The following is a 51902-nucleotide window of genomic DNA, read 5'->3' on the forward strand; positions in this document are numbered from 1 at the left end:
AGCCTGCTTAGCGCGTCTATTTGGTTGATCTTTCCTTCTATTAAAGAATAAACAAATTCGCTACATTACCAAATTTGAAGGCTTCGTTTAGCAAACAAAAACGGTCACTCTAAAAAGTGACCGTTTTACTATTACAACTACAATTTATTGAAAGCGTACTTAGCCTTTCATATCTTCTAACTCAATACCTTTGGTTTCGTGCACAAACTTCATTACGAACACGATCGATATCACTGCACCCACAAAGTAGAAGCTGTATGCACCCGCCAGCCCTATACCCGTTAGCATGATCGGGAACATCATGGTGACCAGGAAATTGCTCGTCCACTGCGCAAAACCCGCTATGGCAAGGCCAGATCCCCGTATCTGGTTGGGATACATTTCACCAAGCATAACCCACATCACAGGGCCCCACGATAGATTGAAGAAAAACACAAAAGCATTGGCTGAAACAAGCGCTACAATACCCGCTTCACCCAAGTCTAAATTTCCACTTGCCGCCGTAGCAGCTGTTGCAAATACATACACCATTACACCAAGGGAGACCGACATGCCAATTGAACCAATCAACAATAGTGGTTTTCGGCCAATTTTCTCAATCAGCGATATGGTAATGATACAGGCAAGGATACTCACGCCACCTGTAATAACGTTAGTGAGTAGTGCATCACTTTCTGAAAAGCCAACCGCTTGCCATAAAACAGCTCCATAATAAAACACCACATTAATACCCACTAACTGCTGAAAGGTGGCAAGGCCTATACCTACCCATACCAGGGGGCGAATTTTATTGGTCGTTTTATCTACAAGATCAGAAAATTTCGGCGCTCGTGCGGTCGCCACGGTTGCTTCAATTTCAGCAAGCTTTGCATTACCTGATTCATCACCGTATAAACGCGTAAGGACTTTTTTTGCTTGTTCAAGCTTACCGCCAAGCACCAAATACCGAGGACTTTCGGGAATAAAAAACAACAGTACAAAAAATAGTGCAGCCGGAAGCATTTCGACCCAGAACATCCAGCGCCACGCTTCATAGTCCATCCAAAATTTAGTGGTTGAAGTGCCAGCAATATCCGCTAAAAAGAAGTTGCTTAAAAAAGCACTAAACAAGCCAAATATAATCGCAACTTGCTGAATGGTGGTCAACATACCTCGATAGCGTGCAGGGGCAATTTCACTAATATAGGCAGGCGCCATCACAGATGCTGCGCCCACGGCTAATCCACCTAAAACGCGATAAAAAACAAACTCGCCCGAACTTGTTGCAATGCCGGAACCCCAAGCACTGATGAGGAAGAACAATGCCGCGCAAATGAGCAAGGTTCGCCTTCCGTAAAGGTCTGCTAAACGCCCAGCGACAAATGCGCCAACAGCGCAACCTAACAGCATACTTGCGACGTTGAAGCCGGTTCCGATGCTGTCAGCGTTAAAGGCTTGCTGTAATCCATCGACCGTGCCATTGATTACGCCGCTATCAAAGCCAAACAGAAATCCGCCAATGGTTGCGACAATTGTCACCAGCACAATAAAACCGGTATTTTCGTTGTGTGTGCTCATACTTCTTCCTTCTTCTTGTTTTATTTGCAAGCCGCTTTCGCTGCGGTTAACCTACTTTAAATTTTTTACAATGACTAATAAGGCTCTTGAATGAAACCAGCCGCTGTATTCTATGTTTTAGGCACCTTGCTGTTTTTTGTTTTTGCTTTCTTACAGTTTAACGATGCAACGCAATACGGAAATCATGACGCATGGATATGGATTGTTTTATACCTCATAGGCGCACTATTTAATCTAGCTGCATTGTTTAACAAACTCTCCATCGTCCCCGTTTATATCTGGTTTGGCTTTACCGCCGGGAGCCTATTGTTTCGTATGCAAGACGACCAAGGTAACTTGCATCTGGACTGGATTAACCCAAGCAAATACTGGGATGATTCAGGTAATCAAATGATTCAGCAAACCAACGAATCTGGCGGTTTAGTGATCCTGCTCATTTGGGCTCTTATACAGATCATCTTACTGAAACGTCAACAGTCCAAACAAACGCCCGCTTCTTAAATACAATTTTTAAATGATTAATACAATAAAAGTAAAAGCCAGTGGATGTTCCACTGGCTTTCGGTCACTTAATGCACGCCTAGTGATTTCAGATATTCAATGCTCTTTGGCACCTGTCGCTCCACTCGAGATGATTCATCTTCAATAAAGAAATATTGAATACCTTGCTTTTTCGCCTCTTCAACCACAGCTGCAATGCCGACATCACCTTCACCTAGCACAACATTTGTTTCAACGTCCTGCTTACCATCCAAATTATTCTCTGTACCTGGAAGACGGTCTTTTAAGTGTAAGGTTTTAAATCGACCTGGATATTTCTGTAAATATTCTACTGGATCAGCACCGCCATTTTTTATCCAGAAGACATCCATCTGAAATTCAGCTTCGGTGACGTTTTTTAGCATGTAATCCAGCAGAGGCTCGCCATTGTGCTCGTGAAATTCATAACCATGAGGATGATATTGTAAGGTCACGCCATTTTGCGCCAGTATTTTTCCTGAGCGATTCATCACATCGACAGCCGCCTTGGCATGGTCGTATCCAAAATCTCCTTCATGAGGTATCCAGTAAAAGGTCGCGTACTTAGCACCAAAAAATGCCGCTTTGTAGGCTACCGCCATAGGATTATCTCGCACTTCTTCATAATTTGTGTCGACGCTGACAACGCGAAGATTGTGTTTATTTAGCTCATTTTTATAGTCATAGATTGACAGACCATATAAATCACCGGCTGCTTCAAGCGCCTCCAACTCCCATGACTGGATCGTTTTAAAGGTGTCAGCAACGCCATTTTCCTTAAACTGGTTTCGCAAGCTATAAACTTGCAAGCCCATTTCATGAGCATAGGCAGTTGCCGCCGCTCCTGCAGTTACAGCAGTGACTAAACAAGCTGCTATTGTGTGTTTGAATCGCTTTGTAAATTTCATCTGGGCTCCTGGCTCTCATTACGCGATGCTTATATTACCTAAACTATCGCTTAAACATTTTTTTAACAAATTCATTGTAGCGATACGCAGCACAAGATAGTTAAGAGTATTTCGGTTTTCGCTAGTAGGTTTTCGGCGCGTCGTTTGTAGCCCATTATTGCACGCCAAATTATATCGATAAATTTCAGACAGTTAGTATCTTGTAATTTATTGCATATTAGCGCTTATTTATCATTAACAAAGCATAAATCACAACAAACGCCGAATATTTAGCATCTTAAACCGAATACATATTAACCATCGGCATCAATTATTAGGTCTAATTGTAACAATTATTTAACGTGTGAAGTTGGAGACACCATGAGTTGTTTTGCAAAAGGTTTTAATGCCACGCTTTTGCTTGTCTCGCAAATATTGCTTAGCCTGCTTTTCGCAAGTGTTGTGATAGCTGTCGCTATGGCTGATGAGACAGCTGACCTAGGTGCGAAATTAAACAACATACATCCCGTTGTTGATAATCAGAATATCAATGTTGTTGGTCGATATTCTGTCACAAAAGATGGCGAGCAAAGCATTCTTCAAATGAGCTACCCGGGGGTAACGCTCAGCTTTTTTGCCACAGGTAAAGCCGCCTCCTTAGTCGCTCACAGTAATTCAGGTAAAGGCAGAATAGACGTGCTGATTGACAGTGAATTCAGCCATACAATCGAGCTTACGACTCAAGTAAAACCGCACCCTATCTTTTTTAAGCCAAATGCTACAAACCAACGCGTGCTGGTGCAGTTAATTAATCGCACCGAAAGCTGGCAAAGCATCAATCACGTTCATAATATAGATATTACCGAGGGTGATTTACTCAGCGCCCCTAAATTGCCTGCACGAAATATACTCGTGATAGGGGATTCTGTAAGCTGCGGCGCGGCTGTGTCGCGAGGAAAACAGTGTAATACTGACACAGTTGGACATGATGCTCGCAATAGTTACGGTTTTAAGCTAGGCCAAAAGCTAGATGCTAATGTACATTTGGTTTGTTTTGGTGGACGTGGGATCGTGCGAAGCTGGAACGAAAACCCGGATGACATTCAGGCACCGGCATTTTTTGAAAAAGCGCTACCTTTTAAAGAAATGAATGCGCCGTGGGACCATGACCAATATGCGCCCGATGTCGTGATAGTCAGTCTGGGAACAAATGATTTTAATCCCGGCATTCCCGAGAAAACCTGGTTTGTCGACACCTATGTGTCTTTTTTAGCGCGTATACACGCGGTTCATCCAAATGCACACATTCTGATTACTGAAGGCGCCATGCTTAACGACGGCAATCCTGAAAGACCAAATAAAACCGTGGTGCAAGAATACATGCGCGCTATTTCTGAGCGCTCTCAGGTAAAGAATCTTAGTTACATACCAGCGAATCACTACCCGGGCGATGAATGCGACCCTCATCCAAACGCTATTGAACATGAAAAGATGGCGCAAGATTTAACAGAATCTATTCGCATGTTGCTGAACTGGTAAATGCGCCCTTTAAATTAAGGGCGCTTAAATTAAGTTAGTTATTAAAAACGGGCAAATATAAACAGGTAAACCAAGGACCCAAGCATGAATAAAACGTTAATCTTTACAAAGTGCTTTCAATGCACCCCTGGCTTCGCGTTAATCGTTTTGATTAGTCTTGTGACAGGTCAATCAGTTGCGCTGGCAAATGTTACCCAAGCGCAGTATGAAGAATCAAAAAAAACCGAAGTGTGGGAGCCTGTTCCGGTAAAAGTTGAGGCAAAACCCGGCGAAGCGCCTTCCGACGCTATCATTTTATTTGATGGGAATGGTTTAGATGCCTGGGAAGATAAAGATGGCAATGATGTCAAATGGGAAAGCACGCCTTATGCAATGACGGTTGTGCCAGGCACAGATTATATTTATTCCAAACAGTCGTTTTGTGATGTACAGATGCATATTGAGTGGCGCGCCACCCGCGAAGAAGAAAAAACGGGACAAAACAAAGCTAACAGCGGTGTATTTTTACAAAGTCGCTATGAGATTCAAGTTTTGGATAGCTATGATAATAAGACCTATCCCAACGGACAGGCAGCATCTGTGTATAAGCAGTACATTCCCCTTGTGAATGCCACTCGCCCCGCTGAAGAATGGCAAAGCTACGACATTATCTATACCGCTCCGCGCTTTGAAGGAGAAAAATTGATCAAACCGGCTTACCTGACCTTGCTTCATAACGGTGTGTTGGTGCATAACAACGTTGAGTTGAAAGGACAGACTGAGTGGATTGGGGAGCCAAAGTATTATCCTCACGGCTGCTTGCCAATTAAATTGCAAGATCATGGAAGTGCTAATAGCTTCAGAAATATTTGGGTGCGGGAAATTTGAGGAAACCTTATGAAAATTGCATTTGCTCCTTCTATCGGGAAAAAGTCCTTGTTTGCGTCTTTTGCTCTTGTATCATTTTTGCCTTTTTTCGGGCACAGCTCGTCTTTTGATTCTTCTCTAGAATCTTCGTTAAATGAAAGTGACCAACTAAACGCTGAACAGTCAAATTCAGAAACACAAACCGTTTTTACAGGCGAGTTTTTTCAAGACGCACCACACTGGGTTATTACTTCCAACGTAAAAACAGATGGTAAGCAATTATTGGCGCAAACGGACGAAATGCGAGCGTCGGGCACCTATATCTTTACGCCAGCGCCAGTATCAACAGACTTTGAAGACACCAGCTCGCATATCATGTCTAAAGACTATTATGGCGATAAGATTGTTAATCTCGAATTTATGTTATTACCTGATAGCCGAGCTGACGTTCTGTTAATGGGTCGCTACCCGGTGCGCCTTGCGCCAAGTCAGGAAACGAATGAAATAAGTCTTCAATCGGCCGGTGCAATAGGCCAATTTTGGGATGAGTGGAATAAAGATAATCCCAATCGCTCCTTTGGTGGCGCAATTCCGCTTAATCGGCTAAATCTTGAACCGAATAAATGGCACAGTTTTGAAGCCTCAGTACGCACGCCACGCTATGATGAAGCGCACAATAAGGTTGAAAACGCGCTAATTATGTCTGTATACATAAACGGTGAATTAGTGCAGAAAAACGTTATCGCAGAGTCGCCATCCCAAAATGCAACGTTTCATTGGGAAGAACAAAGCGGTCCCTTAGTGTTTGATGCGATTGAAGGTCAAACCGCAATTAGAAATGTAAGCGTTGCGCGTGCAGATTTTTCCAATATCACCCTGCCCGATAACTCTGGCGGTGAAACAAATGAAAGCGACTTAATTAATTTTGTTGAAGTAGGTAAAAATGCGTTCAAAAACTATGGTTGCGCGGAATGCCACAGTGTAAAAGCAAATGATGTATCGGTAAAAACGGGTCCAAACCTCTACGGCCTATTTCAGCGAGAAGTCAGAAAGCGAGAAGTACTGAATCAAGAGAAACATCGCTACGAAGTAAGAGCAGATAAAAGCTATTTGCTGCGCAGTATTCGCAACGCAGAGGCGGAACTTGCCATTGTCGAAGGTGGAAATAAGGCAGGTGAACCCTACTTGCCGATTATGCCACGCTACACCGAACAAGTCATCCCGGATAAAGACATCAGTGCAATGTATTCTTACTTACTCAGCCGAAATGATTTATGGCAGCGCGGTCCATTAGTGCAGTTGGAAACTGCTGAAGGGCCTGAAGAATACGATCCCATGCAAGACCCAATGCAGTTTTTAGTACAGGATAGAATTCGCATTCAACGCGGTCCTTTACCCGATGTTAGCGGACGTGCAATCCATGTTGGCCACCCAAATGGCTTGCACTATAGTTTTGACCCTCGCAATTTATCTGTCGCAAAAATATGGCAAGGTGGATTTTTAGAAACATCTGGAGAGCTTAGCGGCAGAGGTGGTAAAGGTTTTGCGATTGGATATCAAGCAATTGAAAATAATCTTGGCGAATTTGGCGGACTTATTCGCCCTTATAATGCGGCCGGCAACTTAGTCGATTTTTCATTTAAGTCACCAAAGTTTGAAGACTACGAGCGAATAAAAGAAAGTGCATATTCAACCCGCTCTTTTGAAGAGCGGTATCAAGAGCAAGATGCGCGATTCAAAGGCTACTTCAGAGATTCCACCGATGCACTATCTCCCGTGACTTTCTTTTACGAAGTCAGTGGAAATAATGTGTCACTTACACCTACTATTTTGCCAAATGGTGACGTTGACTTGCGAATTGAGGGAGAGTTTAAAACACCTCAACGATTTGCATTAAATACGGATATTTTGAAAAACATCAAAGTAAGTCAGGGACAGCTTGAAAACGGCGAATGGGTCTTGAAAGAGGGCAAAAACATCAATGCCAAGCTAAGCGCACAAATTACCACCATTGATACCCCCTGGTTAGCGCCCGATAAAGCATTCACTTACGAATCGCAAGCCTTCGTTAAGCAAAACGGCAAAGCCAATCTCCCGCCCGGATACGCCATAGAAGACTGGATGCCGCCAAAAGACAATGCAGGCAGAGAGCATCTATTTGAAGCGATTGGTTTAGATGCGCTTGAAAATGGCGACATATTGGTCTCAACGCGCACTGCCGGGGTATGGAAAGTCAGCAACAATCAATGGAAATTGGTGGCAGAAGGTATTTTTGACAGTTTAGGTGTATTGTCAGAAAGTGCCGACGGTTCACAGGCCGTTGTAGGCAATAAAGCAGAGTTAACGCGCATACGTGATGTCAACGGTGATGGAATTGCCGACTATTACGATACGCTTTTTGATAGTTTCACCAATGCCGGTGATTATCATGCTTACATTCATGGACCAACCCGCGATAAGGCGGGCAATTATGTTATGACCATTAACCTTGCGAATAATAACAAGGCAATTGCCTACCATGCAGGCGGCAATGTGATGGGCAGTTTTGGCGGTTATCAAGGCTGGGCCGTTCGCGTTTCGCCTGATGGAGCGCATACTTATTTTGCCAACGGTTTACGCAGTCCTGCAGGCTTAGGCACCGATTTAGACGGGCAAGTGTGGTATGCCGATAACCAGGGGGATTTTGTGGGTAGCTCAAAAATCTTTATCTTGGATGACGGCAAATTTTATGGGCATCCTGCTGGCCTGATTGATGAAGCTGGTATGACGCCTGATTCTCCAGAAGTCACATGGGAAGCAGTAATCGACAGAAAGGAAAAAGCGCCCATTGTGGTTGCGCATGGTAAGGTGGCCAATTCACTCGGCAATCCTGTTTGGGACAGCACAGAGGGTGGATTTGGACCTTATTCCAAGCAGATGTTTATTGGCGATCAAACCCAGTCAAATTTAAGCCGCACGGTCGTTGAAAAGGTCAACGGCCAATGGCAGGGCGCAATGATCCCCTTTGCGTCAGGTATGGCGTCTGGCGTAATGCGACCGATATTTTTATCTGATAGCAGTATGCTCTTAGGGCAAACCGGAAGAGGCTGGCAAGCGAAGGGAGGCAATGCTGCAGCATTACAGCGTATTACATACGATGGAACCAGCATCGCCCTCGATATTAAAAACGTCACAATTACGGAAGATGGATTTACACTGGAGCTAACAAAAGCCCTACCCGACACAATTTCCCTTGAGGACATTCAATCTGGTTTATCTGTCAATTCCTGGACCTATCGAGATGCTCCAGCATACGGCTCTGAAGAGCTCGGTGCGACAGACAACGGTATTCAGAATATTGCGCTAAATGAGAAGAGAAATATGCTTACGGTTCAGCTACAAGATGCAAGCATTCCGGATGTGCATCCACAGCAAACCGCAAGAGTGTTTCATATCAAATTGGAACACCCAGAGCTAAATAAACTGTCTGGTAAGGATACCTTAAACGCGTTTTATTCAGCGCATAGTTTTCGATGACAATCCATAGAGTGTTCAAGTAAAGCGCCTTTCTGGGTTTGTTAACTCTGAAGAAAAGGCGCTTTTTATTGTTGAAATTGGTTCTTTAATTCACAAACTTCGATAGCAAACGCAAATAATTGGTTTGATACTTATTGCTGTTCTCTGTGACTTCCCACGAATTAATGGGCCAACTGGTATTAAAGTCCATGTAGGCTTTTTGTGGAAAAGCATTGGCGGGAGGACTTAAAAGCTTTGTTCCGCACATTTTATTATTTTGCTCGCTTCTGCAGTTATTAGGGCAGCAACTATCCCAGCGGTAGCTAGGATTTGGCCCGCCCACTACAAATCCCGGTGCCGGGCCAGCCGCAGATAATAAGGCATGCTCCCATTTGTCCGAGCCATCTTTAAACCACGCATGATAAAACTCATTAACGCTGTTTTCTGCGCCAAACTCATACATGTTTGAAAGGTAGACCTTACCTAATGGGTTCACACCATGCATGTAGTGCAAATAGTTCAAAGCCATTTGCTCAGCAGGCATTTGCGTTTCAATAGGCAGATTGCGCAAGACAATTTCGTAAAACAAACTGCCTTGATTGGCTTTGAATGCCGATGAGCCCCATGTGTAACTTCGAAGAGGTGCCATGTACGGGTCGGTAAATTGTTCAACGGCAGGTAAATTGTGTGAGTCGTGTTTCATCCCTGCGGTAAATGCATCAAGTATGGTCTGTTTTACTTCACTCGGCGTCTTTTCAAGCTGAGCAAAATATAATAAATCTCGCACTTCGTCTGCTCCAAAGGTGTTCACCCCCTTGTGTTTAATTAGCTCCGTTTTATCTAATAAGTCTATAGCTATGCGTGCATATTTGGCATCGTCGGTAAGTGCAAAGAGATAAATGGCTGCGGCTAATTTTTTGCGTGCGCGGCGTTCCTCGTTGACTTCTTGTTGTCCTGCGCCAACCCCTTTACTGCCGGTGGCTTCATCATTGTTCTTGAATATCACATTGGGATGCGCAAGTGCCCATTTCCAAGCATTGATTGCGCTTTGTTCCAACTTGGTCGCCCTAACCGACCAATATTTGCCCGTTTCAGTATTTGCGGCATGTTTTCCATTATCTTTACTTGTTATTTCAGAGGCAAATTGCCGGTATACTAAACTTGCAAAAGCAAAGGCATTTGCCGTTGTTAAACTTGCTGATGTACTGGCAGGTCCGTATACGCTTGGGCCGTTTGCCTTTGATGGCGGACTGGCTTCATCCAAACTAACAATGGACAAAACAGATCCATCGTCATTTTGCATGCGCTCCAGCCATTTCACGCCGTAGTCAACTTCATCCAATATGTCGGGCACACCGTTGCCAGATTCAGGCAAATTGAAATCATCCGTCCAGGCTTTAGGATTTTCTATATAAGCGCTCAACAAGCCAATGATGTAATCCGCTGTCCAGTTTGTGTATTTGTTGTAATCACCCGCATCGTACCAACCGCCCGACAGGTCTTTTTCTGTGCTTTCGTCTTCTGCCGCACTGTACAAACGAGCCTCTTTATCCTGTAAGTGACTTGCTTCATCCTGCCATCTTTTGTCTGCAAATGGAGGCTTTTTAGCAAAACCTGCCCGTTGATAGTAAAAAACGCGAAAGGCCGATTTTAAAATTGTTTTGTAAACTGCTTCATCGACTTCAAACACATAAGACCGATGCCCGTGTTCCTCATCTGTCAAGTAGTAAATGCCCGGCTCGCTAAGCGCCGAAAAGTCGATATGCCATGTCAAATCACCTGACGAGTTATCCGCCTTTCCATCATTCCATTTTTGAACTGGCAAACGCATCAGGGTGTTATGCGAATTAGCATCTTTTAAAAGTACTTGAGAAGAAAACTGATAGTCGACTTTTGCGTCAAATCCTTCCACCGGCTCTCGTAAAACCGCAATTTTTCGCGCCGTAGGTAAATACCCAAACTGATCGACAACGATGGCCGGTCCGGTTTGCGCAAAATTCGGAATACTCGAGTGCTGCGAATAAACAGGCTCACCGATATTGATGATATCGGGAGAATTGAGCTGTGTGTTTGCTTGCTGATTTGCTTGCTGGTTTGCTTGAGACTTGGCTTTTGCATTGGCTAAATCAGCATTAAAGCTCAGCAAACAAAGCATTACAATAATGACTCTGGGGTGTCGGCGATGTTTCATCTTGCTTTTCTCATTAAAAAAGCGGGGATTTTTCAACCACCCGCTTTTGTTTAATTTATTGTATAAGGTCACTCATCCTTGTGATGATTAAATTCTGCGATTTTTCATTTCTTTTGCGCAATAATCCACTGCCCTAACTGTCAATGCCATAAAGGTTAGTGAAGGATTCACCGTTGCTGATGAACAATAGCTTGCTCCATCAGTCACAAACAAATTCGGTATATCGTGAGACTGATTGTAGCCATTTAAAACCGACTCTTTCGGATCTTTGCCCATGCGAGCGGTGCCAAGCTCGTGGATGGCGGAGCCCAAGGGCTTCTCGTTATAACTCACCCCAGATGAAACATTCTCACACCCAATGGCTTTCAGCATTTTTTCACACTCCATCGCACAATCGTCCATCATTGCCTTTTCATTATCTGACCATGAGGTATTAAAGTGCAGTTGCGGAATGCCCCATTTATCAGTTTTACTCGGATGTAGTGAGACCTGATTATCAAAGCGCGGAAGCGTTTCTCCTTGCGCATAAAATCCAAAATACCAACTGCTAGGCTTGGTTAAAGAGGTTTTATAATCTGCCCCAATACCATCTGCATGCGCGCCACCCTGGAAGTTTCCGCGAGATGCATCCCCGCCTAATGCATAACCACGTACGTAGTGTTTTTTGTATTTTTCAGGGGTGTACTGAAAGTTGGGCACATAAATACCGGTAGGACGTCTACCTGAGTAGTACTCATCTTCCCAACCCGGTAAACGACCGCTTGCTCTTGCGTTATAACAATGATCCATTAAATAGTGGCCGGTTACGCCCGAGCTGTTCGCGATTCCATTGGGTTTGGATTTTGTCTTACTATTTAAAAGCACCTGCGTCGAACCAAGCGTTGATGCACACAAAAACACAACTTTTCCAAAATACTCGCGCGTGCTTAGGTTTTCAGCGTCAATCACTTTCACGCCGCGAACGCGATTTTTCGCTTCATCGTATATCAGGCTATGCACAACACTGTTTGGTGCAATATGCAAATTACCCGTTTTGACTGCAGCCGGTAAGGTAGAACTTTGCGTAGAAAAATATGCGCCCAGAGAACATCCTTTTTGGCATTCATCTCTTGCCTGACACATCATCCTGCCTTGCTCAATGTGAAGTTTAGAAGGCTTAGATAAATGCGCAGCGCGCCCAATAATCATTGGTCTGTCTGGAAAAGCCTCTGCCATTCGGCGTTTTGCGGCAATTTCAGGTGAAGTCATTTCAAATGCAGGTAAATACTCACTATCGGGTAACTGTGGTAAATTGTCTTTGTTGCCTGAGATCCCTACCCATTTTTCAACATAGGCATACCACTTTTCCAGGTCTTTATAACGAATTGGCCAGTCGTTTCCATGACCATCTTTTGCATTCGCCTCAAAATCATAAGGACTCATTCGATATGACTGACGATGCCAGGTAAGCGATTTACCCCCTAACTGATTACCACGGATCCAATGAAAATCGGTACCTTCTTCGGTGCTATAGGGCAAGTCTCTATCGTTGCCAAAAAAGTGCTTGGTTGTGTCATTCCACGCATAGCTGGTAGATTGCACCTTATATTGCTGTTCAGTGAGCAGGTTATTCACTTTGGTGCGATTCGGGAAAGTCCAAACCGGCTTACCTTCCGTTGGATAGTCTTTGCGATGCTCAACGACTCGTCCACGCTCTATCATCAACACTTTATATCCACGCTCAGTGAATTCTTTTGCTGCCCAGCCTCCGGTTACCCCGGAACCCACAACCAAAACATCAAACTCTTCGCGCGTTTCGTTGATATATAACTTCTCATTCATAATTTGACTGCTCATTAATAGTAATTGAGTGAACCCCAAGCTTTAGTATCAGCATTTACTGGGATTGAGCCTTTAAAACCACCGGGATACGGTTGGAAGCTCAAGGCTTTTGTCACGCCCTCTTCTGAGGTGAAATAGCCAAACACAATCAGTGATTTTAAGAATTTAAACTGGCCTTTTTCATCGCCTGTTGCACTTTGCAGTGCTTCAATGTCGCGCAATATTTTTGTCTGTTGCTCAGATCTGAGTTCCGTGAAGGCTTTTGAATGCGCACTTTGTGCATTTCGCTCCACAAGTTCAACTGCACTCACACACATCTGCTGCTGTGCTTCGCTATGACACTGCACTAATTGATGGTCTACAAAACCATGACAATCTACCTCAGCGCCACTTTTAGTATCTGTTGCAGGTAAAATGGTGTCACATATATCGCGAAGGGTTTGCATTTGCGCTTGTGTAAATAACAAGCCAGGACGCGATGCACTATCACTTTTTGGCGTGTATGCAAAGGCGACCGATAAACCAGAGCCTGCCAATACAGTAGCTGCAGCTGTATACCCAACCGCTTGAGAAAACTTTTGTAAAAACTCGCGTCGATTTAAATCCGTTTCTTTCACATCGTTTTTCATATTCAATCCTGTAAACAACTAAAAACTGCCTTATTCGGTCAATCGAATAAGGCAGCAAGGGTTTATGCAGCGCTTGCTTCTGATGATGCTGTTTTGCGATTTCTCATATAAAAGAAGAAACCTGCGAACGCAACAATCAGTATAAGCGGGAATATCACTAAACTTTCGAGTACTACTGGACCAGCAATTCCAGCGATTTGTTCGGCAGTTGCACCGGCGGCTGTTGCTTCCGCTTCTGCAACATCCACCCAACCGCCAACAATGGGCTGCCAAACAGCAACTGACGCCATCCCTGCACCGCCAACAATTGACATACCAAGCGCGCCCGTTTTAGGCAAGTACTCAGCAACACAACCAATCATTGTTGGCCAGAAATAGGTTACTCCCAGTGCGAAAATAATGGTCGCGACTAAGGCCATCGGACCGCTAAACTGAGATAACATATATAGACCAATGGTCGACACAACTGCAGAATATAACAGCACACCTGTTGGATTAAACTTGTGAACTAAAGGACCCGCGAAGTAACGACCAATCGCCATGATGCCGAATATGGTGGCAAGTGTAACCATCGGATGAATGCCGCTTCCCGCAAGGATTTTATCTGCCCATTGGGTCGTTCCAAGCTCGGTTTGGGCGGTTAAAGTCATGCACACTAGTAAAAAGATAAAGACCGGTGTGAACATGGATTTAAAATTCACTGAGGTAGAAATAATGTCTTCTGCATGTTTTGGAAAAACCGCACCAAGCATCATCAGACCATATACCAGAGTGGGAATAAGCATGACCGCAATTTGCCATTGCCAACCAATACCAGCATTCGACATTGCATAAGAGATTAGTGCTCCAATCACAATGCCGCCGGGGAACCACACATGGAACTTGTTCAGCATCGTGGTCTTATTGTTTTTGTATATCTCCGAAATTACCGGATTACATCCAGCTTCTACTGAGCCGTTGGCAAAGCCAACTAGTAGAGATGAAATCATCAATCCCCAAAAGCTATCTGCCATTATCGTCAGACCAAGACCTGCCAGGTGACAGACAAAGGCTAGCCAAATTAGCATTCGAGCGCCTATTGCATTGTAGAGGAATCCACCAAAAATAGTCGCGATGGGGAAGCCCCAAAATGCCATTGCATTAATGTATCCCAATTGCTCATTCGTCAAACCAAAATCAACACCGAGTTGGCCTAAAATACCTGCGCGGATACCAAAGGTCATCGCAGTTACAGTCAAAGCAATACAACTCAATATAAACAGGCGGGATTTTTGCGCCTCGGTTAAATGATCACTTATTGTCATTATTATTTCCTTACTTTAGACCTAAAATAGAGCGATTTAGCTCGTCGTCGGCGCCAGCGCCTGCAAAATCATCAAATGCTTTGTCGGTAGGACGAATCAAATGATCGTTTATGAAAATCGCGCCTTCACGTGCACCATCTTCAGGATGCTTCATACAGCATTCCCACTCCATTACCGCCCATCCATCAAAATCGTATGCGGTGAGCTTTGAAAAAATGTCTTTAAAGTCGATTTGTCCATCGCCGAGCGAGCGGAAGCGGCCAGGTCGGTTGATCCAGGGCTGATACCCGCCATAAACGCCCATTTTTCCAGACGGCCTAAATTCAGCGTCTTTTACGTGGAAGGCTTTAATACGCTCATGATAAATATCAATAAAAGCCAAATAATCGAGCTGTTGAAGAATAAAGTGACTTGGATCGTAAAGAATGTTCGCGCGCGGGTGGTTATTCACCTGCTCAAGAAACATTTCAAAGGTAATACCGTCGTGTAAATCTTCACCAGGGTGGAGCTCATAACAAACGTCACAGCCGTTTTCGTCAAAGCTGTTAAGAATTGGCGTCCAGCGTTTTGCCAGTTCTTTAAAGCCTGCTTCAACTAAACCTGCAGGACGTTGTGGCCACGGATAAAACGTTTGCCATAAAAGAGCGCCTGAGAAGCTTGCGTGCGATTTCAATCCAAAACGACCACTGGCTTTTGCCGCCAGGTGCATTTGATTAATTGCCCACTCGGTGCGCGCTTGTGGATTATTTCGTACCGACTCATCAGCGAATCCGTCAAACATGGTATCGTAGGCAGGATGTGAAGCGACCAATTGCCCTTGCAAGTGGGTTGACAGCTCTGTAAGGGTTAATCCGTACTCTGCAAGTGTACCTGTGACTTCCTGACAGTAATCATCACTTTCGGCCGCGAGCTCCAAATTAAATAAGCGCTTATCCCATGAAGGCATTTGAATGCCTTTAAAACCAATGCTGGAAGCCCACTTACAAATGCTGTTCAAGTCATTAAACGGCGCTTCGTCTCCAGCGAATTGTGCTAGAAAGATGCCTGGCCCTTTGATTTGTTTCATATTGTGTCCTTCGAATCGCTAATTAATGAGTTAATTAAATTAGTATGATTATCCGTAGCGCGCCGTCAAACTCGTTTAAAAAATCTACACGCGCACATGTAAAATAATTGTTATAAACTTTAACTGTGTTTTTTAACAACGGCTAATAGAAATTCGGTTGTGCATGCGACATATTCGGCGTTATGATAGAGTACATAAAATCGCAAGAGTTCTACTGCATAACAATGAATACAACGCAAGTCGAGATAGATACGAAATTTCTTAACGAAATTGGAATACAACAAATCGTACATATGTTCGATTTGCTGCCCGATACGCTTTTTTGGATTAAGAATGAGAAAAGTCAAATTATCTATGCAAATCAAGCCTTACTTGATACCTATGGATTCAAATCTTTAAACAAAATTATTGGAAAAGCGGACGACAGTTTTTCGCCCCCCCATATTGCCAAGCAGTTCATGATGGACGATAAAAAAGTAATGGAAGGGGAATTAGTGACCAATCGTATCGAATTAAATCTCCGTCCAAATGGAGAATTTGCTTGGTTCTCAACCACAAAAAGACCGCTGCTTAACAGCAAGGGTGAAATTGTTGGTTCCTATGGATTTACACATCACCTGGAACGCTCCTCTCACGAGTTATCCACTATTAGCGCAATAAAGGCGCCTGTTGAATACATTCGTAAGAACTTTCATCAGGACATTAACATTGAAGAATTGGCTAAACTTGCATTTTTATCAGTTAGCGCATTAGAGCGCCGATTTAAAAAGTATTTGTCCAAAACACCAAAACAATTTTTGAACGAAATCAGATTGGAAAATGCCAGAAGACTACTGATAGAAACCCAGCAACCTATAATGGAAATTGCGTATCAATGCGGCTTTTCAGAACATAGTTATTTTAGCAAACAATTCAAAGCCTTATTTGGTATTTTACCGTCTCAGTTACGCAAGCAAATTCTCGATTCAAACTCATCTTCAGAGCAATCAAGAAACAACGTATAAATTTTAGCCACGCCGAAAATCTATTATTTTTAACCGATTTCCACATAACCTTTATGTGTTTATCTCGTTATTCTAATGTGAAAGTAATGTTAACAATTTTGGCGTGTAGATGTTTAAATTTGGAATTGGCAATAGCAAAGTTCAGGCTTCCTTATCCAATAAAGGCACGAAAACGGGTGGGTTTGCCTTTGCTTTTGTACCAGTTAAATATGCCGTCGCGCTCACATTATTAATTGCCCTAAGTGCGTGTGGAGGCGGTAGTTCCTCTAGCACTCCAACGCCTGCTCCAGCTCCACCGACTGCTTCTCCTCCCCCAGCGCCACCTGTGTCAGACAATCCGAATATTCCCGCTGGTGGTGAGAGCATTATCACTGCGAGTCCTGAATCAGATTTTAACTTGGATGCTGGCAACAATAACGGGCCCGTAGGAAATGCGTTTTCAGTAAACGTGGAGCACCCAGATTTTGACAAGGCAATTCAAATAGACATTGAAAAACCAAATGGGCAGTTCTGGAACGGACAAATAAATTTTCCAATTACCCAAGCGCTTAGCGAAGGTGATGTCGTTTTGTTGTACTTGCAATTTAAAATGCTTGAATCAACAGACGAGACAGGAACGGGTTTTGTGACTGCCTTTGTCGAATCACCCGCCCCTGACTATACGAAATATCTTTTTTATCAGTTAGTCAGCAGCGGCGAATGGCAAGAATACTATTTGCCTATGACCATTGGCGATGATTTTGCAGCCAATGAGATATCGCTTAAATTTGGATTTGGAAACGGCAGTAAATCGCAAAGCGTGCAATTAGGGAATATCACTTTACTTAATTATAAGCAGTCTCTTTCCATTGACGACCTGCCCAAAACCGAACCCACATATATAGGTAGAGACCCTGATGCAGCCTGGAGACAAGAGGCCGCCGCAAGAATCGAAGAGCACCGCAAACGTGACTTTTCTATCCAAGTGCTCTCTAATAAAGGAACACCCTTAGCCAACGCTGATGTAGAAATAAACTTCAAGCGTCATCATTATCACTTTGGATCAGTCGCTGCGGCAAGGCACCTTATTGGAACATCGGATAACGATAGAATGTACCGTGAAAAACTTCTCGAAAATTTTAATCAATCCGGGATTGAGAATAATTTGAAATGGAGTGCGTGGATAGGTGATTGGGGTGAAACTTTTAGTCAACAAAATGCGATTGACGCCCTGCAGTGGCTTGAAGACAATGATATGTATGCCAGAGGCCACGTATTAATTTGGCCTTCCAAACGCAATATGCCAGAATTTGTACAACAGTACATGCCAGAAGGCGATCCAGCCTCAGCTGACCCTCAAGTATTAGAGGAAGTGAGTGCCCACATTCGCGATATTAGCGGTAAAACAAAAGGACTTGTAGACGAGTGGGATGTATTGAACGAACCTTTTGATAATCACTACCTGATGGATGCCTTCGGTGATGATGTGATGGTTGACTGGTTTGAACTCGCTGAATCAGAAAATTCGAATATTCCTTTATACATCAATGACTATTCAATCATATCAGGCGGCGGAACAAATGCTGCTCACCAAGATCACTTCTTTAACACCATTGATTTTCTGCTAGCGAACAATGCACCGCTACATGGAATAGGCGTTCAAAGTCACTTTAGCACAACACCAACGCCTATCACTCGTATTTACAGCATTTTAGACCGTTTCCATAGTGCATTTCCTGATTTAGCCATACGTTCGACCGAGTTTGATGTGGATACGCTTGATGAGCAAATGCAGGCAGATTTTACACGTGATTTCCTTACCATATTCTTTAGCCATCCAGCCACAGTAGGCGTGCAAAAATGGGGGTTTTGGGCAGGCGCACATTGGCGTCCTAATGCCGCCATGTATACAGAAGACTGGCAAGCAAAGCCCAACCAGCAAGCTTGGCACCAAACGGTTTACGAAACATTTTGGAATGATTTTTCAGGCACGACCGATGAGCAGGGAAAGTTTACTGAGCGTGGTTTTTATGGTGATTATGAAATTCTCGTCAACATTGAAGGGCAAACGCAACGCTTTCCTATGCGATTAATCCCCCAGGGCGAAAACGAGTTCATAATCCGAATCGACTAAAAGCAAACGCTTAGAGTCGATGTTCTTTAACAATTTGAGATACAACTATACATCCTTTTTGTAAACGATAGGTGTAAATATTGCTTGTAATCAAGGGCGTAAGCGATCCTCTATGTTTAATACAAACCTTGAGTAAGGCTGCTTATTTAGCTTTGTACTTTCTGTTGCATTAATTCAGGCATTTGCTTTAGCATTCGCTCTGGTACTTAATTGGAGCCGCTTAAGTTTTACAAGTTTATCGATGTTGTTTATCGATGTCGCCGCTGCGAACGCAATGGATAAAAGACCAGATTTATTGAGAAACTCCAGGTCTTTACCTTCTAGCTGGCTTAAGCGCTCTACATTGATTGTGTGGTATCCCTCAAACTTGACCATGTTTTCATCATTAATTTTGATATCGAACACGCAAGGCTCAAGTAAATCCAGGTCGTTAAACGCTGCAAACATCGGCGCAGACAGTTTGGCGCCTTTATCAAGCTCAGCAAGGATATTTTGGATACTCTCCAGGTAAGGTGTATTGCCGCCAAACTCCATAAAAACAGACTGGCCGCGCGTGTTATTAACCCGTGGATCATCGACATCAATCAAGATAACGGCTTTTTGTTCTTCATTTCCATCGGAGTTTTGATTCTGAAACCCTATAGAAAATGGACCTTTTTTAACAATATTAGGCACGTAACTGGCACGCCAGCCTTGCTTTTCGTCCAAAAACAAATTCTCTTCATGATGCAAACCAAGAATTGCTAGACATTGAAAATTTCCGTCTTTTTCATTTTTTAAAAACAAAATGGGGTATTCACATTGTGCCCGCGTAATTTCATTCGCGAATATATGAATGGCGCCTACATTATGACCAAATTGCGCAGAACAATGGGTCATAACTTTAAGGTCTTTGTGCTCAATATTATTAAGAATTTTATGATTCGCCATTCTTTGAACTCCTGTAAATCAATGATGTGCGAGTGCTTTAAAATGTGTCGTTTTTGCTAAATCCGAAGCGAGAATAAACGCTCCATAAATGCTTAGCAAGCAGTGGCCTGCAACTGAATATTTTCCCGTGCTGGCGAAAAACGTGATGATAAGTAGAACGACACATCGCTAATTTATTAACAAATTTATGAAAATTAACGTTATGGAATTTGTTTAGAACTTAAAACTTGACGCGTCACCATCTAAATTGCTTGATAAGCAAATGTGCCGTCAGGCCGCAAGTGTACTGAATATTTTCCAAATTTAGCTTAAGTTTAGATAAAAACGTATTTTTACGAAAAATAGTAAAACACAACTACTTTTTCGTAACAATAATGCAACATTTTAAACGATAAGATTTAATATGATGCATACTATGGTAAGGGTTGTTTGTTGAGTAGCTAAACATTCAATAAGATTGGACTACTTTTTGTCAGGTTCAATGCTTAAAAGAATTAGTCGCTTTACAAACAAAATACCTATAACAACAAAGGGCATATCAATGAAAGCACACAATAAGTTCAAAAAATCTGTGTTATCAACAAGTATCTCTCTTCTCCTTTGTGGAGCAGCAGCGACACCTGTTATGGCGCAGCAAGATAATAACGAAGCTTCTGATACAGAAGTTATTCAGGTTTCCGGTATCCGTTCAAGCTTGCAGGAAGCAGCCTCTATCAAGCGCACATCTGTGGGTGTTGTAGACGCAATATCGGCAGAAGATATTGGTAAATTCCCAGATACTAACCTTGCGGAATCATTACAGCGTATTACCGGTGTATCAATTAGCCGAGAAAATGGTGAAGGTGCTGAAATCACTGTGCGTGGTTTTGGCGGCGGCGCGAACATGATTACTTTGAATGGTCGTATGATGCCTGCTGGCGGGGTTGATGCTAATAGCTCAGATCCGACGCGCGCATTCGATTTTGCTAATTTAGCATCCGAAAGCGTAAGTGCGGTAGAGGTTTATAAAACGAGTAAAGCTGATATCGTTGGCGGTGGTATAGGTGCAACCGTTAATATATTAACAGCGCGCCCGCTTGAAAATCCAACAATGCGAAGCACCATTGGTGTAAAAGCAGTCCACGATACAACAAACCGCACCGGCGATGATATTACCCCGGAAATATCGGGTATTTACAACTACGTCAATGATGATGAAACCTTCGGTGTGACATTATCTGGCAGCTTCCAGAAGCGCGACTCTGGCTCGACCGGCGTTTTCGTAAACGGTTGGAACGTTGGTGTTTGGGGAGAGGACGACCTTTATAATCGACAAGGTCGGAACGAAATTTTTGAAAATATGCCAGACGAAGGGCAATTGTACGCTCGTCCAGACGACTTTAGATACGCGTTTTCGGACTTTGAGCGCGAACGAACAAACGGGCAGGCAACTTTCCAATATCGTCCAATGGACGAATTGACGGCAACGCTAGATTATACCTACGCTCAAAACGATATTGTCGAACAGCGCGGCGAATTAGGTAACTGGATTCAAAATGGTAATAATCTTGAGCGCGTTGTCTTTGACAATTCTGCAGTAGCAACGCCTATCTCAATTTCAGAACGTTATGCTGGCGTAGTTGACCAAGGATATGCGCAACAATACAGAGCACAAGTTAACGAACTTAAGTCACTAGGTTTTAATTTGGATTATCAATATAACGATGACTTAAATCTGCGTTTTGATATTCATGATTCTAGCCTTGAGAGTTTACCAAACGGTCCAAGTGATAGCGATTTAGCCAGTAGCTCGATTGGTACTGCGATTGGTGCACCGGTAGTAGCTGCTAAAACGCTAATATTTGATGGCGAAATCCCCTTATTTACTACTGAACTAAACGATAACTTTGACCGCGGCGGCCTTGGATTAAGCGGTAATGGTAACGGTGTACTCGATGTGGGTGATGTGGGTTCGTCAATCGGACAGGTGGATCATTATCAGCAAGTCACTGATATCACACAAATTCGCTTTGATGGTACTTACGAATTTGATGACGGTCAGTTTGACTTTGGTCTTGAAAGCCGCGCCATGGAAATGAAAGCCCAACGCACTGCTTGGTTACCCATGAACTTAGGTGGCTGGAGTATTGCCAATCCCGGTGAATTCCCTGAAGGAATGATTCAGCCTTTTGATTACAATTCTGAGTTTGAAGATTACGACATCAATCAGCCCAACATCGGTTTTAGAGGTAATTCTGCTGAAATGATGCGTTATATTCTTGGCATATACCCTGGTCCTAATAATAATTTTGCGCCCAACCCTATTTTCTCAACCAGAGACACTGTAGAAGAAGATATCTTTAGTGCTTACTTCCAAGTGGCCTTACAGGGCGAACTTGGCGGTATGGAAACCAACTTCTTGGCAGGCGTTCGATACGAGAAAACCGACGTAACGTCGTCTTCGTTGTTTACCCCGCCAGCCTATTTATTGTGGGCAAGTGACAACGACTTTAGTAGCTTCACACCAGCAGATACCGAGGTGCAACCGATAGCTGCAGAATCCGATTACGATCATGTGCTACCAAGTATGGACTTTGATATCATGCTGACTGAAAATCTAAAAGGTCGATTCTCATTCAGTAAGACCATTGCTCGCGCAGGCTATGGCGCCCTAAGAGCATCTTTTGGTGGATTTGGTACTAACGGATCCACATTATTGGCATCGCAACCGACAGCTAATTCGTCAAACCCAGGATTAGTTCCACTTGAGTCCGACAACTTCGATTTATCCTTAGAGTACTATTATGATGATAGCTATATCTCTGTTGGATTCTTTGAAAAACGTGTTTCTAACTTTATAGGTACGGGTACGGTAGACTTAGAGTTATTTGGTATTCGCGACCAAACTGCAGGACCTAGAGCTCAAGCAGCTATCGACGCCTTGCAGGAGTTGGGTGTAGCTGTGGATAACCGCTCACTCTTTACTATGATGGGTATTATTCAACAAGGAGGTTCTCCTGCTGATTACACCGGCACTGAGCAACAGGTGCAGGATATTGAATTAGCGGTTGATATCGTTCCGAATGCTGATGACCCATTGATGGAGTTCAGAGTAACTCGTCCATTAAACAGTGAAGACGCTGAAATACGCGGAGCGGAATTCGCCATTCAGCACTTCTTTGGTGAGACAGGCTTCGGCTTTCAGGCAAACTACACCATCGTAAATGGTGATGTGGCGATAAATACGGAAGCACCGCCAGACGAATCGCAATTTGCATTGGTCGGTTTGAGTGACACTGCAAACTTTGTTGGTTTCTATGAAAAAGACGGCTTTGCAGCGAGAATTGCATGGAACTGGCGAGATGATTACTTGGCTACTGCAGCAAGAGGGGGTTCAAATAACCCAATATTTGTTGAAGCTTACGACCAAATTGACGTTAATTTAAGTTACGATTTCAACGACCAGTTGACCGTATTCCTTGAAGGAATCAACGTAACGGGTGAAAATGAACGTTCTCATATGAGAAACGAGCGTATGATTTGGACACTTAATGATTTAGGCGCACGATACCAGTTAGGTGTCCGCTACGTCTTTTAATTTAACGCTTTAATAAATGGTGTAAGCAATTATGTCCTATGCAAATAGCCGCTTTAACTAGCGGCTATTTTTTTCAAAACGCAAGGCATAAAATAAGGTAATGCACTAAGTACAGCGATATCGGTTAACTTATGAGCGTCAAAGCAGTTGAAACGATGCAATTATCGTCAATAGATTTAAGTCAAACGTCAACAGTTCCAAGAGAAGTGTTAACGGGTGATTGTCCGGTTTTGCTAACGGGGCTGGTAAATAACTGGCCATTGACACAAAAGAGCCTTGAATCGTTTGACAGCGCCATTGAGTATTTGCTGTCGATGTATAACGGAAAAACCACGCTCGCTTGTAAAGGGGCGAATAAAGACGAGGGGCGCTTTTTTTACAACGAGTCGATCACTGAGCTTAACTATCAAACCATAAGAATGCGAGTCGATGAAGTACTCGAAGCGATTCGAAGTGGCATAAATAATCCTGAAAGTGATAACTACTACATTCCTTCAAATCCATCTGAAAATCACTTCCCAGGGTTTATGAGTGAAAATGCCATCTCTATACCTTTTTTTGCGTCCGAAAAAGATAACGACAAGCACGCATTAGCAAACAAAATCGTTCCAAATTTGTGGATTGGCGGAAAAACCACCGCATCCTGTCATTTTGATGTAAATAAAAACGTAGCGTGCTGCACGACGGGTAAACGAAAATTCACTTTGTTTCCGCCCGAGCAAGGTAAGAACTTGTATCCCGGTCCGTTTGAAATTACGCCCGGCGGCCCTGTTATTTCAATGGTAAATTTTAAGTCGCCTGATTTTGAACAATTTCCGCGCTTTAAAACTGCCTTGAAATTTGCGCAAGAGGTAACCTTGAACCCGGGTGACGCGATTTATATTCCTCCGCTATGGTGGCATCACGTAGAAGGACTGGATGCGTTTAATATTCTTGTGAATTATTGGTGGGATGAAGCACCACGGTTTTTGGGCTCTCCCATTAATGCCTTACATGACGCCATGCTGTCTATTCGCGATCGAAGTGATGCAGAGAAGCAGGCATATAAAGCGCTTTTTGATTACTATGTATTTTCAGACGCTGAAACCAGTCACATGCACTTGCCAGAACATGCCAAGGGCATTCTCGCTGAGCTAGACGAGACTAAAGCGAGAAAATTAAGAGCACTAGTCATAAGCCGTTTGAACAAATAACAATTTAAAATGAATAAATAAAGACTGACTGAAAACGAGTCAAAAACGCCAGAATCTGAGGAGTAATTGTGAGCAATATAAAGCGAAAAAAAATCGTAATTGCTGGAGGTGGCACTTCTGGCTGGTTAGCCGCAGCGGCACTATCCAAACAACTTAGCAGTATTTGCGAAGTGGTGTTGGTTGAATCTGACGACATTGGCACCATAGGAGTGGGTGAAGCAACTATCCCCACTGTGCGCGTGTTTCACAAGCTACTTGGCATTAGCGAAAAAGAGTTTGTTCGAGAAACTGACGCAACCTTTAAATTAGGTATCAACTTTGAGAATTGGCGGGTTAAAGATGAGTCCTACTTTCACTCCTTCGGAAAAACCGGAAAAGACTCCTACCTAGCCGGATTTCAGCATTTTTGGCTTTATGGTCGTGAACAAGGCTTGGCCCAACTTTACGGCGATTACTGTTTTGAATTTCAGTGTGCCGCTCACGATAAATTTGCCACTTCAGACAAGTCCAAGATTAATTACGCATATCATTTGGACGCCGGTAAGTATGCCCGTTACTTAAGAAAGCTTAGCGAGCAAAATAAGGCCAAACGCATTGAAGGTAAGATTGATTCGGTGAATCTTGACTCAGCATCTGGAAATATTACCTCATTAACGCTTGAATCGGGTGAAACAGTAGAAGGTGACCTATTTATCGATTGTACGGGCTTTCGAGCCTTACTGATTGAAGAAACCCTTAAAACCGGTTACGAAGACTGGTCGCATTGGCTTCCATGCGATAGAGCTTGGGCTGTGCAAACCACATTGGCAGATAAACTCCCTCCCTATACTCGCTCAATTGCGCATGAAAACGGTTGGCAGTGGCGTATTCCTCTGCAAAAACGCGCAGGCAATGGCTTAGTGTTCAGCACAAAATTCATGGACGAAGACACAGCAAAAGAAAAGCTTATGCGTTCAGTTGAAGGAGAAATGACCACCGAACCCCGTTTGATCAAATTTGTCACCGGTAGACGCAAAAAAGTTTGGAACAAAAACTGCGTTGCTTTAGGGCTCTCAAGCGGGTTTATTGAACCATTGGAATCCACCAGCATTCATCTGTTTATGACAGGCATTATCCGACTACTGCGGCTATTACCCAGTAACGATATTAGCCTTGCTAACGTAAACGAATACAACCAGCAAACGGCTGCCGAAATAGAGCGCGTGCGTGACTTTATCATTCTGCACTATCACGTAAACGAGCGAGATGACTCTGAGTTTTGGCGTTACCTTCGAAAGATGGACATTCCCGATAGTTTGCAGCATAGGATTGATTTGTTTGCCCAAAGTGCCAACGTATTTGAGTCGGAATACGATGTGTTTCAAATTGACTCATGGGTGCAGGTGTTACTTGGACAAGGTGTAATGCCACAGCATTATCACCCAAGCGTAAAAACCATGCCTGTGGCCGAACTTGAACGGTTTTTAACAAGTTACAAGCAAGGCGTAGCGGCAGCGGTAAATAAAATGCCTCGGCATCGGGATTTTGTTTCGCAGTATTCGTAATTGGCCTCGACTCAAGGAATATAATGTTTGAGCTCAACCCAAATATGCAGGTGCATGTTCAAAAAATTGGCAAAGAGAGTACGACTATTGTTGTGGTGGATGATTTTTTTCAAGATTATACACTCGCTTTAAAGGAGGCTCGCTCGGCTAACTATTCCTCTCGCAAAGAAGATGTGGGCGCCTTTTATCCAGGTGTACGTGCACCACTTAGAAAAGACTACGGCATACAAGTATTACGTTTTGCCGCTCAAGCTCTTCATAAAAGTCTGAACTTGCCTGCCAATCTTCAAGTTATGCCAATAAACGCCAATTATTCTTTACTGACAAAACAGCCAAAAGACATGGCGCTTGAGCAATGCATTCCGCACTACGATACCTGTGAAAAACACAGTTTCGCAGTTTTGCATTATATGAATGACGGAGAGTTTGGCGGCACAGGATTTTATCGCCACATTCCAACAGGATTTGAGAACATCAAGTCTGATAGGGAATCAGCTTACTTTAATGCGATGCAGTCTGTGTTTGACGAAAAAGGCCCACCAAAACAACAGTATTTCAGTGCGTCTGATCATCACTATGAACTCATCCATAAGGTTGATTATTGTCCAAATCGTTTAGTCATTTACCCTACTTCTATCCTTCATACTGCTTATATTGAAAAGCCTGAACAAGATATTAGCAGTGATCCAGTCATCGGAAGGCTATCGAGCAACTTTCTGTTTAAATTTCAAGCTAAAGCATTTTAGGCGAGCTGCAATATATGATTTATTTACGACAAACACTTTTATTTTATATCAGCATTACCAGCCTAGCTGCATGCTCCCCTGCCCCTCAACCCAATTCAAGCTTAGATAGCTCCAAAAAATCAATTGGAGTTCATGAAACTCTTGACGCTAACGCGGCGGCTGGCACAAGTGAAAATAAAAAAAATCAGAGCAAGTCGATTGCGCAGATAGAGCGTGAAGCGCAACTTAGAATGAACAATTTTAAATTGCCAGAAGGCTTTGAAATTAGTTTGTGGGCAGATGAAACCCAAACTCAAAACCCCGCTTTTTTCAGTTTTGATTCAAGTGGGCGCATGCTGATGGTCGAAACTGCCCGTTTTACCAATGGCGTAGACGATATCAGAGGCCATGAAAATAAAACCGTTGAAGACATTTACATCACCTCTAATGAAGACCGACTCGCCATGTATAAAAAGTACGCCGATGAGCGTCCAATGTCTTATTACACGCAAGGCGACGATATTATTCGCTTGTTGCAAGATAGCGACGGCGATCGTCGGGCAGATAAAAGTAATGTTTTTTCTGATGGCTACAATGGCATTTTAGATGGCATAGGAGCTGGCGTGATTGAACGCGACGGTAAGGTATATTACACCAACATCCCACATCTTTGGATGCTTGAAGACACAGACGACGACGGCGTTGCCAATACGCGCGTATCCTTACAGGACGGCTTTGGCATTCGCATCAGTTTTTATGGACATGACTTGCATGGCTTAGCCTGGGGGCCCGACGGAAAGCTTTACTGGAGTATTGGTGATAGAGGCTTTAACGTAACAACTAAAGAAGGGAAGCATTTTTATGGACCAAATTTGGGCGGTGTATTTCGCTCAGATCCAGACGGCTCGAACATTGAATACTTTTATACCGGGCTACGCAATCCACAAGAGCTCGCCTTTGATGAGTATGGCAATTTGTTTACCGCCGATAACGATGGCGATGGCGGTGATTTAGAACGCGTAAACTACCTGATTGAAGGTGGCGATTCTGGCTGGCATGCAGGCCATCAAAGCATTATGAGTTTTACAGACAGGCTTAAATTGCGTTCATCATACTACACTGGCGATCCGAAGATCCCAAACGCGTGGATGACGCAAGACCAATACAAACCTCGCAACAATAAACAACCCGCTTTCATGCTACCGGCGATAGGACAGTTAAATGGCGGTCCTTCCGGTTTAGTTTATAACCCAGGAAGTAGCTTTGGGCCTGACTATGAAGATACATTTTTCGTTATTCATTATATGGGCTCGCCCGCACAATCAAACATCACCACTTTTAAAGTTGAAGAAAACGGCGCTGGATTTACGATGATAGAAAACGAAAGATTTCTTCAGGGCTTCAATGCAGTGGATTTGGACTTTGGCCCTGATGGGGCGATGTATATTTCTGAATATAACTATGGCGGTTGGCAACCTGAATCGCAAGGCGCAGTATATCGATTAGCGCATCCTGATTTTGGTGATACAGATGAAGTAAAGCAGCATGAGCTTATTCTTACCAGTGATTTCAGCCAATTTGACAATGATGAATTGATTTCGCTGATAAAGAGTGAACATTTGCGCATTCGCCAGCGCGCACAGTTCGAACTAGCTAAACGCAATCAAGCGGCTGTAAACATTTTCACTAATTTGGCAACATCAACGGATGAAAATGAGCTAACACGTCTTCATGGTATTTGGGGCTTAAGTCAAATGGCCTATTCTGCGAATGATAAAGACGCACTGCTGAATACGATTTTATCTCTCACAAATGATAAAAATCCGCAAGTACGCATTCAGGCAGTAAGGGCTTTAGGCGATCATCGTTTTATTAAAAGTGCAGATAAACTGGTTGCGCTACTTACCGATCCCCATCCTCGAGTAGCTATGTATGCTGCAATTGGTATTGGGCGTATTGGATATGATAAAGCGGTACCCACGCTTATTGAGGCATTGGCACAGTACGAAGACAATGACCTGTTTTTACGTCACTCGCTGACCATGGCATTGTCAGGCACCAATAAAGATTTATGGTGGCCTTTTCATGCCCATGAATCAAAACACGTGAGAATGGGCGTATTGCTTGCTGCTCGTCGTGCAAAAGACCCAGCAATAAGCGTATTTTTAAACGATAAAGAGCAAGCCTTAGTTGATGAAGCCATTACTGCTATTAATGACTTAGGGATACTGGAAGCGCAAGACGAGTTGGCTGCGCATTTAGACGCATATGTTGAGCATACAAAGTTGTTACCAAGTGATAGTGAGCAAGATAGCGTTGCCAGATGGCAGCATCACCGAATAATTAACGCTAATTATGCCCAAGGGACAGTGCAAGATGCTGTGCGGCTCTTGCAATATGCTACGTTAGATGACCTGCCAACACGACTTGCCAGTGAGGCCTTATCCGCAATTGAAGCGTGGAACGATATCAACCCCATCGATACTACAACCGGATTACCCACGACCGCATCAAAAAGCCGCGAAAATATAGCGGCAGCGGTGAATCAATACCTGCCAAAAGTCTTGGCAAAAGTACAGGGTCAGGCCTTAGTGCAAAGTATTCGAATGGCTGAGAATAATGATATAGACATTCCGAATGATGTTTTACTGGCTGCAGTAAACAACACAGAAAACTCGGCTGATGTAAGAAAGCAAGCGCTCACCTACTTAATGAGTAGAAGTCTTTCGAATATGCCTTCTGTCCTTCTTAAATTAACTAGCGATCAAAATGTGCAAGTAAGAGGAGATGCACTGAATAAGCTTTTTGAGATAGACCGTGAGTCAGGCTTGATGCAAGCCAAACGCTTTTTAAAAAGTCAGATGGTCGAAGATAGGCAGGCAGCCTATCGCGTGCTTGCAAAAGGAAAAAGTCTGGAAATAGATGCAATTGCATTGTCGGGCATTCGCCAGCTTAATGAGACGAAACAGACTGATGGCGCCACGTTAGAGCTTTTAGATTTAGTGGCAAGTCGAGTACAGCCTGAAATTGTAGCCGAGTATGAAAAATATCGTAACTACATTGATAACGCCGATATGATGACTCGTTATGCAAGTAGTATGTACGGAGGCTCTATTGAAAAGGGAAGGAACATTTTTGCAGGTGGCGGCGCAAGTGAATGTATGCGATGTCATATGGTGAATTGGTCTGGCGGAGATGTTGGGCCTGACTTAAGTGATATTGGCAATCTGCACGACAATCGCTATTTATTGGAATCTATTGTCGATGTGCAAGCCAGCATCGCGCCCGGATACGGAACAGTAGTATTAACTCTAAACAACGGTTCGGTCATTAGCGGCATTTATCAGGGTGAAACTGAAGAGACCATCAAATTAGAACGAGAAGAAAATTTGATTGAAGAATTTAGTCGAGACGACATTGCCAGCATACAACAGCCCGTTTCGGGCATGCCGCCAATGCATCGTTTTTTAGATGATTATCAAATTCGAGATTTAGTCGCTTATATGTCCAGTCTTAAGCTCGAATACGAGAAAGTGGAAGAGGTGCATTAGTTGTGTTACTTCAAGCACTCACGTCGGTAAGCAAAGCGTCAGTAAGCAAACGCTTCGCCCATGGCGGTTGATAAAATCATGCACTCGTTTGATTGCAACCCTTATGCCAACTCTAGCAGTGTTTATTCGATTAACGTTTACAGCAGAAAACAGGTTTACATGCCATGTTCAATTTGAAACAGAATTTGTTAAAAGAGCCAGGAAAAAGGCTTGCCAGTGCTTTAATTATGATGGCGTATTTGTGCAGTTTTGCAAGTAATGCTGGAAGCGAAACGATTCCAGTTCCTGCTTTTAACATGCCCAAGTATTCTGCATATCTATCTAAAGAGAGTGTAGATGGTTTAAAACAGCAAGAAGCCTTAATGAACAAGGCCCATGCAGCCTGCAATCCTTATTCACTGAAATTTGATAATACCATGGGCAATCAGGTAGAAGCGGCAAAAGCCGAAGCGAATGCCATTCGGGAGTGCGAGGCAAAAAAATATGCGGTAATCATGCCAGAGGCACTCAAAAAATTTAATGTTAACATTACGCCGAAAGTCATCGATGGTGTGCAAACTGATATTATCTCTCCGAAAAATGGCGTACCTGAAGCGCTTCAGGGTCGCGTTCTAATTAACTTGCACGGTGGAGGCTTCAAATACGGCGGGCGCTTTGGCGGTCAGCTAGAAAGCATGCCAATAGCGCATGCACATGGTTACAAAGTCATTAGTATCGATTATCGCAAGGCACCAGAGTATCGCTTTGGGGCGGCAAATGACGATGTAGAAAAAGTATACCGTTACTTACTGAAAACTTACGCACCTGAAAGTATCGGTATTTTTGGTTGTTCGGCTGGCAGCAGAGTGGCAGGTCAAGCTATCGTGCACATCGCAAAACAAGGCCTTCCTGTACCTGGCGCTGCCACGTTTTTGTGCTCTGCCCCTACAGGCTTAAATGGCGACAGTAATTATTTTGCCGCAGCAATAACGAGTCGTGAGCCACTTCACATAGGTATGGTGCAGTATTGGGAAGGCTTATCCAGCGACAATGAAGACGCATTTCCCGGTGACTTTGAAAAGACACTCAAAATGTTTCCTCCTTCGTTGCTCATTACATCGTCCAGAGACTACAGCCTTAGCCCTATGATCTCGATGCACACAAAACTCATGGCCTTGAATAAAGTGAGCGAACTGCACATATTTGAAGGCTTCTCGCATGCACAGTTTTTGAGTATGTATGTGCCAGAATCCAGGCAGACTGTCGATCTTATGCATCGCTTCTTCTCAAGGCATTTAGGCCATGGAAAAGATGACGAAAAGCCAGAATAGACAGGATATGTATAAATCACGCGTACAAATATCAGGACTCGTTATATCGCTAGGCGTTTTTTTGCTTTCTGGCATGCTCGGTGCCTCTTTTGAGGCGTCTACCACCATGGCGGTTTTGTTTATTTGCGCTTTGTACTGGGTCACTGAAGCAATCCCTATTCCGATGACGGCTTGCATCCCACTCGCCGTTTTTCCATTACTTGGTGTAATTTCAAAAGCAGACTTGGGCAGCGCATTTGGTAACCCGATTAACTTTTTGTTAATTGGTGGCTTCATGCTATCCATCGCTATGGTTAAATCAAAGGCACATATTCGTCTTACCCGACTGATATTCTCTGTCTTGCGACCGTCAACACAAAAACAGGTAGTGACAACATTTATGTTGAGTGCTGCATTTTTAAGTATGTGGATATCAAACGCCGCGGCAGCAATGATGCTAATTCCAGTAGCAATTGCTACCTTAGAAAGCTCTCATAAACAAGCTATTGAACAAAGTAAATATGAACAAAGCGATGGTTTTACTGTGGCAGTACTTTTAGGCATTTGCTATGCCGCAAGCGTTGGAGGGATGGGAACGCCCATAGGAACACCGCCAAATTTGGTCTTCATTCAAGCATACGAGCAAGCGACTGGAACATCTATAAGCTTTTTGAGCTGGATGAAATGGGCGCTTCCCTGTGTAGCCGTTTTATTACCCATTGTTATATTTCATTTGTGCCGAAAATGTGAAAATACAAGCAGCGAGATTAGATTTGAAGATAAAACCGATAAGGTCTGGAAACGCGATGAAAAGCGAGTTTTAGGAATATTTGTACTAGTCATCTTTCTTTGGATGACGCGCTCTGACCCTTATGGTGGATGGAGCGCTTGGCTTAATTTGCCCAATGCGCATGACGGATATGTCGCATTGCTGGGGGCCATTCTATTATTTTTAATTCCAAATGGTAACAGGCACGAGCCTGGTAGCGCCCTATTGACTTGGGAAGATGCCGCAAGCTTACCTTGGGGGGTGATTTTGCTTGTATCTGGCGGGATCGCGCTTTCTCTGGGATTAAGAAATACCGGTCTTATCACTGAGTTCGCACAAGGATTTTCAGCGCTTTCCGATTTACCGCTTATTCTCATTGTCGCGCTGATTTGTCTGTCTGTGACTTTTATTACAGAGCTTATGAGCAACACTGCCTGCACAGCATTGATGATGCCGGTATTGGCAGCTCTGGCTATTGCATTAAATGTCGACCCGCTTTTGTTGATGTTGCCCGCCGCCCTCACCGCGAGTTGCGCATTTATGATGCCTATGGCGACAGCACCAAATGCAATCGTATTTGGTACTAATAAAATTAGCATAGCAAGTATGATTAAAATGGGCGCGCCGCTAAACTTGATTGGCGTGGTGGTAATCACTCTGCTCATTCTTGGCATGGCTACCTTTATTTACTGATGTAAACTCAGGATTCACTATGAAAAAAGTCTTTTTATCTTTACTTTCCTTGTTCGGACTTGCCGCAAACGCCCAGCCGGTAGACTATCCAGAATATGAAAAGCATCAATTTACTGATACTCGCTTTAACACCAAGGCGAGTTTGCCCTATCGCATTTTATACCCTGCAAATTTTGATGCCTCTAAAAAATATCCAGTTGTGCTGTTTTTACATGGTGCAGGTGAGCGAGGAAGCGATAACGTTGCGCAACTGACACATGGTGCCGAACTGTTTCTTTCAGAATCTTTCAGGCAGTCGTATCCAGCTATCGTTGTATTTCCTCAGGCGGCGGAAGACGACTATTGGGTAAACGTAGAAGTTGAGCGAGCGCCTAACAACAATGTTTTCCATTTTAAACCATTAAACGCCCCAAAAACGCAATCGATGGCCTTGCTACAAGGACTCGTACTTGATTTAAAAGAAAGAGATTACATAGATGCTGACAATATGTTAGTGATGGGTTTATCTATGGGTGGAATGGGCACCTTAGACATAATAGCTAGCATGCCTTCAAGTTTCAGAGCTGCCGTCGCTATTTGCGGCGGCGCGCATGAAACACTTGCTCCCATTATTGCAAAAAGCACTCCGGTTTGGGCCTTTCACGGATCGGATGATGAAGTTGTGCCACTTTCAGCCAGTGAGGAGATAATTAATGCAATAATTGCCCACGAAGGCGATGCAAAATTAAAAATCTACGATGGCGTGGGACACGATAGTTGGAATAATGCATTTGAAGAACCTGAACTGATAAGTTGGTTATTTAGCTACACTGATTTCAGGCCCTAAAAAAAACGCCGGTTAAAACAACCGGCGCACACTTCATATACTCAGCTAGGGAGACTAGAGTACATTTGAAAGTTTAAAATCCACCCATTTTTCCTGCGCTTTGGTGGCAGCGACACAATTTTCAATAAATGCCATTCCACGAATTGCTTCTTCAATTCCCGGCGCTTTACTTGTTAGCTTTGCTTCTTGCGCTTCATCGCCAAAAGCTCTTATTTGTTTTGCAAAATCCATATATAAATTGGCAAACGCTTCCAAGTAGCCTTCAGGATGTCCGGCAGGAGTACGCATAGAGCCTGCGGCTACTGGACTGAAGTTGCCAACGCCAGTTCTGACAACCTGCATTGGCTTATCGTTATATTTGATTAGTAAAGTATTAGGCTCTTGTTGTCGCCATTCAAGCCCCGCTTTGGTGCCGTAAATTCGAATATTTAAATTATTTTCTTCACCGACACTGATTTGGCTGGCAATCAAAACACCCTTCGCCCCATTATTGAATCGCATTAAAACATTGCCATCGTCATCGATTTCTCGTCCTGCGACCACCGGCTGTAAGTCTGCACACATTTTGGTAATTTCCAGGCCAGACATAAATTCGGCTAAATTAGCCGCATGTACACCAATATCTCCCATACAGCAACTGACACCCGCTCGTTTGGGATCCAAGCGCCAGCTAGCCTGCTTGTTATCTTCAGTGGGGGGCTCAGACAACCAGCCTTGACTGTATTCAGCGATAATCTTGGTAATATCGCCTAACTCTCCATTGGCAATCAATTGCTGCGCCTCTCTTACCAAGGGATAGCCGGTATAGGTATGCGTTAAACCATAGAGTACGTCGTGCTGATCTAATACCGCTTTTAAATCGATGGCCTCTTGCAAGGTAAATGTTGCAGGTTTATCTGACATAACATGAAAGCCCGCTTCAATAGCAGCTTTTGCCACAGGAAAATGTAAGTGATTCGGCGTAACAATTGACACAAACTGCATTCGCTCATCTTCTGGCAATGCAGCTTCTTTTTTAAACATTTCATTAAAATCTGCATAGCAACGCTGTGGGTCAAGGTGCAAGGCTTTGCCTGTGGCCAGACAATTTTCATGTGATGAACTAAACGCACCGCAAACCAGTTCTATTTCTCCATCTATAGAAGCTGCAGCTCGGTGAACAGCACCGATAAAAGCGCCTTGACCGCCACCGACCATTCCCATTCTTACCTTTTTATTAAATCCACTCATAACGCGCCTATATGTTAAAATTTTGTTGCCATGGTGGCTAAGTATAGTGAGGCGAAGAAAAAATAAGTATGATTTAATCGGACGCTGGTGCAAACATTTCAGCGTTAGGATATGCTTATCACACACAAAGAGGAAAAAAATGCCGATTCAGGAAGCAAAGATTAAACAGTGTAATATCGACGCTTTGGTTGAAGCTTTTGAGCTTGTTCCCGATGTGCTTTTTTGGATAAAAGATTTAAAAGGGCATTGGGTATATGCAAATAAGCTGTTTATTGAACACTTGGGTTGCCATTCACTTTCTCAGATTTATGGAAAAACAGATTTTGATTTTTTCCCGCCTCATTTAGCAAAGCAATACGTTCACGATGATAAGAAGCTCTTGGAAGGCGACCTAATTACCTCAAGACTTGAAATGAACATGACACGAGATGGAGAGCTTGCCTGGTTTTCTACGTCTAAACGCCCTCTCAGAGCCCCCTCGGGAGAAGTAGTCGGTAACTATGGCATAACCCGACATTTTCAAAAGTCATCTCAAGCTCTCTCTGTATTTGAATCTGTTCGGGTGCCGGTTGAATATATCAGGCAAAATTATCACAAACCAATCAAGCTGCAAGAGCTTGCAGAATTGACGCATTTATCGGTAAGTGCATTAGAAAGGCGCTTTAAAAAGCACTTATTGAAAACGCCATCTCGACTTATAAACGAGGTGAGGTTAGAAAATGCAAGACGGCTTATTATGGAGACCAATCAGCCTATTTCGGAAATTGCGTTTCAGACGGGCTTTAGTGATCATAGCTATTTCACGAAGCAGTTTAAGCAATTTTTTGGAGTGCATCCCTCAAAAATGCGCTCTCAAATAAAAGAAAACTAAGTCGGCGCGACAAATGTCGACGCCGCTTAGCATGACACACACTCAGTTCTAGCGTAGAGCCTCTTAAGTAGAGACTCTGCTCTTATTCTTCAATTTGACCTTCGCCATCCGGATATCGATCAGTAGGATACTTTTCAAATAGTTCTTTAGCGGTCCAAAAGCCTCTTGGACCATTGGTACTTGCTCTTACCTTTTTGACTAATTCAGGGCTTACCGGGTCAGCGCGATTCTCAAAATTGTTTCTGATGTAAGTAAGTACAGAGGCAACCTCTTCATCATTGAGCATGTTTCCAAAAGCGGTCATTGGGACGTGTCCGGCATACATTTCACCTTTGACCCAAATCTTTTTCATCAAGCCATGCAGAATAATATCGGTTAAGCGCTCCGGATCACCTGTCACCCATTCAGTTCCTGATATTGGCGGGAATCCTGCCATAGGGAGTCCGTTGCCATCTGGCTGGTGACAGGTCACACAATAGCCTTCTCTGAAGTAGATTTCTTTGCCAGCAAAATAGCGCTCTCTGTCGATGCCGCTTAAATGCTCTGCCTCGTTTTCGACTTCAGCCACTTGCTCTGTCCACGTTCCACCGAGATTACTCACCGTTTGCAAAAATGCGGTCCGCATCCAAGGGCCAAGCTGAGCGCCCTCTTTTTCGCCAGCCAGATATAATGCAGGTAAAGCTTTCGGATCGTCAATCCATGAAATACCTGCTATTGCCTCTAGTCGAACGCGCCCGTGCTCATCGCCTGCGGCCTTTTTCATTAATGCGATTGCTTCGTCAGTATCATATTCGTAAAGATGCAAACGTATCGCTTTAACTGCCGCTGCTCTGACCTTGTAATTTTCATGAGTCATGAGTTTTTCAGCAAAGGCTTTATCTTGTTTATTCTCAAATCGACTCAACCAGAGAGCTTCCAGCAGATGCCGATCGTAATCAGGATGGGCTTTGTCCAAACTGGCAATATAGTCTTTTTTTGCATTTTGAATGCGAGTGAAATCATGCTCGCGTATTTCACGTCGCACGCGATAGCGTAATCGGTGGTCAGGTGACTTAAGATAAGAGAACAATGTGTCAAGCGATTCCCCGTCAACAGGCACTTCTTCTGACAAAGGTCGCTCTTTATGCGTCACTCGATAAATACGTCCATGCGCGTGGTCACGTAAGGGATCTCTTGCGTTGTGCTGCATGTGGCCAATTAATTGATTATGCCAATCCACCACATACAAAGAGCCATCAGCAGCAAACTCCAAATCAACGGGTCTGAAGTTAGGATCAGTCGACGTGTAAAGGTCTTGACGCCAGTTGCTTACGTAACCTGTCCCTTCATCATTCAAGGTATGCTGTTTTGCTCCTAAAAAGCCAATCACGTTGTTTAGAATAAAGTCTCCCTGCATCTCTTCAGGGAAATGCTGGCTATAAACAAACTCTATGCCTGAAGTAGGTCTAACGCGATGCGCCGACTCAATCAAGGTATCGGTTCCTAGCGAAAGCTGACCGTAGCGCGTTTTAAGTTCGACTGGCAGCATCCAATATACCGAAGGGTCGGACGTATTCATGAAGAAGTTTTGTCCCCATTCATCAAACACCACGCCCCATGGGTTAGGCGCACGGTTTTGGACAAGCCTTTGTAAGCGCTGAGTGCGAGGGTCGAAGCGATAAAAACCTGCATTGACGGCACGAATTGGCCCGTAGGCCGTTTCTATGTTGCTGTGTAAAAATACCCCTTCCTGCATAATAATGCCGCCGAATGGGTCAGCAATAAAACCACTGATGGCATGATGGGTATCGTGCGTATCAAAGCCTGAAAGAATAATTTCATAAGTGTCGGCTTTATCGTCACCGTCCGTATCCTGCAAAAGTACGAGATTGGGTGCTTGTGAGACATAGACGCCATGTTCAGTAATTTCAAAACCAATAGGCAGATTCAGGCCATCGGCAAAAACAATCTCTTTGTCCGCTTTACCGTCTTTATCGGTGTCTTCGTAGATTAAGATTTTATCATCGGGCTTTGCATCACCTGGCTTGTAATGGGGATAACTTTCCAGGGTAGATACCCACAATCTGCCTTGATTGTCGAAAGCCATTTGAGCCGGATTAGCCAAGTTTGGAAAATCAACTTCAGATGCAAAAAGCTCGATTTCAAATCCCTCGGCAACAGTGAAGGTATCCAAAGCATCCTGGCCATATTTATATTCCTGGACATTATCGATCGAGACATTCGATTCTATTTTGTCTAGCTTCTGGGTGCTTGCATCTGCAGCTACGAGATCAAAGGGCTTATCATTAAGAATATGCCAAATCTGACGATCTCGATTTTCAGTCATCTGAACAACTTTGATGGTTTCTTGCGGATAATTATCAACACCGTATGGCTCAAATCGACGTCCATCCACATGCACTCCGTTTGGCATCTGATAACGTTTGAACCAATACCAATTCTTATCTAATACGGCTTGAAGCAGTTGATTGAATTTTTCTTCAGTTAATTCAACATCTGCAGCAGTGAAGATCTCGTCAGTAAGAATAGGAGCAAGGCGCGCGTACCCTTGTTTGTTTAGATGTGCTCCATTAACCGTTAGCTGCTCATCACTGGATTCAAACATTGCTTTGGTCGGCGTGTATAAATCCACAAATTGAATGCCGCGCTCATTGGCCACATCTTTCATTAGCTCGGTGTAGGCCTTAAGGTTCTTATTGGTTTCTTTTCCGTCTGGCAGTGGATATTTATCCGATAAATCCTGAAACGCAATAGGCGAAACCAACACTAATTTGGCAATTTTTCCGTCAGCGTATTTGTTTGCAAGCGAATGATTGATGAAGTTATATAGTTCTTCGCGATAATTGTCTAAACCCTCTGGGCCATCAAATGATTCATTGAAACCAAAAAAGGCAATAATTACGTCAGGTTTGATGTCATATAACCATTCATCAGGCGTAGGATGAAAGCCTTCACCGCTGTGGTGTAGTTTATCTGGATGATAACGTTCCGCACCAGGGAAAGCCCACTGGGAATTTCTGGACGGGTGAGGACGAAATCCAGGGGTATAGCCAGGTTTTGCCAGTGTGCGAATGGTAATATCTTTATCGGCATGGCGTGAGTAGATTTCACTTTCAAAAAAGCCATGGTTTAACATGCGTTCAGGAAGCCCGTTACCTAGCAGCAGTACGGTATCGCCGTCTTTTAATTCTACGCGTGTTTCTACACCGAGCGCTTTAAGTTCAGCGATAGTCAAAATGGATCTTGCAGAGCTACCCATCGCAAAATCACTGACCTGCAAACCGCGTTTTACAAAGTAATCCGTGTCCTGAAAGCCGTAAAAAGATGGTTCAAATGGGTCAACATAGCTTACATTGGCCTTTTCCGGAACTTCCATATCCAGTAGATAGTACGCGGCATTAACTAACATCCGTCTTGCACTTTCTTCTTGCAGATCGTATGCCGCACCACCAGTAGTAGTAAACACTTGCCCTGTATTTTTGCCATTGGGTGACGAATAAGGTTTTAGCCAGGATAAGGGCATCATCGGATTATTCTTTTTGCCCTCAAGATTTGGCGAATTCGGGTCCAGCGATTCGGTGACAGCACCTAATTGCAATACAGTGGCATCTTCAGTCAAATTCTCAATGCCGTAGATATCTGACCACATAAAATAAGTATCAACACTATTGAGGATTGGATGATCAGCATGCTCTTCTACATTAACAGAGCGTCCGCCCTCTTTTTTATGTATGCCGTGGTGATATAGCCAGTTCTCTCCAACGATATCCAGGCCGAAATTCTGCCAATCATAACCGCCATACATATCATCATTGTTAAAAGGGTGTGTCGCGGTGCGTATGGCAATGATAGGCTTTCCGTCATTTATAAAATCTAGAAAATGTTGGAGTTGTTCCCCTGGCAATATTCGCCAGCGAGTCGCCAATACCATCAAATCGGCGTCTTTTAAGGACTCTAAATGCGCAATATTTGTAATATCGTTGGGATTGATAACACCTGTTTCGCGGTCAATGGCAAAAAGTACCGTGGTTTTGAAACCGTGATGTTCTGTCAGGATCTTTGCCAACATTGGCATCGATTCTTCCGAGCGATATTCCTCATCCCCAGAGACCAGAACGATATGCTTGCCATTTGCAATATCTTCGCCCGGTTCGAATACTAAATGATCGATTCCATTTGCATGGGCAAAGCAAAAACTAAAAACAAACGATACAGCGATAAGAGTGCGTGCTAGATATTTCACAAAAATGTAAACTCCAATAAACCTTAATAGTCGCCAAATTGCAATGTCCCAATTAATACATCCATCAGATACTTTGCTCTTAACGTTCTATTGGTGCCCCCGAAAGACCTTTGCTTTAATCATGTAAAGCAAACGAACAGCCAAGGTTAATGATTTGTTAATCATAGTCGTTTCATACACAAAACACGTATGAATATTTCGTTAAAAATTATAACTATTTCGGCTATCGATGCTTTAGTAAGTGTTAAGCTCGATTTCTTTGAGCGCTTTTATTTTGCAACATGAGCCTTGAAGCGTTCAAAAAATGCTTGGTACATTTGCTCACCATCAATCTTACTAATGTAAGTAATGGGGCGACTACCAAAATCTTTAGATGTTGTGATTTGTGTGGTTTCTGCCCACTCAGGTTCCATCATTGCGTAAATAAGTGCCAAATCCCAAATCGCTCGGTCGTAGCGAGAACCATCCATGTGGTTTGTCCAACGCGAAACCAAAAAATCACCTAGCGGGTGCAGGCCACTTAGTCGTTGTTCTGTATCCTGACGATTAAATTGCATATCTACAGCAACATTCACGGGAATAATCGTCATGGGTACGTCAGATTTTAAAAGCAAATGTAAGGCTTGAGTATCCATAATAGCGTTAAAATCTGTCGTGCCTAATATGCCATTTTCAAAATCGTAGGACGTTCCTAACCAGTAAAGATTGATTTTCTCAGCGATGCTCGGGTCAATAAAAAGTGCGGAACCAACATTGGTTAAGGCGCCCAATGCAATCACGGTAAGCCTTTCTCCCATTGGCATAGCGTGTGCCTGTTTAATAATTTCATATGCGGCAGCCGAGTGCTGGGCTTGATCACCCCAGTCAAACATTCTGGCTACACCTCCGCGCTTTGTTGGCACCGGTTTTTGTAAATACCCCAGAAGTACCTGATTTAATCGATGACTATCTTCCATGGAATTGTCGCTTGTCCAATGACTTGTTTGCCAGTGTGTCGCATTCAATGCCTTTATATTCCATGTTGGCTCAATCAGCGCCGCTACGACAGCATATAAATCATCTATTTCATTCGCCGTATCTGCGTCTAATACAATGGTTTTATTAAACGAAAGTTCTGTTTCTTGTGCGTGTAGTAGCGAATTGAATGATAAAAACACAAACAGCAGCGTGCTTAGCGCAAATTTTGATTGAATTGAATGCTTTCTTTGTTTAAACATAAATCTTTCTCACTGGTTTAAATTTTATGTAAGGTGACTTGCTTAACCCACAAGCTTCTATTTTGTGCATCGGTCCCGAACATGATTTCAAAATTGTATTGGCCAGTTGTTAAATCAAGCTCTCCCATGTCTAGTTTACCCCATGTTAAATCTGGCGCTTCATCTGTGTAGTACTGACGTTCGGTAGATAGTGTGTCAGGAATAAACGGCGCAATTTGAGATTGTATAAGTTCCTTCTCAGCCACTTTGACTTTCAGCGCATTGCCATAAGCACCATCATTTGTCGCATATTCAATCGTCACGCGATACTTACCCGGTGCAAGTACCTTCAATGGCCAGTATGCAAGGCCAGCATTCTGTGAAACCGGCACAAGCCAATCATGCGACCAGCCGGCTTTATGCTGGTATTCCAGGTCGCTTTTAATCAGACCTTCATGCGCTGGTAACTCAATAAGTGTTGTTTCTACGTGTCCAACTTCTATCGGTAAGGTCTTATAAGGGCCATGTTCCGAAGTAATTTGCTGATACCAGCTAAAATATTCAGATTTAAGTTCTTCAAGCAATGTTACCTGCTCTTCTGCCAAGTTCTGCTTTTGGCCGGGATCTCTAATCAAATCATATAACTGCCACTTCCCATTCTCACCCGCGAGTGCGAGATACTGCTGATTTCTGATTGCTGCGGGCGTCGGATGTACCGGATCCGCCGAAGAATCTTTACTTATCCTAAATCGATGTGAATATAAGAATCTGTCTTCCCATTGATTACCATTTTCAAGATTGTTAAACATCAAAGGGGTCAAATCTCTGCCATCAAAGTGAGTTTCGTCAAAAGCAATATCTAAAAGTGACAAGATGGTCGGCACTATATCAATATGCTGCGTAATCGGAATAACTTTTTGGCTAGGTATGTTTTTAGATGGCCAGTGGATAACTAAAGGAGAGCGAACACCGCCTTCATCAACCAGCCCTTTGTGACCTTTTAAACCGGCGTTATAACGCGTTTGCCCGTCAGGGAAGGCTGGTCCATTGTCGGACATAAAAAGTACAATGGTGTTATTTAGTTCACCTTTTTCCTCAAGCGCATTGAATACTTTTGCGATATTGTCATCGATATTTTCAACCATGCCATAAATAGATGCATTAACATCTATTAATCCCTTATTTTTATATTTTTCAAAATACTGATTCGGGACTTGAAACGGGCCATGTGGCGTATTGAAACTCAACATCGCAAAAAAAGGCTTTTCTGAAGCATCAACGACAAAATCGATTGCTTTGTTCGTAATAGCATCAGCGACATATCCCTGATACTGGACGCGCTCGTTATTGTGATATAAATAGTTATCGTAATATTCTGACAAATGCCCGGCAGAAAATCCGTAGAACTCATCAAAACCCTGTCCAATCGGATCGTGCGGGTATTGCAGGCCATTATGCCATTTGCCAAAAAGTCCCGTTCGATAGCCTTGCTCGTTCAGTCGTTCGGCAAGCGTCACATTTGAGGCGTGCATTTTTTCGCCTCCCCGCGTGACATGAAATACGCCGGTAGATAAATAATGCTTGCCGGTCAAGAGGCTAGCACGCGTAGGCGCACAGACAGGACTGACATAAAACCTATCGAAGTTAACACCTTGTTCAAAAAGTTCATCTAAGGTTGGCGTTTCAATAATCTCATTACCATTAATTCCTAAGTCACCATAGCCTTGATCATCTGTCAGTATTAACAACACGTTCGCTTTATCGGAGTTGTTGTCTGCTAAACCGCTTTTGCCTGAGTCAGATTTAGTTAAAGCTTCAGCGCCTTCTCTAAAGTCAGCCTTTTGTGTCTCTTCATCTGTCGGCTGACATCCAGATACCAGTATCATAAGTATTGTAGATACGAGGATCTTAATTAACGACAACCCACAAGAATTGCTATTTAATGTTAGTTTTACTTTAACGCTGCCTCTGTCTAGCGGTACGGCCATATTCTTACCTATCGTTTTAAAAAAAGCTGAATAACGTATTTTTTATCGGTTTTCTCCATTAAGCGAACGGAAGAAAAGCACCTGAGTTGAGGGCTTAGTACACCCTTGCGTTACAAAATCACATTATTCTTTTTCGTTAATTCTCACACTCAGTGCGAGATTTTGCTTTTCTGATATCTTCTTTCCCAATTACGGAATTGTAAACATAAAACATTTGTTGTAACACAATTGTAAATATAAGTTTGATATATCGAATATCTACAACAAACAGGGTGTTTAATCACAAGCGTTCAGCATTTTCACAGAGGAATAGTCATGAATTTTCGATCAATTTTAAGTCTTTCTTTCTTAATTGTTTTTCTCTTTGCTTGCAGCGAACAGCAGGTTGAAGTTAAGTATCGCATTGCCATGGTGGGTGATAGCATCACCTACAATGGTGGTGATGAAAACCCTGATGCCTGGATACATAAACTCAGAGAAAAATTAGGCCCCGAATACGAAGTGCTAAATTTTGGCGTCAACGGCGCAACGGCGTTGAAGCTAAGTAACAAACCTTATTGGGATCAGCCTGAATTCGATAGTTCCCTTGCAAGTCAGGCCGATGCTGTATTTATCATGCTTGGAACGAATGACTCCAAAGATGAAAATTGGCGAGGAGGAAATAACAATTTTAAAATCGACTATATTAATTTTATCAACGCTTATAAAAACCTTCCGCAGCGGCCAAAAATTTGGGTTGGAAAGAATCTACCAGCCTACGCTGACGCCTGGACAATCAACGGGGACGTAATTGAACAGCAAATCCACCCGGATGTGAACCACATCACTGTTCTTACAAAAACCGAACTAGTTGATTTGCATAAAGACTTTGTTAATGAACATGAATTGTTCCGAGATGGCATACATCCCAATGTTGAGGGAGGGAAGATACTGGCGCTGCGCCTCGCAGAACTCATTCAAGCCCATTTTGAAGAAGCAAATTAATTACAAGTTAAGTTTGTTTCAAGTCGTGTCTTAGTACGCGTATCACTCACAGATACGCGTTTCAAACGCCTTTTTCAATCACTGTGAAGTGCATCAATCGGGTTTAATTTTGATGCTTTTATTGCCGGAAAAACACCAAAACCAACGCCAACAATCATACAGATACTAAGGGATAAGAAAATAGCGGTTAGTGACCAGCTTACAGCCCAGCCGGAATAAAATCCGATGACCTCTGACAAAACAAGGCCAAAAAATATCCCTAGCAGTCCACCCATTACTGAAATAGTGAAGCTCTCTGCAATAAACTGTAAGCGAATATCTTTTTGTGTGGCACCTACGGCACGCAAAAGACCGATTTCTTTAGTACGTTCCATGACGTTCGCGAGCATGATATTCATGATTCCAATCCCACCAACTAGAAGAGAAATCCCGGCAACACAAGCCATAACAATATTAAATATTTGCTGCGTTTGCTTTTGCTGTTCCAATAGAGCAGCAGGAATAATCATGCTGTAGTCCTTAACGCCGCCATGTCTTAACTCGAGAAGGCTATTGATGGCTTTGGACGCCACTACCGGATCGGTGCCTTTGACAACACTCAACTTAATGCTATCAAGTGGGCTTGCAAGAAACTCATTGGCGAATTTTTGCTGGGCGGTAGATAAGGGTATAAATATACGATAGCGATCCCCACCTATTTTCACTCCCTGAAATTCATTTTGATTACCCGGTGGCGCCTGAAGTAAACCAACAATTTTAAGCCACACATGATTGACTTTTAGGTACTGCCCAATGATTTCATCGTCGTCCAATTCGGTGTTAGCAAAAAGTTCTTTCGCGGTGTCTGCGCCAAGTACCGCAAGTTGTGCAAGCGCAAGTTCATCTTGATCGTTTAAAAAGCGTCCTTGTCCAAGTTGCAAGTTAGCAGACGCAAAATAGCTGGTAGTCACTCCCACCACCTCTGCCTGTGATTTGTTATAGTCACTATAGATATCATGGACTTTTACTTTTTTAATTGCGCTGTATCCATCGATAAAAGGTAAGGTATTTAATGCTGCATTTACATCACCCATACTTAATCCAAGCGATTCTTCACGAATTTCTACAAGCTCTTCACGCGTATATTCATTCGCATTGACAATGATATTATTCACGCCCATAGAGTCGATGAGCTTAAGGGCTTGTCGTTGCGCGCCTTCACCGATATTCAGCATCGCGATAACAGCGCCTACTCCAAAAATCATACCAAGCAGCGTCAAAAAAGTACGCAACTTTTGCGAGAGTAATTCGCCAATCGCATCTGCAATCAGTATTCGATAAGTAGTAAACATCAAATTTCCTTATTCGTGTTGCCTGCAAGGACCTGTGGAGGGGGCGATAGGGCAATTACATCTCCCTCTTCGAGCCCTTGTGTAATCTCAACTGAATACAAATTTTTTCGGCCTGATTCTACGTTTCGCTGGATGTATTCGTTCCCGTTTTTCAGATAAACATAGCTGGTGCCATTCGCATGATGGAGTGCTTGTATGGGCACAACTAAGGTCTCTGATGGCGCTTTCACATGTATTGTTGCTGTAAGCTTTCGGCCAGGTTGCATGACTGTTTTATCTTGCTTATCTAAAGAAACGGTCACTTCATAATAAGTAATAGGATTACCGCGCTCGATGGAACGGGGAAAACCTGCGACATTGGCTATTTTTCCGGAAAACGTTTTATCAGGAAAGGCATCTAAGCGAATCTCGACCTTCTGCTCTGCCGCCAGGTCAATGGCATCATTTGCCAATACATAAACCTTTGCTTGCATAGCATCAAGATTAGGAATTTGAGCAATGACTCTACCCGGAAAAATTGTTTGTCCAACCGCCGGTTTTTCACCTCTTCTATCTTTTTCATAGATAATTAAACCTGAGTATGGAGAGACAACTTCCAGGCTAGAAAGCGCTTCCTGATGACGCTGAAACTTGGTTGCATGCCCTTGCTTTTTAATGTCTAAAACCGCCATTTCGCTACCGTGCTGCTGGTCAATACTGCTCTCTTTCCAATCAAGGAATTTGTTTTTCGCTTCTAGAAAGTCTCTGTTTTCAAGGGTATCGATGATTTCTAGCTGAGAATATATTCGCAGGTCGTCAATGGCGAAACGGTCAACAAAATCAAACTCATGACGCACAAATACCTGGTCAGATTCAACCTCACGCATTTGTTGAGACTGTGCAGCACTGGATCGTACGATATCCTGCTGAATTTTCATCATCTCAAGCTCTTCTGTACGACTTTCTTTCAAGATTTGTTGGGCATCAAAACGCGCAATCACTTCCCCTTGCTCAACAACCGTATTCTCAGGAATCAACCATGCTAATGTCATAGGTCGAGTACCTGGAGAGTTGATTCTCTGTGCTTGAGCTGCCTCAATCTCACCAAATCCAGTTACTGTAATATCAAAGGCACTTTTTTCAACCGCATATTCGGGGATCAAGCTGTTTTCCTGCTCTGCACATCCAAGTATCACGCTCAGAGTACCTAGAAAAAATAAAAAGCTTATTGTCGACTTTCGCAGATACTTAATCATACTTCGCTGCCTATCAATTCTACCTGTGCTTTCATACCCGGCCGCATAATATCCAAATCTGTTGCATCTAGTGTCACAGTTGCATCAAATACGACCTTCAAGTTACGTTGTGATTTGCTGCGATATGCTTTTCCAATTTCAGCAATTTGCCCTGTAAATGGCCTCTCTGGGAATGCATCCAAGGTCACTTTGACAGGAGCGCCCAAAGCAACCTGAGCAGTATCGGATTCATCAAATTCGACACTCACTGCTATTTTATCCAAGGCAGGCAGATTTATAAGCGTGCGGCCCATGTAAACCGTATCGCCAATTGCAGGCTTTTCGCCGCTCCAGTCAGAAGCGTAAATCACCATGCCGGCTTTAGGTGCTTTCACATTGAGTTTTTGAAGACTTTCCTCAATTTGCATTACTCGAACACGCTCATTTTCAATCTTAGCGCCTTGCACTTTTTGGCTCACTTCCATGGCAAGAACATGTTGATTTATTCTTTGTTTAGCTTGACGATGCGCCTCTTGAGCAATTCTAAATTCCGCTTGCTGCTTTTTGCGTTCAATGTCGGAGCGCGAAACGTCAGTGATCTCAACTTTGCGTCGTGCAATCGTTTCATTCATTTCTGCTTCGGCCAAATCAAGCGTGAGCTGTTCAAGCTTAGCCTCATTTTCCAAGCGTTTTTGCTCCGCTTCTTTGATTGCCGCTTCCAGGCTACTTTTTCTTCCAACCAAATCATCTTGGAGCCGCTGTCCGTCAAATCTTAAAATTACGTCGCCTTCTTTTACCATTGTGTTTTCTCTGGCCATATACTCAATCTTAAACTGCCACATTCGATTGACGTTCGGAGGCCCAATAGAAATATCCTGCAATGAGACAAGCTCGGCAGGCGCAATTAAATTGTCTCGATCCCGCGATTGTTTATTGGTATTGTCTGAGGCCGGTTGACACGCGCCAAGTCCAAGACAAGAAGCGAGTACTGCGGCGACGAAGAGATACGGAATTGAATATTTCATGTCAGGCATCCTCAGGCAAAATACGTACACTCATTCCCGGCAATAGTTTGATATTTTCAGGTGGCGTAAAGCTAATGATGGCCGGGTAATAGGCGCTGGAACTCCATAAATCTTTTGGCTCGGTTTGAGTAGACAGAATTTCAATTTTTCCGTCAAAGGAAATCGATGGATGCGCATCCAGGGTTAGCTTAACTGGCATGCCAGCAGAAATGCCCAAAGCATCTACCTCGTGTATCCAGGTTTCTACTTGAAATGACTCAATTGCCTGCACATCCAGCACTTTCCAACTCGCTTGAACATTCATGCCTGCTGCCAGCTTGTCGTTACTCCATGGATGCATGGCATAGGTCACCGGTCCAGTATGCTCAGCAATCACATTCATTTTAGTGAGCAAGTCTTCTAAGTACGCTATTTCCTCTTCAGTCTTTAATATATCAATGTTTTTTTTCTGAAGCTCTGAAGTACGCTCTTTGATAGCGCTTGCAAGTGCTTCTTGTGCTTTGACTTGTTCAAGAAGCGCTCTTTGCAGTGCCAAATCATACTGCCCTTTGTCATAGGCACTTACCTGAGCGGCAGGAACTGAAGCTTCAATTTGCGCTTTTTCCACTTCCATTTTTGCAAGTGTAAGGCGGCCTTGAGCGTCTGTCACTCGCTGATCTTGGTCTAACTGTAATTGCTCTAATTCAAGTCTTAATCTTGCAAGAGATTCAATATTCTGTTCAAGCTGGGATTGTTCATTCGCACCATCAAAGACAACAACAAGGTCTCCCTCATTAACAACTTTACCCTCTTCTTCCATCCACTGTATCTGAATTTGCCATCGACTGGCTTGAGGGGCATTTACGACCTGTCTGGCAGAGGAGCTGATTTGTCCTGTCAAAATAACTTCTTTTGCGAGGGCAGGAAAAAACAAAAGTATTGATATTATTACGACTAGTGATTTTTGCATCTTCTTGACCTTTCATTTAAATCAAATTCAGCACTATTTTTATCCATGAACGATAACACCATCTTTCATTCTGATAATTCGCTGTGCATACTCGGCGATGTCATCTTCATGAGTCACCATCACAATAGTTTGACCTGACTGATGCAACTCAGTGAGCAGCGCCATGATCTCCTGAGAAGTTTTACTATCTAAATTTCCAGTGGGTTCATCGGCAAGAATAACGCTGGGCTTGTTGATTAGCGCTCTGGCAATTGCCACTCGTTGACGCTGACCACCTGACATTTCAAAAGGTTTATGGTGCTTGCGATGACTTAATCCAACGCGGTCTATCAGGGCATTAGCTCTTTGTAATGCCTCGTCCTCGTCTATCTCGCTGTATCGCAGCGGTAGCTGAACATTCCCGACAACATCCAGTTTTGGGAGTAAATGAAAGGTCTGAAATATAAATCCAATATGGCGATTTCTTATCCGAGAGAGCTCATCATCACTTAAAGAAGCTACGTCCTGACCATCTAAAAGATATGTGCCTGAATTAGGTGTATCCAAACAACCAAGCACATTCATAAGCGTCGATTTTCCAGAGCCGGACGAGCCCATAATGGCAACAAATTCATTTTCATCAATCGTTAAACTGACGTTGTTAATAGCAGTAACGACTTCTTCTCCATTCTGAAAATGTTTTTTGATATTCCTTAATTCAAGCATAGATAGGTACTTCTGCGAGTTTAAAGCTAAGCTTATTATTATAGTATGACTGAGTGTATGTTAATTTAAAGGGATGTCACACACTATAAGCGACATAGAATTGCACAAAACTGTTACAAAATGTTGTCGTTCTTCTATATTTTACAGGTTGCTATGAATTACCTTATTTGTGCAAAGTGTTGATTAAGCAATTCGATAAAGCCTGGTTTTAATCTGAAAATATCTGCAAGTTCTGCAAGTAAATGACTAAAGCGTTGATTAAACTCAGGGCTATCTGGCAAATTGCTGTTGAGTTCTTGTAATATCTCAATGCACAGCAGATAGTCCTTTTGCGAGCCTAGTTGTGGATAGAGCAAACAAAGCTGTCGGTATAAATTGAAACTGGCTTTTGGTTTGTGTGCCAAGCATTCATATGCCACTTCATGAATAGTGTCTGGCGGAACGTCATATTCGTTGGCCATCGCTAAAGCTTTATCATACTGTTTATTGAAGAGAAAAAATTCGATTGTGTTTTCTACTGCTTTTATCAGTCCTGATGATTTGGCAGACGTCCCAGAAAGATTAGCTATAACCTTAAGCAAATACCGTTCTGCTCGTTTGCAAATCTCTTTTTCATCAATTTCTAATTTGCGGCTAATTTCAATCAGCTGTTGAAAATCTTCAACTGATAAGCTTTGCTCAAATATCTCCCATGCATCGTCAAGGGCTTTGCTATAATTTTTATTAGCCTTTGCTGATTCCAGAGCATACTTTGCCAACTTCAATTTGTCATTTGGCATTCTTACTTGCTGACTAGCTGCCCTTATATATTCATCTGCAACTGCAAGCTCGTTTGTATTTAGGGCTAAATCAATAACTTTAAAAAACGCGTCTATATCTGAAGCGAAATGGATGGTATATGCTAATGCGTGTTTTTGCATTTGATTCGCTTCATAATAGCGAATCAACTCGCGCGTCATTTTTTTCAAAACTAGCGTCTCAACGTTACTAGATTTGCTGGCATTATCAAGTTTTTGATCTATTGTTTGCTTCAGGCGTTGATAGAATTTTTCAGTCAGTTGACGATTGCTTTTATCAATAAAAGTGTCTGAAATATTTTCGAACTCAATAAACTCATAATCCGTTACAAACAGCGCCAGTAGAAGCTCCACCATCTCATCTGTCGAAATATCAAGTTTCTTGATAGTCTCTGCATACTGGCGTTGTAACAATGCAAAAAGAGAGAAGCGGTACCCACCAGAATCATCCACTCTTTCCAATATTTTATCGTAACGTAAAAGTGCGTACTGACAGAGTTCATAGCGGGAGCGTGGATCCAAACGTTCGATTATATTAAAGAGTTTTCGAAGCTTATGTTTTGCCTGCTCGAAATAATCCCGAACTCTTTCATGTCGCCAAATGTCTCTTAAAGGAAGCGCCTTGGTAATATGCTTTTTAAGATCACTGCTTTGAAGTTTTCCTGAACTGACATCGGCCAGCAGAATATAATCGCTAAGTAGCTCTGAATCGGATTCAATGATACTCAGTAATTCGGCTTTGATTTCATTTTCATTTAAACTGTCTATATAGGCACGAAGGCGCTGTGAAGGCTCGCCGTCTATTAATTTTTGATGATGTTTTAATCGCTCTTGGTACGCCAAACTTGTGGCGACGCAATGCTTACAAAAATCAAAGCCTTCAGAAGCCGGACAGGAACAACCGCCATCAATAGTTGACTCCAAAAATGTTAATTTCACACGATATAATTTAGAGCCATGAACAGAAGCGTTGACCTGATTTTCATCTATGCTGAGATCTGTAACCGCACCAGAGTGATAAAGAGAGACACCTTTTTCGTAGGCATTTTGCCCGGCTAAACGCTCGGCTAGTAAATGAATCGCCTCTAGATCGACATTTTCAGTAAAAGGCTTTCGCAAAGAGATGCTCCTGACGAACTATAATAGTAACTACAACAACTAAGCGTCATATCGTATCGTGAATCGTTATCGATGTCTTTATAAACGAAAAAGCCCTAGTCAAATGACTAGGGCTAGGAATAGCAGTCCCGGTAACCGGCGTGGCGTAATACGTTTCATTTCTGCGAAGCAGAAACAAAAAA

The 51902-nt window shown here is 43.1% G+C and carries 34 protein-coding genes; 16 read left to right on the forward strand and 18 right to left on the reverse strand.

The annotated features are described in order from the left end of the window. Positions 1-159 precede the first annotated feature (159 nt). Entirely contained in the window at positions 160-1557 is a 1398-nt protein-coding gene (locus tag D6V41_RS17330) for a sugar porter family MFS transporter (protein WP_136252817.1), read from the reverse strand. Positions 1558-1647: 90 nt separating this feature from the next. On the opposite strand from D6V41_RS17330, the gene D6V41_RS17335 reads away from it, so the two are divergent. Further along, positions 1648-2058, forward strand: a complete 411-nt coding sequence (locus D6V41_RS17335) for a transmembrane 220 family protein (RefSeq protein ID WP_136252818.1) — start codon at positions 1648-1650, stop codon at positions 2056-2058. Between the two features lie 68 nt (positions 2059-2126). Here the strand turns inward: D6V41_RS17335 and D6V41_RS17340 are convergent, their stop codons facing one another. Continuing rightward, positions 2127-2984: a sugar phosphate isomerase/epimerase family protein gene (locus D6V41_RS17340; RefSeq protein ID WP_136252819.1), complete on the reverse strand. Its 858-nt coding sequence runs from the start codon at positions 2982-2984 to the stop codon at positions 2127-2129. Between the two features lie 360 nt (positions 2985-3344). On the opposite strand from D6V41_RS17340, the gene D6V41_RS17345 reads away from it, so the two are divergent. The 3 genes from D6V41_RS17345 to D6V41_RS17355 all read left to right on the forward strand — a co-directional run bounded on the left by D6V41_RS17345 (position 3345) and on the right by D6V41_RS17355 (position 8864). After that, a complete protein-coding gene (locus D6V41_RS17345; RefSeq protein WP_136252820.1) occupies positions 3345-4502 on the forward strand; it encodes an SGNH/GDSL hydrolase family protein in 1158 nt (385 codons plus the stop codon). Between the two features lie 84 nt (positions 4503-4586). Beyond that, positions 4587-5369, forward strand: a complete 783-nt coding sequence (locus D6V41_RS17350) for a 3-keto-disaccharide hydrolase (RefSeq protein WP_136252821.1) — start codon at positions 4587-4589, stop codon at positions 5367-5369. A gap of 9 nt (positions 5370-5378) precedes the next feature. Continuing rightward, complete coding sequence (locus D6V41_RS17355) at positions 5379-8864, forward strand: 3-keto-alpha-glucoside-1,2-lyase-like domain-containing protein (RefSeq protein ID WP_136252822.1); 3486 nt, start codon at positions 5379-5381, stop codon at positions 8862-8864. Between the two features lie 85 nt (positions 8865-8949). On the opposite strand, the gene D6V41_RS17360 is transcribed toward D6V41_RS17355, so the two are convergent. The 5 genes from D6V41_RS17360 to D6V41_RS17380 all read right to left on the reverse strand — a co-directional run bounded on the left by D6V41_RS17360 (position 8950) and on the right by D6V41_RS17380 (position 15854). Next, positions 8950-11034, reverse strand: a complete 2085-nt coding sequence (locus tag D6V41_RS17360; protein ID WP_136252823.1) for a glycoside hydrolase family 9 protein — start codon at positions 11032-11034, stop codon at positions 8950-8952. Between the two features lie 87 nt (positions 11035-11121). Further along, positions 11122-12855 carry a GMC oxidoreductase gene (locus tag D6V41_RS17365; protein ID WP_136252824.1) on the reverse strand — a complete coding sequence of 578 codons (1734 nt, stop codon included), beginning with the start codon at positions 12853-12855 and terminating at the stop codon, positions 11122-11124. A 14-nt stretch (positions 12856-12869) separates the two neighbouring features. Continuing rightward, positions 12870-13484: a gluconate 2-dehydrogenase subunit 3 family protein gene (locus D6V41_RS17370; protein WP_136252825.1), complete on the reverse strand. Its 615-nt coding sequence runs from the start codon at positions 13482-13484 to the stop codon at positions 12870-12872. A gap of 62 nt (positions 13485-13546) precedes the next feature. After that, positions 13547-14788, reverse strand: coding sequence for an MFS transporter (locus D6V41_RS17375; RefSeq protein ID WP_136252826.1), 1242 nt, complete (start codon positions 14786-14788; stop codon positions 13547-13549). A 10-nt stretch (positions 14789-14798) separates the two neighbouring features. Further along, on the reverse strand, positions 14799-15854 hold the full coding sequence (locus D6V41_RS17380) for a sugar phosphate isomerase/epimerase family protein (protein WP_136252827.1): 1056 nt from the start codon (positions 15852-15854) through the stop codon (positions 14799-14801). A 224-nt stretch (positions 15855-16078) separates the two neighbouring features. Here D6V41_RS17380 and D6V41_RS17385 point away from each other — a divergent pair, with 224 nt between their 5' ends. Together D6V41_RS17385 and D6V41_RS17390 are read left to right on the forward strand one after the other, a co-directional pair. After that, positions 16079-16858 (forward strand): AraC family transcriptional regulator, encoded by a 780-nt coding sequence (locus tag D6V41_RS17385; RefSeq protein WP_136252828.1) that lies wholly within the window; start codon positions 16079-16081, stop codon positions 16856-16858. A gap of 109 nt (positions 16859-16967) precedes the next feature. Further along, entirely contained in the window at positions 16968-18971 is a 2004-nt protein-coding gene (locus D6V41_RS17390) for an endo-1,4-beta-xylanase (RefSeq protein WP_136252829.1), read from the forward strand. Positions 18972-19145: 174 nt separating this feature from the next. Here the strand turns inward: D6V41_RS17390 and D6V41_RS17395 are convergent, their stop codons facing one another. After that, positions 19146-19901 carry a SapC family protein gene (locus tag D6V41_RS17395; RefSeq protein ID WP_136252830.1) on the reverse strand — a complete coding sequence of 252 codons (756 nt, stop codon included), beginning with the start codon at positions 19899-19901 and terminating at the stop codon, positions 19146-19148. Between the two features lie 541 nt (positions 19902-20442). On the opposite strand from D6V41_RS17395, the gene D6V41_RS17400 reads away from it, so the two are divergent. From D6V41_RS17400 to D6V41_RS17435, 8 genes are all read left to right on the forward strand, one after another. Then, complete coding sequence (locus D6V41_RS17400; protein ID WP_136252831.1) at positions 20443-23478, forward strand: TonB-dependent receptor; 3036 nt, start codon at positions 20443-20445, stop codon at positions 23476-23478. Positions 23479-23609: 131 nt separating this feature from the next. Beyond that, on the forward strand, positions 23610-24671 hold the full coding sequence (locus tag D6V41_RS17405; protein WP_136252832.1) for a cupin-like domain-containing protein: 1062 nt from the start codon (positions 23610-23612) through the stop codon (positions 24669-24671). 68 nt (positions 24672-24739) lie between these two features. Further along, on the forward strand, positions 24740-26215 hold the full coding sequence (locus D6V41_RS17410; protein ID WP_136252833.1) for a tryptophan halogenase family protein: 1476 nt from the start codon (positions 24740-24742) through the stop codon (positions 26213-26215). A gap of 23 nt (positions 26216-26238) precedes the next feature. Further along, entirely contained in the window at positions 26239-26961 is a 723-nt protein-coding gene (locus tag D6V41_RS17415; RefSeq protein WP_136252834.1) for a DUF6445 family protein, read from the forward strand. 14 nt (positions 26962-26975) lie between these two features. Beyond that, positions 26976-30491 (forward strand): PVC-type heme-binding CxxCH protein, encoded by a 3516-nt coding sequence (locus tag D6V41_RS17420; protein WP_136252835.1) that lies wholly within the window; start codon positions 26976-26978, stop codon positions 30489-30491. A gap of 164 nt (positions 30492-30655) precedes the next feature. Then, the gene (locus D6V41_RS17425; RefSeq protein WP_136252836.1) at positions 30656-31801 is read left to right on the forward strand and encodes an alpha/beta hydrolase; all 1146 of its coding nucleotides are present in this window, start codon (positions 30656-30658) and stop codon (positions 31799-31801) included. Then, positions 31773-33242: an SLC13 family permease gene (locus D6V41_RS17430; protein ID WP_136252837.1), complete on the forward strand. Its 1470-nt coding sequence runs from the start codon at positions 31773-31775 to the stop codon at positions 33240-33242. The genes D6V41_RS17425 and D6V41_RS17430 overlap by 29 nt, the downstream gene beginning before the upstream one ends. A gap of 19 nt (positions 33243-33261) precedes the next feature. Beyond that, complete coding sequence (locus tag D6V41_RS17435; protein ID WP_136252838.1) at positions 33262-34068, forward strand: carboxylesterase family protein; 807 nt, start codon at positions 33262-33264, stop codon at positions 34066-34068. 54 nt (positions 34069-34122) lie between these two features. Here D6V41_RS17435 and D6V41_RS17440 read toward each other — a convergent pair whose 3' ends face one another. Further along, on the reverse strand, positions 34123-35298 hold the full coding sequence (locus D6V41_RS17440) for a Gfo/Idh/MocA family protein (RefSeq protein ID WP_241664592.1): 1176 nt from the start codon (positions 35296-35298) through the stop codon (positions 34123-34125). 139 nt (positions 35299-35437) lie between these two features. Between D6V41_RS17440 and D6V41_RS17445 the strand changes: the two genes are divergently transcribed. Further along, positions 35438-36169 carry an AraC family transcriptional regulator gene (locus D6V41_RS17445; protein WP_136252839.1) on the forward strand — a complete coding sequence of 244 codons (732 nt, stop codon included), beginning with the start codon at positions 35438-35440 and terminating at the stop codon, positions 36167-36169. Positions 36170-36251: 82 nt separating this feature from the next. On the opposite strand, the gene D6V41_RS17450 is transcribed toward D6V41_RS17445, so the two are convergent. From D6V41_RS17450 to D6V41_RS17460, 3 genes are all read right to left on the reverse strand, one after another. Then, positions 36252-40412 (reverse strand): PVC-type heme-binding CxxCH protein, encoded by a 4161-nt coding sequence (locus D6V41_RS17450; RefSeq protein ID WP_206663274.1) that lies wholly within the window; start codon positions 40410-40412, stop codon positions 36252-36254. A 269-nt stretch (positions 40413-40681) separates the two neighbouring features. Then, positions 40682-41629 (reverse strand): nucleoside hydrolase, encoded by a 948-nt coding sequence (locus D6V41_RS17455; RefSeq protein ID WP_136252841.1) that lies wholly within the window; start codon positions 41627-41629, stop codon positions 40682-40684. Positions 41630-41646: 17 nt separating this feature from the next. Continuing rightward, positions 41647-43596, reverse strand: coding sequence for an arylsulfatase (locus D6V41_RS17460; protein WP_136252842.1), 1950 nt, complete (start codon positions 43594-43596; stop codon positions 41647-41649). Between the two features lie 315 nt (positions 43597-43911). Here D6V41_RS17460 and D6V41_RS17465 point away from each other — a divergent pair, with 315 nt between their 5' ends. Continuing rightward, positions 43912-44580: a GDSL-type esterase/lipase family protein gene (locus D6V41_RS17465; protein WP_136252843.1), complete on the forward strand. Its 669-nt coding sequence runs from the start codon at positions 43912-43914 to the stop codon at positions 44578-44580. 74 nt (positions 44581-44654) lie between these two features. Here the strand turns inward: D6V41_RS17465 and D6V41_RS17470 are convergent, their stop codons facing one another. The 6 genes from D6V41_RS17470 to D6V41_RS17495 form a co-directional block, all read right to left on the reverse strand. Beyond that, positions 44655-45911, reverse strand: a complete 1257-nt coding sequence (locus D6V41_RS17470) for an ABC transporter permease (protein ID WP_136252844.1) — start codon at positions 45909-45911, stop codon at positions 44655-44657. Continuing rightward, positions 45911-47146, reverse strand: coding sequence for an efflux RND transporter periplasmic adaptor subunit (locus tag D6V41_RS17475; RefSeq protein WP_136252845.1), 1236 nt, complete (start codon positions 47144-47146; stop codon positions 45911-45913). The genes D6V41_RS17470 and D6V41_RS17475 overlap by 1 nt, the downstream gene beginning before the upstream one ends. Beyond that, positions 47143-48150 carry an HlyD family secretion protein gene (locus D6V41_RS17480; protein WP_136252846.1) on the reverse strand — a complete coding sequence of 336 codons (1008 nt, stop codon included), beginning with the start codon at positions 48148-48150 and terminating at the stop codon, positions 47143-47145. Before D6V41_RS17480 ends, D6V41_RS17475 begins: the two co-directional genes overlap by 4 nt. A gap of 1 nt (position 48151) precedes the next feature. Then, positions 48152-49099 carry an HlyD family secretion protein gene (locus tag D6V41_RS17485; RefSeq protein WP_136252847.1) on the reverse strand — a complete coding sequence of 316 codons (948 nt, stop codon included), beginning with the start codon at positions 49097-49099 and terminating at the stop codon, positions 48152-48154. Between the two features lie 39 nt (positions 49100-49138). Beyond that, positions 49139-49804: an ABC transporter ATP-binding protein gene (locus D6V41_RS17490; RefSeq protein ID WP_136252848.1), complete on the reverse strand. Its 666-nt coding sequence runs from the start codon at positions 49802-49804 to the stop codon at positions 49139-49141. Positions 49805-49962: 158 nt separating this feature from the next. Next, on the reverse strand, positions 49963-51720 hold the full coding sequence (locus D6V41_RS17495) for an SWIM zinc finger family protein (protein ID WP_136252849.1): 1758 nt from the start codon (positions 51718-51720) through the stop codon (positions 49963-49965). Positions 51721-51902 lie beyond the last annotated feature (182 nt).

Source organism: Ningiella ruwaisensis (assembly GCF_004798935.1).
Classification (GTDB): domain Bacteria; phylum Pseudomonadota; class Gammaproteobacteria; order Enterobacterales; family Alteromonadaceae; genus Glaciecola; species Glaciecola ruwaisensis.

What these genes read in the sequence shown, in the direction of transcription:
- D6V41_RS17465 (WP_136252843.1), top strand. Translation starts at nt 43,912, where the DNA reads ATGAATTTTCGATCAATTTTAAGTCTTTCTTTCTTAATTGTTTTTCTC.
- D6V41_RS17375 (WP_136252826.1), bottom strand. Translation starts at nt 14,788, where the DNA reads ATGACAATAAGTGATCATTTAACCGAGGCGCAAAAATCCCGCCTGTTT.
- D6V41_RS17330 (WP_136252817.1), bottom strand. Translation starts at nt 1,557, where the DNA reads ATGAGCACACACAACGAAAATACCGGTTTTATTGTGCTGGTGACAATT.
- D6V41_RS17405 (WP_136252832.1), top strand. Translation starts at nt 23,610, where the DNA reads ATGAGCGTCAAAGCAGTTGAAACGATGCAATTATCGTCAATAGATTTA.
- D6V41_RS17340 (WP_136252819.1), bottom strand. Translation starts at nt 2,984, where the DNA reads ATGAAATTTACAAAGCGATTCAAACACACAATAGCAGCTTGTTTAGTC.
- D6V41_RS17335 (WP_136252818.1), top strand. Translation starts at nt 1,648, where the DNA reads ATGAAACCAGCCGCTGTATTCTATGTTTTAGGCACCTTGCTGTTTTTT.
- D6V41_RS17420 (WP_136252835.1), top strand. Translation starts at nt 26,976, where the DNA reads ATGATTTATTTACGACAAACACTTTTATTTTATATCAGCATTACCAGC.
- D6V41_RS17430 (WP_136252837.1), top strand. Translation starts at nt 31,773, where the DNA reads ATGGAAAAGATGACGAAAAGCCAGAATAGACAGGATATGTATAAATCA.
- D6V41_RS17370 (WP_136252825.1), bottom strand. Translation starts at nt 13,484, where the DNA reads ATGAAAAACGATGTGAAAGAAACGGATTTAAATCGACGCGAGTTTTTA.
- D6V41_RS17460 (WP_136252842.1), bottom strand. Translation starts at nt 43,596, where the DNA reads ATGGCCGTACCGCTAGACAGAGGCAGCGTTAAAGTAAAACTAACATTA.
- D6V41_RS17400 (WP_136252831.1), top strand. Translation starts at nt 20,443, where the DNA reads ATGAAAGCACACAATAAGTTCAAAAAATCTGTGTTATCAACAAGTATC.
- D6V41_RS17360 (WP_136252823.1), bottom strand. Translation starts at nt 11,034, where the DNA reads ATGAAACATCGCCGACACCCCAGAGTCATTATTGTAATGCTTTGTTTG.
- D6V41_RS17355 (WP_136252822.1), top strand. Translation starts at nt 5,379, where the DNA reads ATGAAAATTGCATTTGCTCCTTCTATCGGGAAAAAGTCCTTGTTTGCG.
- D6V41_RS17480 (WP_136252846.1), bottom strand. Translation starts at nt 48,150, where the DNA reads ATGAAATATTCAATTCCGTATCTCTTCGTCGCCGCAGTACTCGCTTCT.
- D6V41_RS17485 (WP_136252847.1), bottom strand. Translation starts at nt 49,099, where the DNA reads ATGCAAAAATCACTAGTCGTAATAATATCAATACTTTTGTTTTTTCCT.
- D6V41_RS17470 (WP_136252844.1), bottom strand. Translation starts at nt 45,911, where the DNA reads ATGTTTACTACTTATCGAATACTGATTGCAGATGCGATTGGCGAATTA.
- D6V41_RS17365 (WP_136252824.1), bottom strand. Translation starts at nt 12,855, where the DNA reads ATGAATGAGAAGTTATATATCAACGAAACGCGCGAAGAGTTTGATGTT.
- D6V41_RS17445 (WP_136252839.1), top strand. Translation starts at nt 35,438, where the DNA reads ATGCCGATTCAGGAAGCAAAGATTAAACAGTGTAATATCGACGCTTTG.
- D6V41_RS17435 (WP_136252838.1), top strand. Translation starts at nt 33,262, where the DNA reads ATGAAAAAAGTCTTTTTATCTTTACTTTCCTTGTTCGGACTTGCCGCA.
- D6V41_RS17390 (WP_136252829.1), top strand. Translation starts at nt 16,968, where the DNA reads ATGTTTAAATTTGGAATTGGCAATAGCAAAGTTCAGGCTTCCTTATCC.
- D6V41_RS17425 (WP_136252836.1), top strand. Translation starts at nt 30,656, where the DNA reads ATGTTCAATTTGAAACAGAATTTGTTAAAAGAGCCAGGAAAAAGGCTT.
- D6V41_RS17350 (WP_136252821.1), top strand. Translation starts at nt 4,587, where the DNA reads ATGAATAAAACGTTAATCTTTACAAAGTGCTTTCAATGCACCCCTGGC.
- D6V41_RS17395 (WP_136252830.1), bottom strand. Translation starts at nt 19,901, where the DNA reads ATGGCGAATCATAAAATTCTTAATAATATTGAGCACAAAGACCTTAAA.
- D6V41_RS17415 (WP_136252834.1), top strand. Translation starts at nt 26,239, where the DNA reads ATGTTTGAGCTCAACCCAAATATGCAGGTGCATGTTCAAAAAATTGGC.
- D6V41_RS17385 (WP_136252828.1), top strand. Translation starts at nt 16,079, where the DNA reads ATGAATACAACGCAAGTCGAGATAGATACGAAATTTCTTAACGAAATT.
- D6V41_RS17380 (WP_136252827.1), bottom strand. Translation starts at nt 15,854, where the DNA reads ATGAAACAAATCAAAGGGCCAGGCATCTTTCTAGCACAATTCGCTGGA.
- D6V41_RS17490 (WP_136252848.1), bottom strand. Translation starts at nt 49,804, where the DNA reads ATGCTTGAATTAAGGAATATCAAAAAACATTTTCAGAATGGAGAAGAA.
- D6V41_RS17345 (WP_136252820.1), top strand. Translation starts at nt 3,345, where the DNA reads ATGAGTTGTTTTGCAAAAGGTTTTAATGCCACGCTTTTGCTTGTCTCG.
- D6V41_RS17440 (WP_241664592.1), bottom strand. Translation starts at nt 35,298, where the DNA reads ATGAGTGGATTTAATAAAAAGGTAAGAATGGGAATGGTCGGTGGCGGT.
- D6V41_RS17475 (WP_136252845.1), bottom strand. Translation starts at nt 47,146, where the DNA reads ATGATTAAGTATCTGCGAAAGTCGACAATAAGCTTTTTATTTTTTCTA.
- D6V41_RS17455 (WP_136252841.1), bottom strand. Translation starts at nt 41,629, where the DNA reads ATGTTTAAACAAAGAAAGCATTCAATTCAATCAAAATTTGCGCTAAGC.